Consider the following 57,671-nt stretch of genomic DNA (forward strand, 5'->3'; position numbering starts at 1 on the left):
TGGTGCGCCCGAGAGGATTCGAACCTCTGACCACCTGGTTCGTAGCCAGGTACTCTATCCAGCTGAGCTACGGGCGCAAATGGCGGAGAAGGGGGGATTCGAACCCCCGATGCGGGTATAAGCCGCATACTCCCTTAGCAGGGGAGCGCCTTCAGCCTCTCGGCCACCTCTCCGTTTGCGGGGCTGATAATACTTCACAGGGATTTTTAGTCAAACACTTTTTTGGAGAAAAAAGTGCGTTCGCTCAGCATTTGGTCAAAGCGTGGAATATTCAAACAATATCGGCACTTATCCCGCAGTTTCGCGCCCTGCAGGGCAATTTCAGGGGGCCGGAAAAACAAAAGGCGACACATGAGGTGTCGCCTTGTCACAGCCATGAAAGTGGCTTAGAAGCCCGGTTGGCCCGGAACTTTCTCGGCCTGGATGCGCTGGTAGATCTCTTCGCGGTGTACGGAGACCTCTTTCGGCGCGTTAACACCGATACGGACCTGGTTGCCTTTAACGCCCAGTACGGTGACAGTTACTTCATCACCAATCATCAGGGTTTCCCCAACACGACGAGTCAAAATAAGCATTCGCTTGCTCCTGTATCCTGTTTTGTTTTTATATCGATATGCGACATTATCTAACAAAGATACCGATATGGTAAATGGTTGAAACTAAATCAATCAGAGATTGTTAGCCCAAGGGCTGCTCTTGCGGTGCCTGATCCAACCCGAAAGCCGCGTGCAGGGCTCGCACCGCCAACTCCAGATACTTCTCGTCAATCACCACAGAGATTTTGATTTCAGAGGTCGAGATCAACTGCATGTTGATCCCCTCCTCGCCCAATACCTTGAACATGGTGCGCGCAACACCGGGATGGTTCCACATGCCGACACCGACAATGGAAACCTTGGCAATTTCGCCATTTCCCTGCACGCAGGAGGCGCCAAGTTCGGTGGCGGTCTCCTCCAGCAGTGCCCGGGCGCGGCGATAGTCGTCACGATTCACCGTGAAGGTGAAGTCGGCGGTGCCATCTCCCAGGGTGTTCTGCACAATCATGTCGACATCAATGTTGGCGTCGCTGATCGGATTCAGGATCTGCGCGGCAACGGTTGGTCTGTCCGGCACGCCCAGAATGGTCAGGCTGGCCTCGTTGCGGTTAAAAGCGATCCCGGATACCAGGGGAGCTTCCATCCTATCACCTCCATATGTGATTAAGGTTCCCTCTCCATCGATAAAGCTCGACAGCACCCGCAGCGGGACGCGGTACTTGCCCGCAAACTCCACCGAGCGGATCTGCAGCACCTTGGCGCCGAGACTGGCCATCTCCAGCATCTCCTCGAAGGTGATGGTATCGAGACGGCGCGCCTTGGGCTCGATGCGCGGATCCGTGGTATAGACCCCATCCACATCGGTAAAGATCTGGCACTCATCGGCCTTGATGGCCGCCGCCACGGCAACCGCCGTGGTATCCGAACCGCCGCGGCCTAGGGTCGTGATAGCGTTATGCTCGTCACGGCCCTGGAAACCGGCGATCACCACCACCTTGCCCGCAGCCAGTTCGGCATGAACCAGCTCGGTGTCGATGTGGGTGATGCGCGCCTTGCCATAGGCGGAATCGGTATGAATCCGCACCTGATCACCGGTCATCGAGACTGCCGGGCAACCGCGTTTGTTCAACGCGATGGCCAGCAGCGCTATGGTGACCTGCTCACCGGTGGAGACCAGCACATCCATCTCGCGCCGGTTGGCATCAGGATCCAGCTGCTGGGCCATGCCCAGCAACCGGTTGGTTTCGCCCGACATGGCGGAGACAACCACCACCACGTCGTGTCCCTGGGCGCGGGTCTGCTCGACCCGCTCAGCTACCGCCTCGATCCGCTCCAGTGTGCCGACCGAGGTGCCGCCGTACTTCTGTACATAGAGTGCCACAGATCACCTCGCCCGATTACAGGCGCTCTTCCAGCCAGGAGTGAACGGATTGCAGCGCTGCCGGCACCGCCTCAGGCTGGGTACCACCCGCCTGTGCCATGTCCGGACGGCCACCGCCCTTGCCACCCACCTGCTGGGCCACCAAATTGACCAGCTCACCGGCCTTGACCTTGCCGGTCAGGTCATTGGTGACACCCGCGATCAGATTGACCTTGCCGTCGGCACAGGTCGCCAGCAATACGACACCGGACTTCATCTGGTTCTTAAGCTCGTCCAGCATGCCGCGCAGAGATTTCGGATCGGCCCCTTCCAGCGCTGCAACCAGCACCTTCTGACCGTTGATCTCGATCACCTGACCCAGCAGGTCGTTACCGGCCTGAGCGGCCAGCTTGGCCTTGAGCTGCTCCAGCTCGCGCTCCATCATCTTGGCCTTGTCCAGCATCTGGCGAACCTTGTCGGCGATGCAGAACTGGTCGCCTTTCACCAGGGCAGCAGCCTCTTCGATCTGCTCGCCAACCTGGTGCATGAAGTCGATGGCCGCTTTGCCGGTCACCGCTTCGATACGGCGCACGCCAGCAGCAATACCGCTCTCGGCGATGATCTTGAAGAAGCCGATATCACCGGTACGCTTGGCGTGAGTACCGCCGCACAGCTCGGTGGAGTAGTCGCCCATGCGCACCACGCGCACGTCGTCTTCATATTTTTCACCAAACAGAGCCATGGCACCGGCGGACTTGGCCGCTTCCAGATCCATCAGCTGGGTGGTGATTTCGTGGTTGGCGCGGATCTGGTTGTTGACCAGCTCCTCGACCCGGCGAATGGTCGCCATGGTCAGCCCCTCGAAGTGGGAGAAGTCGAAACGCATGCGCTCGGCTCCAACCAGAGAACCTTTCTGGGTGACGTGCTCGCCCAGAGCCTGACGCAGAGCTGCGTGCAGCAGGTGAGTCACGGAGTGGTTCAGGGCGATGGCCTGACGACGGTCAGCGTCTACCACGGCCTCAACCTCGGCCCCTTTCTCCAGGGTGCCCAACTCCATATAACCCTTGTGGATGATCGCCTTGCCCGCTTTCAGGGTATCAGTCACGGCAAAGATGCCGTCGTCCACTTTCAGGGTACCGCTGTCGCCAATCTGGCCGCCGGACTCGGCGTAGAAAGGGGTCTCTTCCAGCACGATGACAGCTTCGTCACCGGCGATGAGACCGCTCACCTCTTCCACACCCTTGTAGATACCGACCACGCGGGTACGCTCGGTCAGGGTCTTGTAACCGGTGAAGGGGGTCTCGAAGTCGAGCTTGAGCATCTCGTTGTAGTTCACGCCGAAGCTGGAGGCTTCCTTGGCACGAGCACGCTGCTTCTCCATCTCGGCCTTGAAGCCCTCTTCGTCGATGCCGATCTCGCGCTCGCGCACCACGTCGGCAGTCAGGTCGGCCGGGAAGCCGTAAGTGTCGTAGAGCTTGAAGACCACTTCGCCCGGAATAACCTTGGCATCGCCCAGGTTGGCCAGAGCATCTTCCAGCAGCAGCAGACCGCGATCCAGCGTGCGGACGAACTGCTCCTCTTCGATGCGCAGCACTCGCTCGACCAGCGGCAGCTGGGCGATCAGCTCGGCAGCGACGTCTTTCATCTGCACCGCCAGCTCGGCAGCCAGTTTGTAGAAGAAGACATCGGTAGCGCCCAGCTTGCGACCGTGACGCACGGCGCGGCGGATGATGCGACGCAACACATAGCCACGACCTTCGTTGGACGGCATCACGCCATCTGCCACTAGGAAGGCGCAGGAGCGGATGTGGTCAGCGATGACGCGCAGGGACTGGTTGCTCAGATCGGTGGTGCCGACAATCTCGGCCGCTTTCTTGATCAGCGCCTGGAAGATGTCGATTTCATAGTTGGAGTGGACACCCTGCATGATGGCGGAGATACGCTCCAGACCCATGCCGGTATCCACGGACGGACGGGGCAGCGGCTCCATGGTGCCGTCAGCCTGACGGTTGAACTGCATGAACACCACGTTCCAGATCTCGATGAAACGGTCGCCATCCTCTTCCGGTGAGCCGGGACGGCCACCCCAGATGTGATCGCCGTGGTCGTAGAAGATCTCGGTGCAGGGACCGCACGGACCGGTATCGCCCATCGCCCAGAAGTTGTCGGAAGCGTACGGTGCCCCCTTGTTGTCACCGATGCGTACGATGCGATCGGCCGGCACACCGACCTCTTTTTCCCAGATGTCGAAAGCTTCATCGTCAGTCGCGTAGACGGTCACCAGCAGGCGCTCTTTCGGCAGCTGCAGCACCTCGGTCAGGAAACCCCATGCAAACTTGATGGCATCCTGTTTGAAGTAGTCGCCGAAGCTGAAGTTGCCCAGCATTTCGAAGAAGGTGTGGTGACGAGCGGTATAGCCGACGTTTTCCAGATCGTTGTGCTTACCACCGGCACGCACGCAACGCTGGGAAGTCGTCGCGCGATTGTAGGCACGCTTGTCTGCGCCAAGGAACACGTCCTTGAACTGGTTCATACCCGCGTTGGTAAACAACAGGGTCGGGTCGTTATGCGGTACCAGCGAGCTGGAGGAGACAACCTGGTGCCCCTGGGAACGGAAATACTCGAGAAACGCAGCGCGAATCTCTGACGTGGACATATACATGGAAAATCCTGCTTGATTCGAATACGGACTTTTAACCGCATTAATGTAAGTTTTCTGCGGGGTAAAGTAAAACGGACAGGGCCGCCACGGGCGAAAAAGCGCACATAAACGGGCCAGAAAAGAGCGCCACTGCTCACAGTGGCTTTTTTCACTGTCGAGAGGCAAAAAAGCAGCGCATAAAGAGAGATGAGATGAACAAAAGGCTGCTTTTTCGGGATTGTGCGCGCAAGCTACTGAGCCGGCAGGAAAAACATACAAAAAGGAGAGCTGAAACGACTGTTGCCACGCAGTGGCGTTACTCTTCCCGCTCCTGCAGGGCAGAGATAGCGTAATGTGCCTGATCCTGGGTAAAGCCGCGCCCCAGCAGATATTTGAGCCACTTCATTCGCAGCTTGAAATCGGCCAGATCGGCCACCCGGGCGCGCCGTTCGAGCAGGGCAAACGCCAGTTCGAACCAGTCCAGCTCCGGCTGATCGAATGCGGCATCAATCTGCATATCGTCGAGCCCCTTGCGGCGCAGATCGAAACGGATCTTGATGGGGCCATGGCCCTTGGCGGCACCGGCCCGTACAGCCATACCGCCGTAACGTTCGTCATTGACCCAGTTGTAACCGCGGCAGTAGTCGACCACCGCCTCGATCACCTCTTCATTGAAGCCCTGCTGGCGCAGCCGGTTGGCCAGCTCTGACTCGGCACTCTCGCGATGGGCCAGACTGCGCATGGCATAAGCACGGGCAGCGGCCAGCTGCTCGGCAAAGGTCGGTTCGGCAGGCTCGACCGGTTCGGTAACGGATTCATCAACCATCATAAATAACAAGGCCGGGTATCTACCCGGCCTTCCTTTGTTCCTTATTCGAACTCTTGTTCGCTTTCGGCATCGAACTCGTCTGCCTCAACCGGTGCAGCCTTGTCATCGACTGGCACGGCACCGGAGAGCAGCAGCTCGCGCAGACGAGCCTCCACTTCACCAGCCATCACCTTGTTCTCGGCGAACAGCTTCATCACGTTGGCCTTGCCCTGACCGATCTTCTCGCCGTTGTAGCTGTACCAGGCGCCGGCCTTGTCGATCAGCTTGTGCTTGACACCGAGATCCACCAGCTCGCCCTCTTTGGAGATACCGGCACCGTAGAAGATCTGGAATTCAGCCTGCTTGAAGGGCGGGGCCACCTTGTTCTTGACCACTTTGACGCGGGTCTCGTTACCGACCACTTCGTCGCCTTCCTTGATGGCGCCGATACGACGGATATCCAGACGCACGGAGGCGTAGAACTTGAGCGCGTTACCACCTGTGGTGGTCTCCGGGCTACCGAACATGACGCCGATCTTCATCCGGATCTGGTTAATGAAGATGCACAGGCAGTTGGCGTTCTTGATGTTGGCGGTCAGTTTGCGCAGCGCCTGGGACATCAGACGGGCCTGCAGACCAACGTGGGAGTCACCCATCTCCCCTTCGATTTCCGCTTTCGGGGTCAGGGCCGCCACGGAGTCGACGATGATAACGTCAACCGCATTGGAGCGAACCAGCATGTCGCAGATCTCCAGCGCCTGTTCACCGGTATCCGGCTGAGAGATGAGCAAGTCGTCGACGTTGACGCCCAGCTTGGCAGCATAGATAGGGTCGAGGGCGTGTTCCGCATCGACGAAGGCACAGGTTTTGCCCTTCTTCTGGGCTTCCGCGATCACCTGCAGGGTGAGTGTGGTTTTACCGGAAGATTCCGGGCCGTAGATTTCGACGATACGGCCACACGGCAGACCGCCAATGCCCAGCGCCACGTCCAGCGAGAGGGAACCGGTGGAGATGGCTTCGATATCCATGGTCTTGCTGTCGCCCAGACGCATGATGGAACCTTTGCCGAACTGCTTTTCAATCTGACCCAGCGCAGCCGCCAGTGCCTTCTGTTTGTTCTGATCCATGCCAATCTCCGCTGGAAATCGTGAGTAAGAAGTGAAGTTGGGCTAAGTATACTGTCTATTCATACAGTATCAAGCCCAATTTATCTGAGCAGGGCCAACAGACCCGACAAGGCCTGTCTCACCGCCTGCTGGCGCACCTGTCGGCGATCCCCGTCGAAGCGGGCGAGCAGGGAGTGGTGACGACCGTTGCGGTCGGCCCAGGCGAACCAGACGGTGCCGACCGGCTTGCCCTCGGTGGCGCCGCCGGGGCCGGCGATGCCGCTGATAGCAACGCTGATGGAGGCAGACGAGTGAGCCAGCGCGCCGCGGGCCATCTCCAGCACCACAGCCTCGCTCACTGCACCGTGCTGATCCAGGCTCTCGCTGCTCACCCCCAACATCTGCTGCTTGGCCTCGTTGGTGTAGGTGACAAAACCACGATCGAACCAGCCGGAGCTACCTGCGATGTCGGTAATAGCCGTAGCCACCCCGCCGCCGGTACAGGATTCGGCGGTCGCAGCCAGCCAGCCCCGCTGACCGAGGGCCCGTCCCAGCTCGATGGCAAGGTGCTCTATCTCTGCATCCAGTTTCATCACGACTCCTTCTGATCCGCTCAAGAGGCACATTATGCGATCCCGCTAGCGCCGCCCGCAACCACGGCAGACCGCCCTTGCCTGCCGCAATGTGAGGTGCCGCACCGGCGTCATGCCTTCAATAGCGCAGAGCAGCTGCGCCCGGAACACCCGCTCCCCCGCCGCGGCGCTTATGTGTAGAATGGCGTCATCAAGCTCAAGGCTCATCACCGCAGACACTGGCCCGCAGAGGCCCCTTCTGGAACAGAACATGACCGCACAACACCAAGCCAGCGGCGCCACAAGCTCCGCTCCCGGCGCCAATCTGAGCGCCCACACGCCCATGATGCAGCAGTACCTTGGCCTCAAGGCCGAGAACCCGGAGATCCTGCTGTTCTACCGGATGGGCGACTTCTACGAGCTGTTCTATGACGATGCCCGCAAGGCCTCCCAACTGCTCGATATCTCCCTGACCAAACGTGGCCAGTCGGCGGGCAGCCCCATCCCGATGGCGGGGGTGCCCTATCACGCCATCGAGGGTTATCTGGCCAAGCTGGTACAGCTCGGCGAGTCGGCCGCCATCTGCGAACAGGTGGGGGATCCCGCCACCAGCAAGGGGCCGGTGGAACGCAAGGTCATTCGCATCATCACCCCGGGTACCGTCTCCGACGAGGCGCTGCTCAGCGAGCGGCAGGACAACCTGATCGCCGCCGTCTATCACGATGGCCGCCGCTTCGGTTACGGCACCATGGACATCGGCTCCGGCCGCTTCTTCATCAACCAGTTCGAGAAGGAAGAGACCCTGCTGGCGGAGCTGCAGCGCACCAATCCGGCGGAGCTGCTCTACCCCGAATCCTTCGCCTTCCTGCACCACGTCGAGGGTCGCCGCGGTCTGCGCCGACGCCCGGAGTGGGAGTTCGAACTTGGCACCGCCCGCAAGCTGCTCTGCCAACAATTCGGTACCCAGGATCTGGTGGGCTTTGGCGTCGAACAGAGCGAGACCGCCCTGTGCGCTGCCGGTTGCCTGATGCAGTACGTCAAGGACACCCAGCGCACCGCCCTGCCCCACATTCGCAGCGTGCGCCTCGAGCAGCCGGATCACGCAGTCATCATGGATGCCGCCACCCGCCGCAATCTGGAGCTGACCCAGAATCTGGCTGGCGGTCACGACAACACCCTCTCCGCCGTGCTGGACTGCACCGCCACGCCGATGGGCAGCCGGCTGCTCAAGCGCTGGATCCACCAGCCGATCCGCGATCGGGTGATCCTGAAAGGTCGCCAGAGCACCATCAAGGAGCTGATCGAGCAGAACCTCTATGACGAGTTGGGCGGATTGCTGCGTCAGGTCGGCGATGTGGAGCGGGTGCTGGCGCGTCTGGCACTGCGCTCGGCCCGTCCGCGCGACCTCACCCGGCTGCGGCAGGCTTTTGCCCAGCTGCCCGAACTGCAGCGCCTGTTGGCCGAAAGCGAGCACGAAGCGGTGCAGCAGTTGCGCGAGCGGGCCAGCACCTTCCCCGAGCTGCTGGACCTGCTGGAGCGCGCCGTGATGGAGGTGCCGCCGGTGCTGATCCGCGATGGCGGCGTGATCCGTGAAGGGTTCAACGCCGAGCTGGACGAGCTGCGGGATCTGGCCAACGGCGCCACCGCCAGCCTCGCCCGCATCGAGGAGCGGGAGAAGCTGCTGACCGGCATCAACACCCTCAAGGTGGGTTACAACAAGGTGCACGGCTTCTATATCGAGGTAAGCCGCGCCAACAGCCATCTGGTGCCGGCCCACTACATCCGCCGCCAGACCCTCAAGAACAACGAACGCTACATCATCGACGAGCTGAAAAAATACGAGGATCGGGTGCTCACCGCTCAGGCGCAGGCGCTGGCGCTGGAGAAACGCCTCTACGAGGAGCTGCTCGATGCTCTGCTACCGCATCTGGGCGATCTGCAGGAGTCTGCTGCCGCGCTGGCGGAGCTGGACGTGCTGGCTAACCTGGCCGAGCGGGCCGAGACCCTCGACTACCGCTGCCCCACCCTCATCGACGAAGATCAGATCATCATTGAGGCGGGCCGCCATCCGGTGGTGGAGCAGGTGATGACGGACCCCTTTATCGCCAACCCCATCCGGCTGGAGCGGGAGCGGCGGATGCTGATCATCACCGGCCCCAACATGGGTGGTAAATCGACCTACATGCGCCAGACCGCGCTAATCGTGCTGCTGGCCCACATCGGCGCCTTCGTCCCGGCCGACAGCGCCCGCATCGGCCCCATCGACCGCATCTTCACCCGCATCGGAGCATCGGACGATCTCGCCTCCGGCCGATCCACCTTTATGGTGGAGATGACTGAGACCGCCAACATCCTCAACAACGCCACCGCCCGCAGTCTGGTGCTGATGGACGAAATTGGCCGCGGCACCAGCACCTACGACGGCCTCTCGCTGGCGTGGGCCTGCGCCGAGCAGCTGGCGAGCAAGATTGGCGCCTACACCCTGTTTGCCACCCACTACTTCGAGCTGACCCGCTTGCCGGAGCTGATGAGCGGGCTGGCCAACGTCCACCTCGATGCGGTGGAGCACGGCGACACCATCGCCTTTATGCACGCGGTGCAGGAAGGCGCGGCCAGCCGCTCCTACGGTCTGCAAGTGGCAGCGTTGGCCGGGGTGCCGAAATCGGTGATCCAGCAGGCCCGTCACAAACTGCATGAGCTGGAGAGCGCCACCCCGGTCGCCGCCGGTGAAAGCCGCCCGGCTCCGGTGACCCTCGCCCCGCAGCCTCATCCGGTGGTGGAAGAGCTGGAAGCGCTGCGCCCGGACGAGCTCACCCCGCGCCAGGCACTGGACCTGCTCTATCGCCTCAAGCAGATGCTGTGAACAACCGCTGCGGCTCAGGTATGAAACAACTGGCCTGACGCTGTCATCATCAACAAAAGAGCCGCCCATCGGGCGGCTCTTTGCATCGTCTTTTTATAGAACCGTCAATCTATACTGGGCGCTGCCGCGATATGGGTCGCCTCTGACTGGTGGTCACCCTCCTTGATCCAGGCATCCAGCAAGGTATAAGCCACAGCCAGCACCACGGGGCCGATAAACAGACCGATGATCCCCATCGCCAGCAGGCCGCCGATAACCCCCACCAGAATGAGAATGAGGGGCAGATTGGCACCGCGTTTGATCAGGAAGGGACGCAGGAAGTTGTCCATTGTGCCGGCGATCAGCGACCAGACCAGCAGGAAGGTGCCCCAGGTAGTATCACCGCTCCAGTAGAGATAACCGACACAGGAGATCAGCACCGGAAAGGGACCTATCTGGGCGACGATGAGCAGGAACATTACCACCACCAGAACCATGGTGTAGGGGATGCCAGCGATCCACAGCCCCACCCCGGCCACCGAGGATTGCACCAGCGCAGTAACCACCACCCCCATGGCCACGGCGCGGATCGCCTGGGAAGCCAGCACGGTCGCATTGTCACCGCGATCCCCGGCCAGCCGGTGGGCAAAGCGGCGAATGCCGGTCGCCACCACTTCACCGGAGTGATAGAGCAGACCACAGATACCGACCGTCAGCAGGAAGTGGACCAGCAGCATGCCCAGATTACCGGCCTGAGCAGCCAGCCAGCGCGCCGTCTGGCCGAAGTAGGGCGCCAGTTTGGCAAACAGCACCTGACCACCGCTCGCCAGAATTTGCTGCCAGAAGTCATAGAGCTTGCCGCCCACCAGCGGGATCTGCTGCAACCAGAGCAGCTCGGGCGGAGGCGACTGGCTGATATTGGTCCCCAGTTCGATCAGCATGGGGGCTTTCTCCGCCACATTGGCCAGTGTCATAAAGAGCGGAATGACAAACATCAGCAATAGCACCAGGCTCATAAAGAGAGCAGCCAGCGCACGCTTGCCCCACAGCAACCGCTGCACCATCAACATCAGTGGCCAGGTAGCGATGGTGATCATGGTGGCCCACACCAGTGCGGGCAGGAAGGGGCGCAGCACCATAAAGCAGGAGATGATCAGGAGGCTGAGAAACAGCACCCCCAAGGTTATCTTGGCCAAATCCACTTTTTTCATATTCATAGAGTTCCCCTTGCAGGGCGTCCGCCCCTGGGTCGTGAGTCTTGTTTCAAGAGAGAGAGTATCCACCAGAGGCCGACGCTCAACCAGAGCCCCAGCCCGAAAAAGAGCACAAACTGTCCGAGCAGTATGATCAACGAGCTACTGGTTAGCAGCGGCAACAGCCACAGGCCGGCACCGTTCAGCAAGCCGCCCGCCAGCACGACGCCCCCTGTAAGCAGCGGGGGATAACCAGCACGAACGAGGGCAGCCTTTCCCCCGAGCCAGAGGCCCAGCGCTACCAGCCCGATACCGGTCAGATGGGCCGATTGGGTCATTCCCCCGAGCGCCAGCGCCGCGGCAATCAGCAGCAACCAGCCTGCCCCACCCCCATCGGTACGCCAGCAGGGACAAGCAGCCAGCAGTATGGCACCCATCAGCAGCCCCGCCGCCACATCGGAGATAAAGTGCACCCCGAGCCAGACCCGCGCCAGACCTGTGGTCAGCGCCAGCAGCAAGGCCAGCGAATAGGCCAGCCCGCGCCGGGCAGGCCAGAGCCAGCCAAGCAGCGCCCCCCAGAACAGCAGGGCCGAGGCGGTATGGCCGCTTGGCATGCCAAAGCCCTGGGCACTGTGAGTCGCCAGTTCAGGTTGCAGATGGAAGGGGCGCGGCCAGCCGATCCCCTCCTTGCTCGCCTGCACCAGCAGCCCAAGCCAGAGCATGGCGAACAGCAGCTGACGCAGCCGCGGCCACCCCAGCAGCGGGAGCAGCAAAGGTATCAGGGCAAGCTGAAAGCCGCCTGAACCAAACAGATTGCTGACCGACAGCCACCAGACATCGGGCCCCAGCCACTGTTGCATGTGCAGCATCAGCGGGATCTCGGCCTGATGCAGCGCATTGCCCTGCATCACGAAATCGGCCTGCCAGCGCACCTCGCTCTCCGGCACCTGATCAAGCCTGGCTTGCAGCCAGTCGAGCTGATCCGGGAAGCGGCGCTGCTCGCGGGGGAGCTGGTCGATGGCGATCAGCCGGGCGTTAAGGATCTCGCCACCCAGATTGGAGGCCTTCAGGATGGAGACAAACGCGGCGCCTTGCTGCGCGACAATCGGTTCCAGAGTGCGACAAGCGAAGATAACCGCCCGCTGCCAGCGACCCAGCTCCTGCACAACCCCCCCCCGCAAGCCGGTCTCTTCATAGAGTTCGCGCAGCGCCGCCTGCTCGGGGCGCTCGTCGCCATCTATGTAACCGCCACTCAAGCTGTAGCGGGAGGAGATGCGATCCTGCACCAGCAGCAGTTGATCCTGATGGCGGATGGCGCAGGCCGCCGCCGAGGGAGCCGCCGGTTCGGCACTCAGGGCTGGCAGAGCGGCAAACAGCGCCAGCAACAGTAAAAAGAGGGTTCTCGACATCAATTTGCTTTCCCTATGCACAATGGCGACAAGCCTCCCAGAAATCAGATAGTTGGGCAACGGTAGCGGCCGGATTGCCGCCGTTCCAGCCGCGCTGGCGGTGCACGGAAGATTGCGATGAAGCAGGGCACTCCCTACTATTGGCGGCTATCTTCAATTTCATGCAGCAAACGCTGGAGCCCTCCATGAGACAGTTCGGCTTTTTCCTCGGCATCGCCATCGGTGTCATTTTGATCCTGTTCGGCAGCATCGTCATCTTCCAGGCGCTCCCTGCCGCACTGGATGTACTGGAGATGCCAAGCCGCATCCCGTTCGTGCGCGAGGTCTACACCTGGCTGATGACCAGCGCCAACGGCCTGACCGCCCAGCTGGAGCAGAACTTCCTGGAAGCGTTCCAGACCGTGCTCAAGCTGATCCTGCTCATCACCTTCATGTGGGTCTGCGTCAAGCTGGTCAACATGGGGGTGCTGATTATCCGCGCCGGGGTTGATCTCATCCGCACCGCCATCGCCCACAGCGAAGGCCCCCACGACCAGAAGAAGCCGGATCAGCACGATCACTTCTGACTCTGACATGGTCAACGGATGTGAACGCTGCCGCCCCCAACCGGGGCGGCAGCTTTATATGCGCGGTATGAAGGCCCTTCCCAGCCCCCATGGATACCCGATAAAGCAGCGGCTTTCCCTTGTGAATCAGCAAACTGCCCATATGTTGCATCACCTTGAAATGGTTTGCGCCCCGCGCGGCGGCGGCCCGGTTTCTATCCCGACCCCGTGCTCTGGTATAATCGACCACCTCTTTTCCCCGTTATGGAGCCTGTTCATGCCCAATCATGCAGAAAGTGCCCTCGAGGTTCGTCTCGACAAGTGGCTGTGGGCGGCCCGTTTCTACAAGACCCGCTCCATTGCGCGGGATCAGATAGACGGGGGCAAGGTGCACTACAATGGTCAGCGCAGCAAACCGGGCAAACAGGTGGAAGTGGGGGCATTGATCCGCTTCTGGCAGGGGCAGGACGAACGCGAAGTGCGGGTGCTGGCCTTGAGCGAGCAGCGCAAATCGGCCCCGCTGGCCCAGCAGCTCTATGAAGAGACCGCAGAGAGCCTGAAAAAACGGGCCGAGAACAGCGAGGCGCGCCGCTTCAACAGCCAGTTTGCCCCCAGCCCCGAGCGCCGCCCCGACAAGCAGGAGCGACGCCAGTTGCTCAAGGTCAAGCAGTACTGACCGACCCCGATTTGATACCGGGCTGGCATCAACCCCAGCCCGCCCGATTTACCTCACCGAAAAGCCAGGAATACATGATGAGCAACCAAGATCTGCTGTATCGCTATCTGTTTGAAGAGTACGAAGTGCGTGGCGAGCTGGTCCAGCTGGATCACACCTACCGCCACGTAGTGGAAGCCCAGAACTACCCGGTGCAGGTGCAAAAACTGCTGGGCGAGCTGCTGGTCGCCACCAGCCTGCTGACCGCCACCCTCAAGTTTGAAGGCTCCATCACAGTGCAGCTGCAGGGCGATGGCCCGGTGCGTCTGGCCGTGATCAACGGTGACAACAACCAGCAGCTGCGCGGCGTGGCCCGCTATGAAGGCGAGCTGCCGAGCGATGGCAAGCTGCAGAGCCTGATTGGCAACGGCCAGCTGATCATCACCATCACCCCGGAGCAGGGCGAGCGCTATCAGGGCATCATCGCGCTGGACGCCGACACCCTGGCAGGCTGCCTGGAGCACTACTTCGCCCGCTCCGAACAGCTGGCCACCAAGCTGTGGATCCGCACCGGCTACCACGAAGGTGCGCCGCGCGCTGCCGGCATCATGCTGCAGGAGCTGCCCGCCCAGAGCGAGGATCACAGCAACGATTTCGATCACCTGACCCAGCTCACCAGCACCATCAAGGATGAAGAGCTGTTCGGTCTGCAGGCAGAAGAGATCCTCTACCGTCTCTACCATCAGGACAAGGTGCGGGTGTTCGATCCGCAGGCGGTCGAGTTCCGCTGCACCTGCTCCCGCGAGCGCTGCGAAGGGGCCCTGCTGCAGATAGAAAAGGAAGAGGTGATGGATATGGTGCAGGAGCTCGGCAAGATCGACATGCACTGTGATTATTGCGGCGCCCAGTACCAATTTAATGGGATCGATGTCGAAACCCTGTTCAGCAGGGCTCCCGGCAATGATGCAAACAAGTTACACTAATTAAAGGCGGGCAAAACCCGCCTTTAACTTTAATAACAAAAAAACACCCTATTTTATAAAGTTTGATGGCGATCGCTAAACTCTACCACCTAAGTGATAGGATGAACGTCAGATAGAACCCTACAAACCTCTGAACCCAGGAGAATACAATGACAATCGTGGCAGAACCCACCCTGGCCCAACAATTAGGACTGGACCAGTACGGCATCAAAAACAGCCAGGAAATCGTTCGCAACCCCTCTTACGAGCAGCTTTTCGCGGAAGAGACTCGCCCTGACCTGGAAGGGTTCGAGCGCGGCGTCGTCACCGAACTGGGCGCCGTCAACGTCAACACCGGTATCTTCACCGGCCGCTCTCCGAAAGATAAATATATCGTCAAAGATGCCACTACCCAGGATACTGTGTGGTGGTCTGACCAGGGTAAAAACGATAACAAAGCGATTACCCCCGAAGTGTGGTCACATCTGAAAGGGCTGGTCACCAAACAGCTCTCCGGCAAGCGCCTGTTTGTGGTCGACGGCTTCTGCGGCGCCAACCCGGACACCCGTCTGGCCGTGCGCATCATCACCGAGGTGGCCTGGCAGGCACACTTCGTGAAAAACATGTTCATCCGCCCGAGTGATGAAGAGCTGAAAACCTTCAAGCCTGACTTCGTGGTGATGAACGGTGCCAAGTGCACCAACCCGAACTGGAAGGAGCAGGGTCTCAACTCCGAGAACTTTGTTGCCTTCAACATGACCGAGAAGATGCAGCTCATCGGTGGCACCTGGTACGGTGGCGAGATGAAGAAGGGCATGTTCTCCATGATGAACTACTTCCTGCCCCTGCGCGGCATTGCCTCCATGCACTGCTCCGCCAACGTGGGTCAGGACGGCGACGTTGCCATCTTCTTCGGCCTCTCCGGCACCGGCAAGACCACCCTCTCCACCGATCCCAAGCGTCAGCTGATCGGCGATGACGAGCACGGCTGGGATGACCACGGCGTGTTCAACTTCGAAGGGGGCTGCTACGCCAAGACCATCAAGCTCTCCGAAGAGGCCGAGCCGGACATCTACCACGCCATCCGTCGCGATGCGCTGCTGGAGAACGTGACCGTTGCTGCCGATGGCACCATCGACTTCGATGATGGCTCCAAGACCGAGAACACCCGCGTCTCCTACCCCATCTATCACATCGACAACATCGTCAAGCCGGTCTCCAAGGCAGGTCACGCCACCAAGGTGATCTTCCTGACTGCCGACGCCTTCGGCGTGCTGCCCCCGGTCTCCAAGCTGACCAAGGAGCAGACCAAGTACCACTTCCTCTCTGGCTTCACCGCCAAACTGGCCGGTACCGAGCGCGGCATCACAGAGCCGACTCCGACCTTCTCCTCCTGCTTCGGCGCAGCCTTCCTCTCCCTGCATCCGACCAAGTACGGTCAGGAGCTGGTAAAACGGATGGAAGCGGCAGGTGCAGAGGCCTATCTGGTCAACACCGGCTGGAACGGCACCGGCAAGCGCATCTCCATCAAGGATACCCGCGCCATCATCGATGCCATCCTGGATGGCTCCATCGAGAAGGCCGAGACCAAGGTGCTGCCGATCTTCAATCTGGAGATCCCGACCGCGCTGCACGATGTGAACCCGGCGATCCTCGACCCGCGCGACACTTACGCCGACAAGGCCGAGTGGGATACCAAGGCCGTCGATCTGGCAGGGCGCTTCATCAAGAACTTCGAGCGCTTCACCGATAACGATGAAGGCAAACGTCTGGTTGCGGCAGGCCCGCAGCTGTAACAGGCTCGCTTCGTATCAGTGACATCATGCCGGTCAGTCACGCTGACCGGCATTTTTGTTTTTGTGGAGCCCCGAACGCCGCCATCACCCTCGTTAAAGGGGCCAAAACCTTGCCTTTGCCCATTGCGACAGGTTAGATTCAGCCAAACTTTATACAATATACAATTTTGTAACGCCCAATCGTGACCCGACCATGACCCCACCCTACAAGACCCGAACCCAGATGGTGATGGAAAACCTCCGTGGCCGGATCCTCCGTGGGGAGTTCCCCGCTGGCGCCCCCTTGCGTCAGGATGCCATCGCCAAAGAGCTGGCCGTGAGCCGCATCCCGGTGCGCGAAGCCCTGATGCAGTTGGAAGCGCAGGGGCTGGTGAAGTTCGAAGCCCATCGCGGCGCCGTGGTCACCATGCTGGACGCCTCGGCCATTGAAGAGCTCTTTTATTTGCGAGCGCTGCTGGAAGCCGATACCCTGTTTCACGCCGTCGACAAGATGACGGAAGCCACCTTCGCGCAAGCGGAGGCGATCCTCGCCCAGTTTGATCACGCCCTGGAGTCAGGCACCCAGATCGAACATTGGGCCGAGTTGAACCACAGCTTTCACGCCACCCTCTATCAGGCAGCCGGTCGCCCCCAGGCACTTGAACTGATCGCCCAGATCAATCTGAGCTGTGACCGCTATGTCCGCTTCGAGCTGCTGTTTGCCAGCGATGGGGTGGACAAGGCGGAGCGTGAACACGCCCAATTGCTGGAACTGTGCCGCGCCCGGCGCAAGCACGAGGCGGTGGTGCTGCTCAGGCAGCATATCGAAGCAGCAGGTCAGTCGATCAAGCGGATCCTGGCCAGCGGCCATAAAAACTGAACACTCATATAGCAACCATCTGGCACTAACGACATGAATAATTTCGAGATAATTGAAACCCGCGTCGCCCAAGTCAGGGCCGAGCTGGCCATGCAGGAGTTGGACGCATTTATCGTCCCCCACGATGATGAGCACCTCGGCGAGTACATCCCCGCCTATGCCGAGCGGCTTGACTGGATCACCGGTTTCAACGGCTCTGCAGGGGTCGCCATCATCATGGCCCAGCGGGCAGCCCTCTTTGTCGATGGTCGCTATACGGTGCAGGCGCGGATGCAAACTCCCGCCGAACTGTTCGAATTCCTCCACCTCATTGAAAATCCTCATGTGCAGTGGCTGGCCGAACAGCTGCCGTCAGGCTCCCGGGTCGGCTTCGATGCCCGCCTGCACAGCCTGACCTGGTACAAGAATGCCAAGGCCGTGCTGGCCGATCGCGGTATCGAGCTGATCCGCGTCGAGCAGAACCCCATCGACCTGAACTGGAGCGATCGCCCGGAGCCGACCAAGAGCCCGGTCATCCTCTACAGCGAGGAGCTGGCGGGCCAGTCCAGCCAGTCCAAACGTGAACAGCTGGCGGCCGACCTGCGCAAGCGCGGGCTGGATGCGGTGCTGCTGACCCAGGCCGAGCCCATCAACTGGCTGCTCAACCTGCGCGGCCGCGATATCGACCGGCTGCCGGTGGTGCTGGGCTTTGCCGTGCTCTACGCCAACACCAGCATGGATTTCTTCGTCGATACCGACAAAATTGACTGCTTCGCCTTCACCCAACACGTGGGGCAGGATGTCTCCGTCTACCCCATCGACAAGCTGGGTGACGTACTGCAACGCATCGGTGAAGACCAGCAGAAGGTGCTGGCCGATCCGGACAGCGCCAACGCCTGGACCCAGCTCGTCATGGAAGAGGCGGGCGCCATTCTGGTGGCAGGGCAAGACCCGACCATGCTGCCGAAAGCGTGCAAGAACGAGATCGAGCTGACCGGTATGCGTGCCGCTCACCTGCGTGATGGCGTGGCCATGACCCGCTTCCTCGCCTGGCTGGATCGGCTGGTCGCCTCCGGCGAGTTCGAGGGTGTGGATGAAGGCACCCTGGCCGATCAGGTGGAAGCGTTCCGCCGCGAGCAGGAACACTACGTCGAGCCGAGCTTCGACACCATCTCGGCACTCGGCCCCAACGCCGCCATGTGCCACTACCGCCATACCAATGGCACCCCGCGCCCCTTCGGCCAGGACAGCCTCTATCTGCTGGACTCCGGCGCCCAGTATCTGGATGGCACCACCGACATCACCCGCACCATCAAGGTGGGTGAGGTGACCGATGAGCAGAAGGCGATGTTTACCCGGGTGCTGCAGGGACATATTGCGCTGGATCAGGCCCGCTTCCCGCGCGGCACCGCCGGTATCCAGCTCGACGTGCTGGCCCGCATGCCGCTGTGGCAAGCCGGTTACAACTACGACCACGGCACCGGCCACGGCGTCGGCCACTTCCTGAGCGTCCACGAAGGGCCCCAGCGCATCGCCCCGAAAGGGAGCATGGTCGCCCTGCAGCCGGGCATGGTGCTCTCCAACGAGCCGGGCTACTACCGCGAAGATGGCTTCGGCATCCGCTGTGAAAACCTGGTGGTGGTGACCGAGCTGGAGCAGATCGGCGAGCTGCCGATGTTGGGCTTCGAGCGCCTGACCTATGTTCCGTTCGATACCCGCCTGATCGATCGCAGCCTGCTGAGCCCGGCCGAGTTCCGCTGGATCAATGAATACCACGCCGAAGTGTTCCGCCGTCTGAGCCCGCTGCTCGAAGGCGATGATCTCGCTTGGCTGGAGCAGGCAACCAGCCTCATCTGATGACACAGGGCCTGCGGGCCCTGTTTTTTATCCCCCATTTGACCTGTATCAACACTCCAAGCGAGCAGGTCAGGAGAATGGCGGCCATGAAAAGTTATCATGCCAGCCCAGCCCGGGGCCCACACGCCGCAGCCAGCAAAAAGGCGAGTGACCACCCCAGACTCATGCGCGAGCAGCAGACGGTCAGCGCCATGATCCTCCTCTACTGCCAGCACCATCATCAGGATCCCCATTGCCGCCACTGTCGCCAGTTGCGGGATTTCGCCCATCAGCGCCTGCGTCGCTGCCGTTATGGCCACGGCCACAAACCCACCTGCGCCAACTGCAATATCCACTGCTACGCCCCGGCGATGCGCAAACAGATCCAGCAGGTGATGAAGTGGAGCGGCCCGCGCATGTTGCTGCGCCACCCCTGGCTCACCCTTCGCCACCTGCTCGACGGCTTTCGCAAGGCTCCCAAACTGCCCCACAGCAGACCGCTGCCGCCATAACCGCCAATCCCTTGCATCCGGCAAGGGATGACCACTACCCTATGACTCCTTTTCTGCCGTTGGCCCCAAGGTCAGCGGCGTTGCCGATCCGTTTGCTGCCGATGGAGTCCTGATGCACCACAACCCGCCCCTGCTACGCACCGCCACCCACAATGACATGCACGCCATCTGGCAGATCGATGCCAAAGTCTTTGGTGAAGATGTCTATCCCGCCTTCTTCTTCCGTCAGGCGATGGATTTGTGGCCCGAGTTGTTGCTGGTGGCCGAATACGAGGGGCAACTGGTGGGTTATGTGCTGGGTGGCTTTGGTCAGGAGCGGTCGCAAGGCTGGGTGCTCTCGCTGGCGGTGCTGCCCGAGGCGCGCGGTTTCGGCCTCGCGGAGCGGATGATGCGCCAGATGGAGGCCAACCAGCAGGCGCTGCAGATCAGCGAACTGCGGCTCACGGTCGATCCGGCCAATCCGGCCCAGCGCCTCTACTACCGTCTTGGCTATCAACTGGTTGAAGAGGTCGCCGACTACTTCGGCCCCGGCGAGGATCGGCTTGTGCTGGTTAAAACCCTCTCCGGTACAGCTGCGATTCAAGGATAAAACCGGTTACAGAACGCATAATTGGTTACATTTTGCCGATTTCATGTCCCGCTTGCTTGGAGTAAAGTTCAATTCATCAAACTGATTGTTTGAATTCTATTCAGCCTTGGAGGCCCATCATGTTGAAACGTATGACCCTTATTGCCCTGCTGGCCGCCACTACCGTCACCGGTTGCGCCAACAGCGATGTCTACTCTGGCGATGTCTACACCAAAGACCGTGCCAAACAGGTACAAACCGTCAGCTATGGCACCATCATCTCCACCCGCCCGGTGAAGATCCAGGCTGATGAAAACTCCCTGCTCGGCACTATTGGCGGCGCCGTGGTCGGCGGCCTGCTAGGCAGCACCATAGGCGGCGGCACCGGCCGTGATATCGCCACAGCAGGTGGTGCCATTGCCGGCGCGGCAGCCGGCAAGGCCGCTGGCGACAAACTCAACCAGGTCGACGGGGTCGAGCTGGAGATCAAGAAAGAGAACGGCGAAGCCATCGTGGTGGTGCAGAAAGCCAGCCCCACCTTCGTGCCGGGCGCGCGGGTACGCATGACCCAGGGCAATGGCAGCATCAACGTGGCCGTCGTGAATTAAGCGTGTGAACCAAGGTTTCGCCACCCTCGAGCCATAAAAAAACCGCCGATTCCGGCGGTTTTTTGTTGTCTGACGTTCTGGATTACATGCTGTAAGCCTTCTCGCCGTGGGAGGTGACATCCAGCCCTTCCCGCTCGGCATCGCCATTGACCCTCAGCCCGATCAGCATGTCGACCGCCTTGAAGGCAATCGCCGCCACGGCACCGGACCAGAGCAGGGTGACACCGACCCCGATAGCCTGGATCTTCACCTGAGTCAGGATGGAGTAGCCCTCGGCAACCTGATTGGTGACATAGTCCCACACCCCGGTGCCGCCCAGATCCGGGCTGGCAAAGACGCCGGTCAGCAGGGCGCCGAGAATGCCGCACACCCCGTGCAGACCGAAGACATCCAGGCTGTCATCGGCCCCCAGCAGACGCTTAAGACCGTGGACGCCCCACAGACCGGCCACACCACTGACAAGACCCATCACCAGCGCGCCACCGACACCGACAAACCCGGCCGCCGGGGTGATCATCACCAGACCGGACACCGCTCCGGACGCCGCACCCAGCAGGGAGGGACGCCCCTTCATCACCCACTCGGCCAGCGTCCATGACAGAGCTGCCGCAGCCGGCGCCACCCAGGTGTTGATAAAGGCGAGCGCAGCCACCCCGTTGGCTTCCAGCGCGGAGCCCGCGTTGAAACCGAACCAGCCGAACCAGAGCAGGGAGGCACCGATCATGGTCATGGTCAGGCTGTGCGGGGTCATGGGATCACGACCGTAGCCCAGACGCTTGCCCACCAGATAGGCTCCCACCAGACCCGCCACAGCGGCGTTGATGTGCACCACGGTGCCGCCAGCAAAGTCCAGCGCACCATGCTGGAACAGATACCCGGCAGTTGCGGTCGCGGTTGCTGCGGCTTCGGCGCTGGTATAGGCATCCGGACCCGCCCAATACCACACCATATGAGCCAGCGGGATATAGGCGAAGGTGAACCAGATCACCGAGAAGAGCAGCACGGCGGCAAACTTGATGCGCTCGGCAAACGCCCCCACGATAAGGCCGCAGGTGATGGCGGCAAAGGCCCCCTGGAACACCACATAGATCAGCTCGCTGATCCCGACACCCTTGCTGAAGGTGGCGGCGATGGAGTCAGGGGTTACCCCCTTGAGCAGCACCTTGCTGAAGGAGCCATAGAAATTGCCCCCCTCGGTAAAGGCCAGCGAATAACCGTAGATCACCCAGAGCACGCAGATGAGGCAGAACAGGGTAAAGACCTGCATCAGCACGCTCAGCATGTTTTTGGCCCGTACCAGACCACCGTAGAAGAGGGCCAGACCGGGGATCGACATCAGGATCACCAGCGCCGCCGAGAGCAGCATCCAGGTGTTGTCACCCTTGTTGATTGTCATGGCGGCAACCGGAGCCACCGCCGCCTGTACCTGAGCGACCTCTTCGGCCCAACTTGGGGTAACCAGCAAGGCAGGCAACATCGTCAGACCCGCCATCATCCATTTTTTGACCATAGAGCACTCTCCTTCCCTGTCGTACCGGTACAAGACCGGCTCCGTTTCCCTGATTGAATCTGTGGCGAACCGCAAGGTGTTGCTGCAACCCGCCAGAATCACACCCGCGCCCGGCACGGGGATGCCTCTTGCCACTTCCTCATCACTGCGTCTGCCGCCGATGAGCGCAAGAGACCGTCTGACATGTAAAAAGCATAAAGTGGGCCATAATTTTAAATCCTTAAAAATCATTAAATTAACTATCTCAGCCATCGCTAACGCACCAAAATGGCGCACGCTCTGCGCTAACCGGTACTGAACCGCCCTGTCACAGGGCAGGGCATGGCCGGCGCACCACAAATGCGCAAATCCTGAACCAGCCCACAAGCTGAAGCCCTCGATATCGCGCGCTGCGGGCCAACTCGTTTACACTGGCAGACCAGCCGTTTCTGTTATCCGACTACGGCATACCATTACGCAGTGCCTTGTTTGCAACGTGATGGCGGGCACAATCCGAGGAACACCATGCAGTTTGATCGTCTCGATATCAGCCTCTCCCACTACCATCAGCTCGATCGGGAGCATCGTTCCCACATCTTGTTGCTGGGGGGATTGATGCTGGCCATCATGACCCTTCATCTGTTGCTGCTGCCCCACTTCCCCTACGAGCGCTTTTACGCCGTCAGCTTTGGCTTCGAGGTGATCAACTGGCTCACCATGCTGTTCCTGTTCTGGGTGGTGCAGTGCGCCCACCTGCCCACCCACACCTACCGCATGCTCTCCTGCGGTCTGATGCTGTGGATCATGGGGGCCACCGCCGACATCATGGATGAGCTGGTGGCGCAGCCGCTCTGGCTCGCCATCTATGCCGAGGATCTGCTGCGCTCCAGCGGCATCCTGCTCAGCAGCATCGGCATCCTGAGCACCATGCACCACCTCTTTCATATCAATACCCGGCTCAGAGAGCAGGCGCTGTTTGACGATCTGACCAAGCTGCCAAACCGGCGCTACTTTCATCAGCAGCTGTTTCTGGAGCAAGGGGTTTGCCATGCCCTCATCCTGCTGGACCTGGATCACTTCAAGCGGATCAATGACAACTACGGCCACGATATCGGGGATCGGGTGCTGCAGCAGTTTGGCGAGCTGTTGCAACAGCACTGCCCACCGGGTGCGCTGGCGGCCCGTGTCGGTGGTGAAGAGTTTGCCCTGCTGCTGCCCGTCGCTCACGAAGCCGATTTGCAGCAACTGACCAACACCCTGCTCACTGCGACCCGCACCATAGCCCCCGACCCGACCCATACCATGACGGTCAGTCTGGGGATGGGGATCCGCGAGCCCGGGGAGCCGGCCGTCTCGCTGTTCAAACGGGTGGATCAGGCGCTTTATGGCGCCAAGGAGGCGGGTAGAAACTGCGCGGTATGGGCGACGCCGACTAATAAAGAGGCGTGAAGAGCTGCCGGTTGATTGCCGGTCACTGCGGAACATTGCTGCTGAAACAGGGGCCCAGGGGCCCCTGTTTTATGGGGGGAAATCCCCCCGCCTAAAAGCGGAAGGTAAGACCGAGATTGGCCTGCCACTGGGTCACCAGCTCCCCGCGTACCTTGAACACGCACTGCTCCGGGTTGCAGAGAAACTGGTTGTTGTCGTTAACCAGCGAGCCATAACCGCGCACCTCGGCCCGCAGCGCCAGATGCTCGGCGAGGCGCGGTTGCACCCCGAGCGCCAGCGACATGGAAGGGGTCACCTCGCTGTCGTAAGCGGCAAAGCGGGTCACCCCGATCCCGGCGCCGATATAGGGCGCCATCAGGTTGTCAGAGAGGGTCAGAGCACCGGCAAAGTGCAGGATGTCCACCGTCAGGCGATCCGGCTGGTCGGGAGAGAGGGTGGTGGACTGATGGCTGTAGAGCAGCTCGATCATGCCCGGATCATCCACCTCCTTGCTGATAAAGAGACCCCAACTGCCAGAGCCCTGCCCCTGTAGTGAATCGAGCGAGGCCGAGCGCGAGACCGGCTGCACCACCTCGTCACTCTTCTCGAAGTCGATGGCTGAGCTGTAGCCGAAAAACGGCGTCACCTGCCAACCGGATGTGGTTGCTGCCTCACTACTCCAGACCTGCCCGAGTGGCAGCAACAGCCCCATCATCACTATCCCGGCTCTCTTCATCATCATCCCCTGCTCCCTGTGTGATTGTGCAGAAAGCATACCAGAGGCGTCCTAGGCCCATCCTAAACGGCGGCTGTACCGGATCACTTTCATGGGGGGGATCACACTCATCGATGGCGCGGCAAAGCAGTACCATTGTGGCCTTGCCGTACTCCCCGCCACCATTCATCGACGGTTAACCTCTGCCACGTATGCTGGCGCCAAAGCGGGTCATAGGGACCAGTCATCACCACTCAGAAGGACATCAGGGAATGGTTGCCGCGCAACTTCACGACCCCCAAACCACCCTCGCGGATACCCTGCGGGCCACCGCGCACGCCATCGACGAAAGCCACATCAGCCTGCGCCAGATGCTGGAGCTGGTGGGCGAACAGGGCATGCTGCTGTTTTGCGTGCTGCTCACCGTCCCCTTTCTGTTGCCGGTCTCCATCCCCGGGGTCAGCACCCCGTTTGGCCTGCTGATCCTTTTTATCGGTATAGGCATCACCCTCAACCGGGTGCCCTGGCTACCCGCCATCCTGATGGAGCGCCGCTTCGCCGCCGACCAGCTCAAGCCGACCCTGCACAAGGGGGCAGATCTGCTGGCCCGTGTCGATCGCGTTATCCGCCCGCGTCTGCTGGTGCTGACCGGCAGCAGCACGGTCAACCGCTGCAACGGTCTGCTGATCATGCTGGCCGCCCTGCTGCTGATGCTACCCCTGGGCGCCATCCCCTTCACCAACGCCATGCCTGCCTGGGCCATCCTGCTGCTGGCCACCGGCATGTTGCAGCGGGACGGTCTGTTCGTTGCCAGCGGCTATCTGCTGGTAAGCGCAACCCTGGTCTGGTTCAGCGTGCTGGCCCTCGGCTTGCTGATGGCGGGCCAGAGCGCCACCGGCCTGCTCGGCTAACCCCGATGCACAGAAAAAGGGCGACCAGATGGTCGCCCTTTTGGATTTGTGCGGGATACTGCCCGGTCAAAGCAGATCGTAGATAAGGGCCGAGATGGCAAGCAGCCCCATCACCAACACAAAAAGGGTACTCGGCCCGCGATAACGCTTGAGTGCGGGCAAGCGATAGATGGAGCAGGCTGGCAGCAGAAACAGGATCACCGCGATCAGCGGGCCACTGACGCGCTCGATGATGTCGAGCACATTGGGGTTCAGATAGGTGATGAGGGCGGTCACCATAAACAGGATCACCGACGACACCCGGGCGATGGTCGACTCCTTGAGGGAGAGCCCCAGCCCCTGACAGGCACCGCTCACCATGCTCACAGTCCCCTCGCTAACCCCCATGGAGGTGCCGAGGAAGGATTTGGACATTGCCAGAATGGCGATAAGCGGCCCTACATAGGCGATCAGCGGATTGGAAAACTTGTTCGCCAGCGCCGACAGCACCGAGATATTGTCGGTGCGGGCCAGCGCCATCTCGGCCTGACTCAGGCTCATCACGCAGCTCACCACGAAGAAGAGCACGCTGCCGCAAATCAACATGCTGCTGTACTTGATGATCCGCTTGGCACGCAGGTCGGCACTCTCCTGACAGCGCTTTTTCTGCGCCGCACTGAAGGAGGAGATAATGGGCGCATGGCTGAAAGAGAACACCATCACCGGCACGATCAGCCAGAGGGATTTCCAGAACGCCGGGTCACGCCACTCCACTGCCTGACTCTCTGTGAAATAGGAGAGGCTCCACTGGGGCAGCAGATAGATGGAGAGGCCAATCAGAAAGGCGACCATCGGCAGAGCCAGCACGCTGATGGCCGACACCACGATCTGTTTGCCGGCCAGCAGGATCAGATGCAGACCCAGCATCACCCCCAGCACCAGCAAGCCGCGGGGAAGCGCGGCATCCCCCAGCTGATGTACCACGAAGCTCTGGATCGCATTGGTGATGGAGATGCTGTAAACCAGAATGATGGGGTAGAAGGCCATCAGATAGACCAGCATCAGCAGCTTGCCCGCCCTGGCACCGAAGTGCTCCTCCACCACATGGGTGATATCCCCCTCCTTATGGGAACTGGAGAGCACAAAGCGGCTCAATGCCCGGTGGGAATAATAAGAAAGCGGAAAAGCCAGCAATAATATAAACAGCAAAATAACCGGGGAATTACTGCCGACAGTAATAGGGAGAAATAACGTACCGGCACCAACAGCAGTGGCATATAAGCCCATGGTCCATACCGAATCGCTTTTCTCCCATTTCAATTTTGAAACAGGGTGACTCTTTTCAGTAATAGAAACACTCATTGCAATATATACCTTATTAGTCTGTCATCATTATTTTTATTGGCCCGAATAACAGGCTGGCGATATGTCATGGCAGATCGCCCTGTTCGTGAAAGAACAACGCCGCCAGTAGCCAACAGGGCCACCGGAGGGAAACGGAGCTGCCACGCTACCATCGTTGAAATCGCCAACCTGGTCAAGGTTAATAATTCATGACCGTTTGAATCGGATTGTTTCAAAAGACAATGAAATGTGTCACATTCGTCATCCAGAACCAGATCCAAACCCTTTTGATAACATACCGATAAAACCTCATCCTGTTGCCCAACAACACAAATAAGACCAGCGATCAGGCCGATAATATTAACACCTTAAGCTGTAGAATATCAGTGAAATAATACGGCCAACTTTTCTACTAATTGACAGTGATGTCAGCCAATTTATTTATGGCAAAAGGAAAGGTGATGTCTGCCAATAACAGGACCAATCAGCTCAGCGTGCCGGGCAGTGTGCCACCCGGTTGCGCCCTGCCCGCTTGGCCTGATAGAGCCACTCGTCGGCCCGGGCCAGCGCCTGATTGATCTCCTCCTCCGGCTGCACCAGGGTTGTGCCCAGACTGACCGTGATGGCGACCGGATCGGCAGGCAATGCTTCGACAGCGGCACGGATCTGCTCCGCCATCTGCAGCAAACCGGCCTCATCGATCCGTGGCAACAGGATAAGAAACTCCTCGCCGCCGCTGCGCACAAAGAGATCGTCCGCCCGCAACAGGGCATCGATGCAGCCACTGAATCGCTGCAAGGCCCGATCTCCCTGCTGATGGCCGTAGTGATCGTTGATCTGCTTGAAGTGATCGATGTCGAGCATGATAAGGCCACAGGGCGCCTCCCCTGTCCGCAGCGGCTGGCAGTGCTCGAAGAAGAAGCGGCGGTTGTAGAGACCGGTCAGCTGATCGGTCTCGCTCTGGCGCTGCAGTCGCTGCTGCAACTCGTACTGGCGGGTAATATTGCGAGTCACCCAGGCCACCGCCCGCTTGCCGTCATAGAGGGAGGGCAGCGGGGCAATCTTGCCCTCGAAGCGTTGTACCCCCTGCGGCCCGACGGCGGCATTGATCCCCCCCACCTCGGCTGCTGATAGCTCATACTCCACCACCCGCACCTGACCGCTCGCCAGTGACTCGGCAACCTGTGCCTTGACCCACATGGCCATCTCGGGTGGCAGCACATCGGCCAGTTGCTTGCCCGCCAGCGGATTGCCATCGTGATAGGATTGCTGCTCCATGCCGCCGATATATTCCACGTAATAACCATCTTCACTGAGGATGAAGATGGGATCTGGCAGTTGGGCCATCACTTCATAAAGCTGGGTTACCGAAAGCGCCACGGAGACTCCTGTACGTTAGGGTCAAACAGGGGGGAGATATTCTGCCTTAAAAGGACTCACTCGCCCTCATCGGCAACGGAGAAAAATCTGCCGTCATAGCCAACAATCCTTTACATCTAGCAGCATGCAGACGTCTCGGCCAGCAAGGATTGCCTGCGCCCACCGCCGCTCTGACTTGCGACCGTTCGCAGTGGCGGATGGCCCCTCCCTCGCTCAATGATATCTCATTGTTTCAACTCACAAGTTCATTTACGCTGGCCGTCACGAGTCCAGTTTTCACCTCATCAGCCATCAGGAACGCCAGCCCCCCGCAACCGCAGGGGCTGTACCACGGAAAAGGAATCGCCAGATGAAAAACGCCATCGTTACCGCCCGCTTCGACGCTATCAGCACCGAAGGGGAACAGCTCACCCTCAAGATCGCCATCAAGGCCCCCGAGCCGGATCCCAAGTCCGCCAGCGGTGACTGGCGCTGCAAGGTGAAGCTGGCGGGGCTGAGCGACAAGACCTTCATCTATGGCATCGACAGCCTGCAGGCCCTGAGCCTCGCCATCAAGTTTGTCGAAACCGAGCTGCGCGCCTTCTCCGATGCGGGCTGGCAATTCTATCTGCCCGGCTGCCCCGATCACCCCATCGACATGAGCGCCTGCTACTTCCCGGCGCTCTAGCCCGGCCAACCCTAGGAGCCCGGATGCACGGACCCGACCCCGCCAATCCCCACCCCATGAATGGCTTCCCCCAGGTGTGTTTTATCAAGAACACCATCAAGGGGCCCAATATCGAGGTGGGTGACTACACCTATTACGACGACCCGGAGGATTCGGCGGGCTTCGAGCGCAACGTCCTCTACCACTTCCCCTTCGTCGGCGACAAGCTCATCATCGGCAAGTTCTGCGCCATCGCCCGCGGGGTGAAGTTCATCATGAACGGCGCCAACCACCAGACCTCCGGCTTCTCCACCTACCCCTTCTTTATCTTCGGCAACGGCTGGGAGCATGCCGCACCCGCCCCGGGCAGCCTCCCCTACAAGGGGGATACCGTGATCGGCAACGATGTCTGGATTGGCTATGACGCCCTGATCATGCCAGGGGTAAAGGTCGGCAACGGCGCCATTATCGCCGCCCGATCCGTGGTCACCGGTGACGTGCCCGCCTACGCCGTGGTCGGCGGCAATCCCGCCAAGGTGATCCGCTACCGCTTCGACGACGACACCATCGCCCGTCTCAACGGCATCACCTGGTGGGACTGGCCGGTGGAGCAGATCAGCCGCAACCTGGCGCTCATCAGCGGCGGCGAGATAGCCGCGCTGGAAGCGGCAATCCGCTAGAGACAAGCCCCATCAGGCATAGGGCCAGAAATGAGAAGAGGGTTGAGCGCACAGGCACTCAACCCTCTTTTTGATTGGTCGCAGACCGCTCAGTGGCTGGCGGAGCGACTACCGCTCCAGATCAGCTCGCCGCTGCGCAGCTCCATCAGGGTCATCGACAACCGATAACGGCTCCCCTGTGCCACCAGATCCCCGTAGAGCATGTAGCCGGCGCCGGTCTGGCGGCCAAGCCGCACCAGGGAGGCCGGGTTCATCCTGCCCTGCTGATACTCAAGCTGGCCGGTGATGGCCGCCACCTGCCCTTGGTCGACAAAGTGAAAACCGCTCTTGCTCTGGATGCGCTTGCTCATGGCCGCCGCCATGGCGCGGGTGTCCACCGGCTCGCCGGTGCCGTTCTGGGGCGGGGTGAGCAGCAGCACCGGCTGACCGGTTTGCGCCAGCTCCCGCACCTCGGGGGCCTGCACAAAGAGATCGGCCATGGCCTGCGCCAGTCCGGTCGGCGCCACCGGCTTGGGCTGAACGTCCCCGCTATCCGGTTTGGTCACCGGCTTGTCCGGCTGGCTCACTGGCTGATCGGGTTCACTGACAGGAGCCTGAGTACCACCGTAGGGATTGACCGCACAACCGCCCAGCAGCAGGGCCCCCACCATCAACAAGGAACGCAGCTTCATCTTTTCTCTCCGCCAGAAATCCGTAAACGGGCATCAACACATGCCCGCATGGCGGAGCCCCTGCCCCGCATCCTCCTTATGCTAGGGACAAACCCCGACAGGGTCGATACGCCCACCACCACAGGGCGACAGAGACTGGCGAACCTGGGCCCACAAAAAGCTGGCACGGCTCCACCCGATTCCGTTAGGGTAGTGTCGGTAAAACATCAACAGTAACGCAGCGGTAAGCCCGGCACACAACACGTCGCAACCCGACAGAGATCATCACACTCAAGCAGGAAGCACTATGCAACTAACCCCACCCCAACCGCCTCAGGACGATGAGATCGAAGCGCTGCGCATTGGCCTCTCGGGCTTCAACAAGGATCACGCCGGCACCCATCTGCGCGAGCGGATCGCCAGCTTTATCAAGGATAAAGAGGGCAAGGTACACGGCGGCATCATCGCCGACATCAAGTGGGGCTGGCTGCACGTCGACTGGCTCTGGATCGACGAAAGCATCCGCCGCGATGGCTGGGGCGGCCGCCTGCTCGGCGCCATGGAGCAGTACGCCCAAAGCAAGGGCATCAGCAACTACCATCTGGAAACCACCAGTTTTCAGGCTCTCCCCTTCTATCAGAAGCAGGGTTACGAAGTCTTTGGCCAGCTGCCCGATATGCCGCCGGGGCATATCAGTTACTTTCTGAAAAAGCAGTCATAAGCCGATGAGCAGCCGCAACAGCCCTGCAATAGACAAGCCGCCGGGTAGCTGGAGTCTCTCCTTCTATAGACGCCTTGCCTTGCTCTTTGCGCTGCTTGCAACCAGTTCCAGCACCCTTGCCCTGTCACTACACGATCTGGATCCGGCATTTGAGCGATGTGAAGCGATCAAGTCACAACACAGCGCCACACTGCCCGCAAAAAGCGACCCCTTCTGGTCACTGGAGAGGGAACAACAGACGACAGTGCTGATCTATCTGCATGAGAAAAGCATGGAGCGCTGCACCGCAGCAGAAGTGGATGCGCTGGCGATCAAGGCGTTCCATCAGGCGGTAGCGGGAGACCGCAGTTTTCTCGACACCTTGATCAAGGCGAGAGCCACCACCCTGACGCCATCCCAGCAAACCCAGTTGCAGCAAGTCGGCCAAGCAGAGCTGGAGAGGTTGGCTGGTATGAAGGAATTTGCTCTGCCCTTCTCGCTAACCGAATACCTCAAGCAGCTTTGAGTAAAGTGATAAACGCCAAGCCCCACATTCTGGCCTAACCAAAAACCATGGGGTTGGCTCTGGCGAAACAGCTTTATACATATCGTCACACTAAAGAAACAATCTTGCTCATCATATAAACGGAAGTTCTGGGCAATATCTGCTATTCATCACATCTATCCCTTCAATACGCCTGCCAAACCGTTAGAACTACTGAATCCGCTTAGATGCACACTCGTCACATTTCATAACATTTAAGCTTCATATAAAGCCCACTCAACTGTAAACTGATAAATATATTTATATGATCGATTCTCTTAACATTACTTGGATATAAAAATGATAAAAGAAATCACACTTCAAAATATTACATCGTATCACCCTACAATCCCCACTAGAATTAATTTTAGCAAACCGAGAACAATCTTATTTGGGCAAAATGGTAGTGGGAAAAGCACCATAGGTCGCCTAATCAGCGCCCATGCAAAAGGAGAGCAGCTTAGCCAACAATCCAATGTCCAAAGCGACGAAAAAACAAGATATTATGTCTATAACAGCGACTTCATAAGAGAGTCTTTTTATGAACCATCTTCACAACCCGGTGTATTTACTGTTGGTAAGGATGACTCTAACATTCAATTAGAAATAGACCAACTAGAGAAGCACAGAGAATTAAAGGCATCTCAAATAAGTAAACTTGAAATTGATATAGATGAATACGAAAAGCATAAAGAAAATATATTAAAAAGACATCAGGACTCTATATTTCAACACAAAAAGCATTACCAAAAAGATGCCCTTTCTTACTGTCTAAAAGGAAAATCTCTAAAGGCATCATTTTTTGATTCTGCAATGTCCGGGAAAAAAATTAGTGATGCCACGCTTGATGACTTAGTAAGAGAGAAAGAGAAGCTTGACGCATTCTCAGTCGAAGTACCAATGAAGCCAGAGCTCATCAACACTCATACACCAGAAAGTGATATTACTAAACTACTTGAATCTCCCCTTGTAAGTACATCAACTTCCTATTTTTCATCACTCATAGAAAAACTTCATAATCAACATTGGGTCAGAGATGGTCGCGAATATTTAAAACATTCTGATGTTTGTCCATTTTGTCAAAAAACCCCAACAAATGAATTTCAAGAGCAACTTGATCAAGTATTCAATAGCCACTATGACGACGCAATCTCCAAATTGAACACATACAAAGAGAAATATGAAAATTATGTGCAGTCAGTCAAAGAACAATTAAATAGTGACAAACTAGCTTACATTGAAAACAATGCTGAATTTCAAAAAATAAAAAACAAATTTATTGATTATATAGAAACAAACGAAAAGCTAATCGTAGAAAAAATAAAGCATCCAGAAAAAATTATAAATCTCATTGAGCAAGCCTCACTTTCCACAAAGATCAATACATTAATTGAAGCGGCAAGATTAGATATTGATGGATACAGCACACAATTAGCACAGAAAAAAACCATTGAAACCAATATAGAAAAACAGTTTTGGGGATTAATAAATGAAGATTTGAGCAAGGTTTTTTCTGATTACAAAGAAGAAATTAGATTGGCTGACATTGAAATAGAAAAAAAATAACAGTGTGCATCTTAAAGCAAAAACCGAATTAACTTCAATAGATTTAAAGATTAAAGATTAAAGATTAAAGATTAAAGATTAAAGATTAAAGATTAAAGATTAAAGATTAAAGATTAAAGAGCTTGCCAGCAACATTGTTGGAATTGACTCATCTTTAGATGCTATCAACAACCGATTGAAATCCCTGGGTTTAGATAGCTTTGAACTCATCAAGCATGGTGATGGGTCATATCGAATACACCGAGGTGGTGCAACAGGAGAAATATATCACACCCTTAGCGAGGGCGAGAAAACATTAATTTCACTTGTTTATTTCATTGAGATGATAAAAGGTGACACAGAGAAAGACAACTGTTCCACTCCTAAATCTGAGAAAGTTATTGTTATTGACGACCCCATATCCAGCCTATCCTCTAATTATGTATATGATGTAGCAACCATGATTCACAACGAAATATTTGAGGAAAAATATGGTCAATCAATAGTTCTAACTCACAATTTGTTTTTCTATCATGAACTGCTTAAACAAACTGAATCAAAGAATATTGAAAAACTATACAGCCTTTATCGAGTTAAAAAAGACATATATAGTGAAATTGTCATATTGGGTCGAGATGAAATAAAGAACGACTATGAGTTATACTGGACTGCCATTAAGGCTTTCAATGAAAGTAATATTTGGTCACCTCTGATCCCCAATGCGATGAGAAATATCCTAGAGCATTATTTTTCATTTGTTCATAAGAATGACAAGTTACATAGAGTTATATCTGAGCTAGAAAAAACAGACCATAAATTTAAAGTTTTATATAGATATTTGAATCGGTCCTCTCATTCTGATGCAATCAATATATCTGATATCAGCGTTGGTGATTATCAACGGTTTATGGATATTTTTAAGAAGATATTTGAAGAAACTGGAGATGCAGAACACTACCGGAAAATGATCAGTGCATAGGGGTTTCAAGAAGAAGCAATGAAGATATTGCCGCCTTGGTTTACCTCAATTACCGATTTGGCAGGGAGCGATAGTGTTGACACACATCCTCCCAGCGACCAAAACGGAAACGTTGGTAGCGCCGTACAGGAACACATTTGTGTTTCATGGCTGCCTCCTCGTCCGAAAACGACAGTGTTGGACACTGACATCCCTCACAGGGCCTCTGCGAGCATGCATGCGGCTACGCAAGGGAAGTGGAAGGCGGCAACATTCACAGAAGACTACACGACAGAAATTTTGTCAATAAATACATAAAGATGCATTTCAATTCCAATCTTTCTCCCGCATGTTTAACTTCGATGTTCTTAGCACTAACCAAGCGTAAATGGGCCATTGCTAATGGTCGCAATGGCCCATTCAATAAGCTGACCAGCAGCCACGATTTTTGCACTGGCGAAACGATATCAAGAAGCATCGTCGCACCAACGAAACAATCCTATTTGAGCAAACAAAGCAAAGCGGCAAGCAGTGGCGGGGATCTGCCCCTCCGATCTGCTTGCCGCAGTCTGTTATCGCAGCTGTAAACGTCGTTAACGACCCAAAAACGGCTCCCAATCTTTGAACACCGGCTGCAACCCGGCCTGCCGCACGGCGGCGGCCACTTCACCCACCGGGCGGTCGTCGTGGATGGCGAACTGCTCCAGCTCCTCCGCATCCCCTTCGGCATAGCCCCCCGGCTGGGTGCGCGACTCGGCCGACATCTGGGTGATGCCAAGGCGCACCGCACCGTTGCGAAAGGTGGCCGACTCGCGGGTGGAGAGCGACAAGTCCAGCGTGGGCGAGAAGAGGCGCCAGGCGCAGATAAGCTGGGCCAATTGTCGATCCGACATGACCACGGCAGGCTCCAGCCCACCGGTGCAGGGGCGCAGGCGCGGGAAGGAGAGCGAGTAGCGGCTCTGCCAGTGGTGGCGCTCAAGCCAGCTCAGATGCTCGGCGACAAAGTAGCTGTCGGTGCGCCAGTCCGAGGAGAGACCGATCAGCGCCCCCAACCCGATTTTGTCGATACCGGCGCGGCCCAGCCGATCCGGCGTGGCGAGGCGCCATGCGATGTCCCGCTTGTTGCCACGCAGATGGTGGCGGGCATAGGTGGGGGCGTGGTAGGTCTCCTGATAGACCATGACGGCGTCGAGACCGAGGCTTTTCAGCTCGGCATAGTCGGCCTGCGAGAGGGGCTGCACCTCCATCCCCACCGTGCTGAAGTGGCGGCGGATGATGGGCATCACCTCGCGAAAATAGGCGAGCCCCACCTTGTGCTCGTGCTCGCCGGTCACCAGCAGCACGCTGTCAAAACCGCGCGCCTTGATGGCCAGACACTCGCGCTCTATCTCCTCTGTATTCAAGGTCTTGCGCTTGAGGCGGTTGCTCATGGAGAAACCGCAGTAGGTGCAGTCGTTGGCACAGAGGTTCGACAGATAGAGGGGCACATAGAAGCCGATGGTGTTGCCAAAACGCTGGCGAGTCAGCCGCTCGGCCTCGGCTGCCATCTGCGGCAGATAGGCTTCGGCGGCAGGGGAGATCAGCGCCATAAAATCGGCCAGGGTGCGGCGGGGTGCGCTCAGGGCGCGGGCCACATCGGCGGCAGTTTTGGCGCGGATCTGCATGCCGATATCGTCCCACTCCAGCTCCTGCCATCGGTCGAGAAAAGAAGGCTCCTTAGCCCTTACACCCAGTGCCCTCACCCCCAGCCCCTCTCCCAGAGGGAGAGGGGGGCTAAACACATCGGCCTCGTGAGAAACCGAGAAAGAGGGCGTGGCGATTGGCTCTTGCCCCGAGCCAGCATCATGACTCATAACGCCCCCAGAAAATCGGTGAGCGGGCTGGAGGCTTGAGCCTGCAGGGCGCGCGCGCCAAGGCCTGCCTCATAGGCGCTGCGCCCGGCGGTGCAGGCCAGCGCAAAGGCGCGGCCCATGGCGACCGGGTCGCCGCTCACCGCGATGGCGGTGTTGACCAGCACGGCATCGGCACCCAGTTCAAAGGCGGCGGCGGCGTGGCTCGGCGCACCTATGCCCGCATCCACCACCACGGGCACATTGGCCTGCTCGGCGATGATGGAGAGAAACTCCCGGGTCACCAGCCCTTGGTTCGAGCCGATGGGCGCGCCGAGCGGCATCACGGCGGCGCAGCCCACCTCTTCCAGCCGTTTGCACAACACAGGGTCGGCGCCACAGTAGGGCAGCACCACAAAGCCCTCCTTCACCAGCTGCTCGGCGGCTTTCAGTGTCTCGATGGGATCGGGCAGCAGATAGCGCGGGTCGGGGTGGATCTCCAGCTTCAACCAGTTCGTCCCCAGCGCCTCGCGGGCGAGGTGGGCAGCAAATACCGCCTCGGCGGCGGTCTTGGCGCCTGAGGTGTTGGGCAGCAGCTTGACCCCGAGTTGCAGCAAGGGGCTCAGGATATCGTCGTGGGCCTTGCCCGGTTCCAGCCGCTTGATAGCCATGGTGACCAGTTGGGAGCCGCTCGCCTCGATGGCGGCGGCCATCAGGTCAGGGCGGGCAAACTTGCCGGTGCCGGTAAAGAGGCGCGATGAGAAGGTGTGATCGGCAATCTTGAGCATGTCAGCCTCCCGCAATGGCGGTAAAGAGGTGAAGTTCATCCCCGTCATTGAGACGGGTCTCGGCCCAGCGGCCACGGGGCAGCACGGCGCCGTTAAAGGCCACCGCCACCCCTTGGGGGTTGACCCCTTGTGCCGCCAGCAGGTCGGCCACGCTCTGCCCTGCCGCCAGCGGCTGGGCTTTATCGTTGAGTCGAATGGTGAGGGTCATGGGGTGATCTCCTTATCGTGTGTCGGGCATCGGCGCTGTCCGCAAACCGGGCAATCGGGGTCGGGAGCCAGAGTGAGGGTCTGCCACTGATGGGTCAAAGCATCGAAGCGGCGCAATGTGCCAGCGACCGGGCTCGGTATCCCGAGCAGCAGTTTCAATGCCTCCAGCGCCTGCAAAGAGCCCATCACCCCCACCAGCGGGCCGGTGACGCCGCTGGTCTCGCAGCTCTGGCTCACCTTGGTATCCAGCGGATAGAGGCAGGCGTAGCAGGCGTGATCGCTGCTGGTGCGCGCCATCAGCTGCCCCTGCCAACCCACTGCGGCGGCGGAGATCCAGGGCTTGCCCTGCGCCACGCAGGCGGCGTTGATGGCCTGGCGGGTGGCGAGGTTGTCGCAGCAGTCGATCACCAGATCTACCTCGGCCACAAACTCCGGCAGACTGGCGGCATCGAGTCGCTGGTTGATGGCAATCAGCTCCACCAGCGGGTTGTGGGCCGCCAAGCGCTCGCGGGCCAGCTCCGCCTTGGAGTGGTTGACCGCATCAACATCGAACAGGATCTGGCGCGGCAAGTTGCTGGAATCGACGGTATCCCCATCAGCCAGCCACAAGGTGCCGACCCCGGCCCCGGCCAGATAGAGGGCCAGCGGCGAGCCGAGCCCGCCAAGGCCGACTATCAGCACGGACTTATCTTTCAGCCGTGCCTGCCCTTCTTCACCCACTTCCGCCAGCATCAGCTGGCGGCCGTATCGCAAATACTCTTTGTCACTAAGAGAAGCGGCATCAGAGCGCATGTTCTGCCTCCCGTATAACGGTGGCCGAGCGCGGCTCATCCCCCGCCCCCACGACGGCAAGCAGCCGTTCGGTCGCCCCCTGCCAGTCGTCGCTGCCCGTGATGGCCGAGACCAGCGCGATACTGCCGACCCCGCTTGCCTTGACCGCCGCCACCCGCTCCTCGCTGATGCCGCCGATGGCCACCGTCGGCCACTCCGCCATCAGGGCGCGGTAGCGGTGCAGCCGCACCAGCCCCTGCGGGCGCGAAGGCATCGCCTTGGTGTTGGTCGGGAAAATATGGCCCAGCGCCATATAGGAGGGGGCCAGCTCGCGGGCCCGCATCAGCTCGAAGTAGCCGTGGGTGGAGATGCCAAGGCGCAGCCCGGCGGCCTGAATGGCGGCGAGATCGGCCGTCTCCATATCCTCCTGCCCCAGATGCACGCCCCAGGCGCCCGCCTCGATGGCCTGCTGCCAGTAGTCGTTGATAAAGAGCCGCGCCCCATGGCGGCGACCAAGCTCAACCGCATCGCGAATGGCCGGTGCTACCTGAGCGGCGGGCAGATTCTTGATCCGCAGCTGGATGGTCTTGACCCCAGCCCCCAGCAGGCGGCGCAGCCACTTGACCGAATCCACCACCGGATAGAGGCCGAGGTTGTGTTCGGTGGCGGCAAAAGGGTCATCCGGCAGGCGGGCGCTGCTTGTCTCATAAAGTCCGAAGCGGCGATCGAGGGTTGAACCCGCCAATACGGCGCGGGGGAAGTGGGCCAGATCGGCGGGCCAGCCGAGATGGGCGATGGGCCCCGGGCCTGCGCCCACCCCCTGCGCCGCCGCCAGCCCCTGTTGCAGGTAGGCCCGAGCGAGGGTGATGGCGTCCTCCAGCGGATAATCCTGCGCCACCACGGCGGCGATGGCGCTGGCGTAGCAGCAGCCGGTGCCATGGCCGTGGCGGGTATCGAGGCGCGGCGCCGCCAGCCAGAATTCGCGGGTCTCGTCCTGGTAGTAGTCCAGACACAGCTCCCCGCTCCACTCCAGATGGCCACCCTTGACCAGCACGGCGCGGGCGCCGAGTTCACGCAGACGGCGGGCGGCGAGGCGCACCAGCTCGGGGCTGCTGACCGGCAAGCCGGTCAGGGCTTCCAGCTCGGGGCCGTTGGGGGTGATGAGCGACAGACGTGGCAGCAGCTGTTCGCGCACCGCCTCCAGCATATTGGGCTCCGCCATCGGGGTGCCGGTGCTGGCGATGGCCACCGGGTCGTAGACCACGAAGGGAGCCTCGATGGCAGCCAGTCGGCGGGCCAGCACCTCAACGTGAAGCCGGGTCGGCAGCAGGCCGATCTTGATGGCGGCAGGCGGCAGATCGACGCCAAGGGCGTCGATCTGGGCGGTGAAGGTCTGCATCAGCACAGGGTCGACCATCTTCACCGCCACCGAGTTCTGGGCGGTAATGGCGGAGATGACCGAGCAGCCGTGCACGCCGAGGTCGTGCAATGTGTGCAAGTCGGCCTGAATGCCGGCGCCGCCGCCGGAGTCTGAACCGGCGATGGTCCAGACCACAGGTAGCGAGTCCGTCACAGGCAGCAGATCGGCGGGGCTGACAGCCCCGCTTGCACTGCTCACGCCTCCTCCCCTGCAGCCTGTTTCAGCGCCGCCGCCTGATGGTAGATCTCGCCGCCGGTCTCCTTGAAGGTTTCGGCCATGCGGGCCATGCCGCTCTCCACCTGAGCCACCACCTGCTCCTGCTGGCCATCCATACCGACCAGCTTGATCTCAACGGCCTCCAGCTTTGCTGCGTAGTCACGCACGTCCTGAGTGATCTTCATGGAGCAGAACTTGGGCCCGCACATGGAGCAGAAGTGAGCCACCTTGCCGGACTCCTGCGGCAGGGTCTCGTCGTGGTAGGCGCGAGCGGTGTCGGGGTCGAGGGCCAGATTGAACTGATCCTCCCAGCGAAACTCGAAGCGCGCCTTGGACATGGCGTTGTCGCGGATCTGGGCCCCCGGATGACCCTTGGCCAGATCGGCGGCGTGGGCGGCAATCTTGTAGGTGATCAGCCCCTGCTTCACATCCTCCTTGTTGGGCAGCCCCAGATGCTCCTTGGGGGTTACGTAGCAGAGCATGGCGCAGCCGTACCAGCCGATAAGCGCGGCGCCGATGCCGGAGGTGAAGTGATCGTAACCCGGCGCGATATCGGTAGTGAGCGGGCCCAGGGTGTAGAAAGGCGCCTCGTGGCAGTGCTCCAGCTGCTCGGTCATGTTGCGCTCGATCATGTGCATCGGCACATGACCCGGCCCCTCGATCATCACCTGTACGTCGTACTCCCACGCAATTTTGGTCAGCTCGCCCAGGGTGCGCAGCTCGGCGAACTGGGCCTCGTCGTTGGCGTCATAGACTGAGCCCGGACGCAGACCGTCGCCCAGCGACAGGGCCACGTCATAAGCGGCGCAGATCTCGCAAATTTCTCGGAAGTGCTGGTAGAGGAAGTTCTCCTTGTGGTGGGAGAGGCACCACTTGGCCATGATGCTGCCGCCGCGCGACACGATGCCGGTGAGGCGTTTGGCGGTCATCGGCACAAAGCGCAGCAGGACGCCGGCATGGATGGTGAAATAGTCCACCCCCTGCTCGGCCTGCTCCAGCAGGGTGTCGCGGAACAGCTCCCAGGTGAGGTCTTCGGCGATGCCGTTGGTCTTCTCCAGCGCCTGATAGATGGGCACGGTACCGATGGGCACCGGGCTGTTGCGCAGGATCCACTCGCGGGTCTCGTGGATATAGCGGCCGGTGGAGAGATCCATGACGGTGTCGGCGCCCCAGCGGGTCGACCACACCAGCTTCTCCACCTCCTCTTCGATGCTGGAGGTGACCGCCGAGTTACCGATATTGGCGTTGATCTTCACCAGAAAATTGCGGCCGATGATCATCGGCTCCGCTTCCGGGTGGTTGATGTTGCTGGGGATGATGGCGCGGCCGGCCGCCACCTCATCGCGCACAAATTCGGGGGTGATGTTCTGGGGCAAACGGGCACCGAAATCGCGGCCCGGATGTTGGGTGCGCAGGAGCTCGGAGCGCACCCGCTCGCGCCCCATGTTCTCGCGAATGGCGATGAATTCCATCTCGGGAGTGACGATACCGGCGCGGGCGTAGTGGAGCTGGGTGACCCGGCGACCCGGCTTGGCTCGGCGCGGCTTTGGCAAGTGCTCGAAGCGCAGATGATCCAGCCCCTCGTCGGCCAGACGCTCCTGAGTGAAGGTGGAACTGAGCCCCGGCAGTTCGTCGGTATCATCCCGCTCCAGCACCCAGTTCTCCCGCAGGCGCGGCAGACCGCGGCGCACATCGATGGCGACCCCCTCCTCCCCGTAACGGCCCGAGGTGTCATAGACCGGCACCGGTTCGTTGGGCTCGAACCGGGGGTCTTCTTTGGTGCCGCCGACGAAGGTGTCGGCCAGCTGGATCTCCCGCAGCGGGACACGGATATCGGCGCGGGAGCCTTCGATAAAGATGCGGCGGGAGTTGGGGTGAGCCATCCCCTTGAGGCTGTCGATAAAGGCCTGAGCGCTGGAGCGCTGCTCGCGGCGGCTGGATTTGGTGGTATCAGATACAGAAGTAGACATAGCAAAACTCACATTAACTGGTTGAAGTTATGGGTGTTTGCTTGTCTGGAGTTCGAGGAGAAGATGAACTTGCGGCGGGGTGTTTATCTCGGGAGGGAGTCCGTGCGGAATAGATCTCCGCGCTGCTGTTCTGCCACTTCCCGCTCTCTGCACGCTGTGGGCAAGGCGCCCCACGTGCTGGACAACCGGACGGGACAGACTCCCTCCTGTGCGCCCTGACCCATCAAGGGTGAGCCCTTTGATGAGCGGAAGAGGCTTGTTCCTCCTCCGGCGCGGTAACCCGCAAGTTACCCTTGTTCCCTTCGCAGGTTTTAACCTGATCAGGTTCCACGGATCCCGAATTAACGGTCTCAGCTTCGCGTCGTTCGACGGTCAGCACTCCGACAAGATGGCGCCAGTATAAGGGGGAAAATCTAAAGCACAAGCCGTTAACAATCTGGCCAACACGCCTCTTGCAACAAATGAGTGAACGATGCCTCGCTCACGGGGCCACCCCAAGTACAGGTCAAACCTGCGTTGGCATCACCTTGGTAAGCCACAAGTTCCCGTTGTGATCATTCAGGGACAAGAGGACAAAAAGAGGGAAAGTCGAGGGACACGGAGCAAGTGCATCGTCTTGCGCGGAACAGAAACAGGCCCCTATGAAAGGGGCCTGCGAGTGAGGTTATTGAACCGGCACTATGGTCAGGGATACGTTGCCAAACCCTTCGTTGGCAAGGGCCTCCTGATCCAGATCCACACCAGTCAGAGCCACACCTTCAGCAGAGGCGTTACGCAACTGAGCAGAGGCCGCGGAACGGGTCTGGGGCTGACCGATTTCGATATCGCCGGCAAACTGGCTCTCGGCATAGAAGTCACCGGTCACCGCCGAACGGATCGGGCGCAGCACACGACCCAGGTTATTCTGCATGGTCGACAAACCATATTCGCTGATGGTCCAGTTCCAGTCCCACCACTTCACTTCACCCGGGATATAACGCTTGTCCCACTGGTAGCGGATGCTGCTCGCCTTGTCGCGGAACGGGCCGACGGCAAAGGTGTGCTCCCAGGTGGGGCGATTCTCAGGATGGGTATACCAGGCATTGCCGCCCCAACGCAGGAAGCCCTTCATGGTCAGGTCATAATTGACCTCGGCCTTGAACTCGTAGGGGTAGGAGATGTTGGACTTGTAGAGAGCAACCCGCACCGGCAGGCTGGAGTGAGGCGGTACCGTGGGGCGCGCTTCAACCGAGACAGTCTCGGTGGTCGAGCCCCCGTGTTGGGAAGCCCAGCTCTGGCTCGCTGCGATCTCGATGGCCAGTTCGGTTTCACCCACCAGCGGCCACTGAAACTTGTTCTTGGTGGTCACCTTCTCGCTCAGGCTGTAGGTGTCGGTCTTCGACCAGTTGGTGGCCTTGTCGTACTTCAGGGTCACCACCACCTGCTGGGGCAGGTCGGTGTAGTTGGTCGCATTGGCCGTGATGGTCTTGACCAGCTGCTTGCCGCTCTCGGTGACCTGACCATGGCTGAAGGAGTCGGGTTCCAGAGTATATGAGAAGTTGCTTACCTTGATGGAGCTCTTCTCCCCGCAACGATATCCGGAGCAGCCGCCATCATTATTTCCCTTTATCAGCCAGCCATCGCCAACCCGGGTAACATCCATATCTTCCCCGACATAAGGGCTATGATTTCCACCTACCCAAGCGTATCCCAAATAATGGGCGAGATAACTGACTGGCTTGATAAAATAATCATTGTCGTGGACAAGATGCCATTGAACATCGACCTCATCACCCGCCGGAATATTCCAGTCAGAGAGTGTTGGTATTTCTCCGGAAACCGGTGAGTTGGGATAACACCAGGTTTCTCCGGCAGTGCCCTGTTTGATTTCGCCATTATATCCCGGCCCCATAATCACCCAGCGATCAGCCAGCCCGGTGATCTGCCACTGCCCCATGCGGCTGACCAGATTACTCTTGATACTCATGGCTTCATCACGGGTCAGAGGACGGTAACCACTGGCACAGACGCCCGTGCCAAGACCCGCCCACTTGACCTGATCAGGGTAGACAGGTTCAGCCGCCTGCACCTGAGCGAGCATCAATGAAGACGCCAAAAACGCCAGATTGGCGGTAATTATTCTATTCATCATTTATCCCTCTTTCAGACATACGATAATTGTTATTGTGTAGAAATATCCTTTTTCATTTGACAGGTATGGACTCCGACAAAACCTGACACAAATAAAATAAACCACCAAAAAATATCCATGACAAACAAAATAATGGTGATACAGGAAAATAATTAGAGCGATGACTTTATTGAGGAATAAATCATAAATATTGTGACAGTCATTATTTAATGGCTGCCACAATATGGTGAAACCATATTAAATAAGAAGATACTGAATTACTCTTCCGGATTGATCACTTCAATTCCCTGCAATATTCCATCCGCCGAACGGATCAATACCAGCTCGCTCCCGGCGTGCAGATCGGCGACCGAGCCGTTGACCCAGCGCACCTGCGGATTGAGTGGCACTGTGCCCAGGGTGGCCAGCGTGAGCTGCCGATCATCGAAGGATTGCAGGCGATCTTGCGCCCGCTGCCAGGGCTGATTGGCCCGCGGGGCTCTGGCGCCCAGCAGCTCAATCCGGGTGGCAACGCCATCGGCCACCAGCAGGGCGAGCTGGTCGCCGGGTTTGAGTGGCTGCGGCCAAATCTCCCCCTGCCGCCAGATGGCGGCACTGCCCTGCTCCACCTCGGCCCCCTGAAATTGCAGCCGAATGCCATCGTTGTGTTCCAGCTCCACCAGCCACAACTCGTCGGCTCCTGCCTGCGCCGCCCAGAGCGGCATTCCCAGCATCCATGCACACCACTTTCTCGATTGTTCCATCTTCGTTCGTCCCTGAACAAAAAGCCCATGCTGGACAAGCATGGGCTTCATTCGGGAGCATTTCTAATCGGAACGCAGAGATCGGATCAGTCATCCTCGCGGCAACGGCTCAGGCGCATGCCGTCAAACTTGCACTCCAGCTCGAGCCAGCGCCCTTCGAACGGCGCCAGACTGTTATCCGAGGTGGTGTAGCCCCAGATCCGCCCCCCTTCCACCGGCCCCTCCAGATCCATCTCGTCCTTGTCATCTTCGTCGAGGGCTTCAACCTTGCGCACATAGCGCACGCCGTTCTCCACCACCCCTTTCATCTCGACCCAGGTGCCGCCGAGATCATCCTCGTTGAGCCAATCCTTGAAGCGGGTCTGGTCGTCGATCACGAACGGCATGCCGTTGACCATCAACTGGCCAAGCTGCCAGGTGGTGCGGCCGGTCAGTTTGAATTCGGTCGCCTGTGCGGTGCCAAGTGGCAACAAGATCAGCAACAGAAGGGCGCAGAGAGACTTCTTCATCAGGGATCCTCGGGGTTACACTGGCAAACAGGATGCCGAATCCGGTGTGAAAAGAGCGTGAAACGCTCGCCAACCAGGAGAGCAAAGCATGAAGATTTTGGTAGTGGAAGACAATCCTCAGGTGGCGGAAACCATCATGGATTATCTGGAGCTGGCCGGTCACCGCCTCGATTGTGCCTATCACGGTCAGGCGGCGCTGCAACTGCTGGAGGATCAGCGTTTCGACGTCATCATCATGGATGTGATGATGCCGCGCCTCGATGGCCTCAGCACGGTAGCGCGCCTGCGCGAGCAGGGGATTGCCACTCCCGTGCTGTTTCTCACCGCCCGCGACAGCCTGGAAGACAAGCTGGCAGGCTTCAAGGCGGGAGGGGATGACTATCTGGTCAAACCGTTCGCCATGGAGGAGCTGGAGGTGCGACTGCAAGCCCTCAGCCTGCGTGGCCCGCGCGGCGATGTGGGGGCCATCAGCTTTGGCGATCTGACGGTCGATGTCGCCAGCGGCCGCGCCACCCGCGCCGGTGAGCCCCTCAAGCTCGGCAAGATCCCGTTCCAAATCCTCGCCCTGCTGGCCCGCCGCGCCCCCGCCATCGTCAGCCGTCAGGAGGTGCTCGACACCGTCTGGGGGGATGAGGAGCCCGACTCCGATGCCCTGCGCAGCCATATCTACGCCCTGCGCAACGCGCTCGACAAGCCCTTCCCCACTCCCATGCTGGAGACCCTGCACGGTCAGGGCTATCGACTGGTGAGCGCATGAGCCTGCCGAGCCTGCGTCGCCGCCTGATCATGGCGCTCGGCGGCGCCGGGGTGGTGCTGCTGATCCTGCTCTCCGGCTTGATGCTGGTGGCCGAAGACAAGATGGAGGAGCTGAGCCTGCGCCACTGGCTGGAAGCCGAAGTGACCCGCTACAGCGATGACTGGCTGCGACTCGGCCCGGCCGCCGCAGCCCCGAGCCCCAGACAGTTCTCCAGCTACTGGACCGAGGCAGGCCGCCTGCCGAAATGGCTGAAGCCCTACCAGACCCCCGGCTTTTTCGAGCATCAGCTGGGCAAGGAGGACAAACACTTTCTGGTGGCCCGTCACCCCTCCGGCGAGGGACTGCTCTATCTGGTGTTCAATGACGACGCCGACGACTACCTCGACCCCTACGAAGACAAGCTGCATCTGGCGACCCGGCTGATCGGGGTGACCCTGCTGCTGGGCTGCCTCGGCTTCGGCATCTGGCTGGTACGCCATATCACAGGGCCGTTGCAACGGCTGCAACAGAGGGTCGCCCACCTCACCCCGGATCAGGCGGATTTCGAGCCCGACGCCCCCTGGCAGGAGCTGCGGGATATCGAGCTGGCGCTGCTGGCCGGCAAGCAGGAGGTGAGCGCAGTGTTCGCTCGCGAGCAGGAGTTCAGCCGCTTCGCCAGCCACGAGCTGCGCACCCCCAACATGGTGATCCAGGGCTCGGCGGCCCTGCTCGGCAAGGTGACGGATCTGCCCGCACCGGCCGCCCGCGCCACCACCCGCATCCGCGCCGCCGCCGACGAGATGGCACTGCTCACCGAGACCTTCCTGCTGCTGGGCCGCAAGGAGGCAGTGGAGCGACCGCTGCAGCAGGTGACCCCGCTGATCCGTCAGGAGCTGGCCCGCCTCGCTCCGCTGTTGCAGCGGGAGGCCCTCGATATCCGGCTTAACCTGGACGAGAGCAGCGAAGTAAACGCCCCCCTCTCCCTGCTCGCCATTGCCCTCGGCAACCTGCTGAAAAATGCCCTGAGCTATGCCGAGGGACATATCGACATCGAGCTGTGTGGCCCGGTGCTCACCATCAGCAACCCGACGGCGGCGGCGCCGGATCAGATCCTCGGCTACGGCTGCGGCCTCACCATCATCCAGCGCATCTGCGAGAAGCTGGGCTGGCAGATCGACACCCGGCTGGAGAATGGCGTATTCAGCGCCCAATTAGAGATGAGGTCCAATTCACATGAGTGAAAAAGAAATCTTTATCCGGCAAATACGTCATCGTTCCAATGAACATATAAGGGCAATGGAGGTTCTTAGTACTGCGAATATCCCAAGCCAAATGATTGCTGTACTTCGGCAAGAATTAGACTCAATGGTGCGAGTCATTTACTTACTAAGCCAAGAGCCATCCAGACAAACTCAACTGATAGAGGATTCAGTAAATGGCCGAAAATGGCAGCAATCTAATCGTAGAGGCAACGTAACAGACCGAGAAATGGTTGAGCTAGCTCAGCAGCTCCAAGGCTGGACTCAATCAGTTTATAAATTTGGGTGCGCATTCATTCACTTATCCAACTTACATGATTACAACAACCGTGACCCATTGAAGCTGCTTACAACAGAAGAGCAAGACGCCATCCTTGAGCACTGTAGACACTATCATGGCGGCCCAGAACAGTCTGAATTCACAGCTCTAATTCCATATCTACCAAGGGTTCTGCAGAAAGTCACAAGTAATCTTGAGTGCTATCTTGCGCAATTGGGGGAAAGCAGCCCACATAAACCTGACCAGATATAAAAGGATTCATACCAATAAAACAAGGCGCCCGAGGGCACCCTGTTTCTATCTGACGGATGCAAGCCTGAGGCTCACTCCGCCGGTTTGTTCTTGCGGCTCGCCTTGAGTTCGAGGAACTCGATGATCTTGCCAGCCACATCCTTGCCGGAGGCGGCTTCCACCCCTTGCAATCCGGGGGAGGAGTTGACCTCCAGCACCAGCGGGCCACGGGCGCTGCGCAGGATATCTACCCCCGCCACATCCAGCCCCATGATCTTGGCGGCCTGCACCGCGGTGGCGCGCTCTTCCGGGGTGATCTTGATCGCTTCGGCAGTACCGCCACGGTGCAGGTTGGAGCGAAACTCACCCGGCTGTGCCTGGCGGCGCATGGCGGCAACCACCTTGCCGTTGACCACCAGACAGCGGATATCGGCGCCATTGGCCTCGCGGATATACTCCTGCACCAGAATGTTGTTGTTGGTCTGGATAAAGGCCTCGATCACGCTCTCGGCGGCTTTCTGGGTCTCGCAGAGCACCACGCCAATCCCCTGGGTTCCCTCCAGCAGTTTCACCACCAGCGGCGCCCCGCCCACCATGGTGATGAGGTCGGGCACGTCGTGGGTGCTGTGGGCATAGCCGGTGATGGGCAGGCCGATGCCGTGGCGGGAGAGCAGTTGCATCGCCCGCAGCTTGTCGCGGGAACGGCTGATGGCCACCGAGCTGTTGAGGGCCATGGTGTTCATCATCTCGAACTGGCGCAGCACGGCGGTGCCGTAGGCGGTAATGCTGGCCCCGATCCGCGGGATCACAGCGTCATAACTTCCCAGCTCCCCACCCTCGTAGTGAATGGAGGGGTTGTGGGAAGCGATATTCATATAGCAGCGCAGGGTGTCGAGCACCTCTACCTGATGACCGCGCGCCTGTGCCACCTCGACCAGACGGCGGGTGGAGTAGTTTTTCGGCTCACGGGATAAAATGGCGATCTTCATGACAATTCCGCTAGAAGGCTGTGCCTGGGCAGGATGGGGCGGGAGAGTATAAGGTGCCACAGCGCCAAGACAACGCCAATTGTTTATCCTGACAACAAGACAAACCACACCAAACCGCACGCTACCACATCACTGTGACCAACAGGTTAAACGGCGGCTCTGCGCAGGTTGTTCAACCCGTGCAAGGATGCCGCCGTTTCTCGTTAAAGATCAACCGGTGTCACGCGGGAGTCAGCTCAGGTTTGGCCCCAGCCAGCGCTCGGCCTCTGCCAGCATCATCCCCTTGCGAACGGCGTAATCTTCCACCTGATCTTGCTGGATCTGCGCCACCGCGAAGTATTTGCTCTCGGGGTGGGAGAAGTACCAGCCCGACACCGCAGCCCCCGGCCACATGGCGTAGGATTCGGTCAGCTGCATGCCGATAGCCTGCTCGACATCCAGCAACTCCCACAGGGTGCCCTTCTCGGTGTGCTCCGGGCAGGCCGGATAACCCGGCGCCGGACGGATGCCCCGATAGTTCTCGCGAATAAGCTCCTCGTTGCTGAGCGCTTCCTCAGGGGCATAGCCCCAGTGCACTTTCCGCACCTGCTCGTGCAGGTACTCGGCAAACGCCTCGGCCAAACGGTCGCACACCGCCTGAATGAGGATGGCGTTGTAGTCGTCGTGATCCGCCTTGTAGGCCCTGGCGATAGCCTCCTCACCGATGCCGCCGGTCACCGCGAAGGCGCCGATCCAGTCGGCTTTGCCGCTCTCTTTCGGCGCCACATAGTCCGCCAGACAGTAGTTGGGGAAGCCCTGCTTCTCGCTCTGCTGGCGCAGGTGGTGCAGCACTTTTTTCACTTCGCTGCGCGATTCGTCGCTGTAGACCTCGATGCTGTCCCCCACCGCATTGGCCGGGAACAGGCCTATGATGCCGGCGCAGCGCACGCTCTGATCCTGTTCCAGCTGATCCAGCATGGCGTTGGCATCGGCAAACAGCCTGGTCGCCTCCTCACCGATAATCTCGTCTTCGAGGATGCGCGGGAATTTGCCCGCCAGCTCCCAGCTGAGGAAGAACGGCGTCCAGTCGATGTAGGGGCGCAGCACCGAGATGGGCACGTTCTCAAACTTCTGCACACCAAGCTCGCGGGGCTTCGGCGGCTCATAGCCAGCCCAGTCCAGCTGATGGCGGTTGGCACGCGCCTCCGCCAGCGTGATGGGGCGCGAGCGCGGCTGCTTGCGGGCGTGCTGCTCGCGGGCGATCTCGTACTCCTTGTCGATGCGGGCGACGAAGTCGGGTTTGAGATCCGGGCTGAGCAGGCTCTGGGCTACCCCCACCGCGCGAGACGCGTTGGAGACATAGACCACCGGCTCCGAGTAGTTCTGCTCGATCTTCACTGCGGTGTGCGCCTTGGAGGTGGTGGCACCGCCGATCAAGAGCGGCAGCTTGAAGCCCTGGCGCTCCATCTCCTTGGCCACGTGCACCATCTCGTCCAGCGACGGGGTGATGAGACCGGAGAGACCGATCATGTCGGCCCCCACTTCCCGCGCCGTCTTGAGAATCGTCTCGCAGGGGACCATGACCCCGAGATCGATGATCTCGAAGTTGTTGCACTGCAGCACCACCCCGACGATGTTTTTGCCGATGTCGTGCACATCCCCTTTCACGGTCGCCAGCACGATTTTGCCGTTGCTGGAGCCACCCGATTTTTCCGCCTCGATATAGGGTTGCAGATAGGCGACCGCCCGCTTCATCACCCGGGCCGATTTCACCACCTGCGGCAGGAACATCTTGCCGGCGCCGAACAGATCGCCGACCACGTTCATACCATCCATCAGCGGCCCTTCGATGACGTGCAGCGGCTTCTCGGCACCAGCGCGTGCCTCTTCGGTATCCTCTTCGATAAAGTCGGTGATCCCCTTGACCAGTGCGTGCTCCAGCCGCTTGCCCACCGGCCAGCTGCGCCACTCCTGATCCCGCGGATCCTCAGCCTGGGCACCGGCACCGCGATACTTCTCGGCGATGGCCAGCAGCTCTTCGGTGGCATTGTCATTGAGGTTGAGCACCACCGCCTCGACCTTCTCTTTCAGCTCCGCCGGAATGTCTTCATAGATGGCGAGCTGACCGGCGTTGACGATCCCCATGTCCATGCCGTTCTTGATGGCGTGGTAGAGGAAGACGGCGTGAATGGCTTCGCGCACCGGCTCGTTGCCGCGAAACGAAAACGAGACATTGGAGACGCCGCCGGAGATCATGGCGTGAGGCAGGTGCGTCTTGATGTCCTTCACCGCCTCGATGAAGTCCACCGCGTAGTTGTTGTGCTCGTCGATGCCGGTCGCTACCGCGAAGATATTGGGGTCGAAGATGATGTCTTCCGGCGGGAAACCGACCTGATCCACCAGGATCCGGTAGGCACGCTGGCAGATCTCGAACTTGCGGGCGCGGGTATCGGCCTGCCCCGCTTCATCGAACGCCATCACGATGACGGCGGCGCCGTAGCGGCGCAGCAGTTTCGCCTGCTGAATGAACTTCTCCTCCCCCTCTTTCATGGAGATGGAGTTGACCACCGGCTTGCCCTGCACGCACTTGAGGCCCGCTTCCAGCACCTCCCACTTGGAGGAGTCGATCATCACAGGCACCCTGGCGATGTCCGGCTCACCGGCGATGAGGTTGAGGAAGCGCACCATGGCCGCTTCGGCGTCCAGCATCCCCTCGTCCATGTTGATGTCGATGATCTGGGCGCCGTTATCCACCTGCTGCTTGGCGACGTCGAGCGCCTCGTCGTAGAGCCCCTCCTTGATCAGCCGCTTGAACTTGGCCGAACCGGTGACGTTGGTGCGCTCCCCCACGTTCACGAACATGGATTCGGGGGTGATGATCAGCGGCTCCAAACCCGACAGGCGGCAGGCCACCGGCAACTCGGGCAAAGCGCGCGGCTTGATGCCCGCCACGGCGTCCGCCATGGCGCGAATATGGGCCGGGGTGGTACCGCAGCAGCCGCCAACCATATTGAGAAAACCGCTTTGGGCCCACTCGCGGATATGCTCCGCCATCTCGGCGGCATCGAGATCGTACTCGCCAAAGGCGTTGGGCAGACCGGCGTTGGGGTGAGCACTGACATGGGTCTCGCTGATGCGCGACAGCTCCTCCACATACTGCCGCAGCTCGTCCGGCCCGAGCGCACAGTTGAGCCCGAACGAGATAGGTTTGACGTGGCGCAGCGAGTGGTAGAAGGCTTCGGTCGTCTGGCCGGAGAGGGTACGGCCGGAGGCGTCGGTGATGGTGCCGGAGATCATCACCGGCAGGCTGTAGCCCAGCTCCTCGAATACCAGATCCACCGCGAAGGCGGCCGCCTTGGCGTTGAGGGTATCGAAGATGGTCTCGATCAGAATGATGTCGGCGCCACCCTCGATCAGGGCATGAGTCGATTCGGTATAGGCGGCCACCAGCTGGTCGTAAGTGACGTTGCGCTTGCCGGGATCGTTCACATCCGGCGAGATGGAGGCGGTGCGGTTGGTCGGCCCCAAAACCCCTGCCACGAAGCGAGGCTTGTAGGGCTCTTTCGTCGTCCACTCGTCCGCTACCGCGCGGGCCAGGCGGGCCGCCTCACGGTTGATCTCGGCCGAGAGATCTTCCATCTCGTAATCGGCCATGGCGATGCGGGTGGCGTTGAAGGTGTTGGTTTCGAGGATGTCGGCGCCGGCGGCGCAATACTGCTCGTGGATCTCGCGAATGACGGCGGGGCGGGTCAGCACCAGCAGATCGTTGTTGCCCTTGATGTCGGTATGCCAGTCAGCAAACCGCTCACCACGATAATCCGCCTCCCCCAGCTTGTAGCCCTGGATCATGGTGCCCATGGCCCCGTCGATGATCAGGATCCGCTCCTTGAGACAGGCTTCCAGCTTGTTTGTCACATCCGACTTTCTGTTCGACTTTTCATTCGCCACCGCGTGTTCCTCTTACATCCATGCAACTGCGTAAACAGCATCCTAACAGCAAACAAATAAAATGGAAATCTAGCCGTCTATCAGTCCAAATGCGCCACCATATACTCATTTATGGGTAATGAGTAACATAGGGCCCGAGAGTAACCTATGCCCGTCCTGCATAGGGATACGTGCTTGCTGTCTACCAACGAGAAAAAAATAACTATGAGCGTCTACTACACACTCTGTTTTCTGGCAGCGTTGGCGATTTTTATCGCCTTTGCCAACCAGTATGTTGTGAAGATCCAGACCACCATCGCCATTACTGCGGGCTCCATGCTGATCTCCGCACTGCTGGTGCTGTTTGGCAAACTGGGTTGGTTCAATCTGGAACCTCTTGCCGTCAAGACCATGGAGAGCATCGACTTCCAGAACTTCCTGCTGAAGGGGATTCTGGGCTTCCTGCTGTTCGCCGGCGGCCTTGGCATCAACCTCAAGGCACTGCGTAGCCAGAAGTGGGAGATCACCATTCTGGCCATCATTGCCACCCTGCTCTCCACCTTCCTCATCGGATACGGCTTCTGGTTTATCGCCAAGCTGCTGGGCTGGGAGTTGCCGCTGGTCTACTGCATGCTGTTCGGCGCGCTGATCTCCCCCACTGACCCGATTGCCGTACTGGCCATCGTCAAGAAGATGAAAGCGCCACCCCAGATCGCCATCCAGATCGAAGGGGAATCCCTGTTCAACGACGGTGTTGGCCTCGTCATCTTCGCTACCGTGTTTGCCGTCGCCTTTGGCGGTGTCGAGCCCACCTTCGGTAGCGTGGCCGGTCTGTTCCTGCACGAAGCCCTCGGCGGCATCCTGTTCGGTGCCGTGCTGGGCCTCATCGCCCACGTGATGATCAGCGCCACCGACGACGGTTCATTGGAGCTGCTGCTGACCCTCTGCATCCCGACCGCCGGTTTTGCCTTTGCCAACATGATCGGCGTCTCCGGCGCACTGGCCATGGTGGTCACCGGCATCATGATCGGCAACTGGACCCGTCACTCCGGCTTCTCCGAGCAGAGCAGCCATCACCTGGATCACTTCTGGGAGTTGATGGACCAGTTCCTCAACGCCCTGCTGTTCCTGCTGATCGGTCTGGCGCTGGTACTGCTGGATCTCGCCTGGCGTGACTGGATCCTGCTGGTCATTGCGGTGCCGCTCTGCCTGGGCGCCCGCTTTATCAGCGTGTCGCTGCCCTATGTGGCTTTCCGCCGATTCCGCAATTACAACACCTTCTCGGTGCGGATCCTCACCTGGGGTGGCCTGCGCGGTGGTCTGGCGATGGCGATGGCACTGGCACTCCCCTCCGGCGTCATGATGATCCCGGAACACGGCGTCGACCTGCGGGAGGTCATCCTGGTGATGACCTACTCGGTGGTGATGTTCTCCATCGTGGTGCAAGGCATGACCATCACCCCGATGATCACGGCTGCCAAGAAGGCCTGTGGCGACTACTGAGTCGGCCCACTGTGCTGATTGCAGAATGAGAGAGGGCTCCCGTCGGGAGCCCTCTTTTTATGACTGATAGCTGTGGATATTTGCTGCTGATAGCACCTTGATTACACAGAGGAAAAGCGTACTGACTTCAACATAGGCAAATTATTGTTTGCTTTTTATTCATTTCGAGGAGAGAATGCGCGTCGGCTAGTTAATCAGCCTGTTTATGTTTGCCCTGCAATGCTTCACCTCACGATGAATCCTGCCAGTACCCGCATAACCTTCTTCTGATTTACTCGCCTTGAGAACCGTCAGGCTGTCTGCCTGCGTTGCCCGGCTCTCACGGTGCAGACCCGATCTGCCCACCCAATTTGATTTATGCATCAGCATATTCCTTGAAAGTGCAGACGCCCCTTAACCGGGCTGGGTATTCCTGCGCGCTTGTCGTTCACCCAATCGACCGCGCCCATTGACCTGACATTTGCCAATACAAGGAGCAAACACTTAATTTATATAGAGAAATACCATGATGAAAGCAGTACAAACACACAAGCCCCTGCGTCGCAGCAAACCCATCAACCTGCCTGTGCAAGAGCACGACAATGATGCGTTTCTGATCCAGTTCAGCACCCGCTTCAGCGGCGGTTTCGCCATCTCCTGTGATGGTATCGCTGGCGAGTTCTCCATCGAAGAACTCAACTGACGTTTCGTTACGTCCAATTAAAACCCACCTTGCCTACAAAAGCCCCATGATATATAAGGCCCACTGAGAATTCATGTCCCATCAGGTGATGGGAGGTGATACCAGTTAGGGATACATATGTGGGGTTTTTTATGGGGTTTTGTGGGGGTATAAAATGGCATTAGTGGTCACTGCACTCAGGAAAATGCTTGGCACCCCCCACGGCGGCAAGAAGCCCATCCGTAAAGTGGATCGCGGCGATGGACTGAATGCCTTCTGGCATCCAAGCGGGTCAGTCAGCTTTGTTTTCCGCTATCGCTTTAATGGGAAAAATCTGGAAGTGACCTTGGGGAAGTTCACCAACAACAGCGCAGGGATCGATATTGAAGAAGCCCGCAGGAAAACCGAGCAATGTAAAGGATGGCTAGCGGCCGGACACAATCCAGCGTTGATGCTCAAACTGGCCAAAGAAGAACGACTGAAACCAGTCACGGTAGAAGATGCGATTTGTTATTGGCTGGATAACTACGCAGCTAAAAACAGAAAGAATGCCCCAAAGATCCGGCAACAATTCCAAAAATGGATCTTTCCCAAGATAGGCTATCTCCCACTCATCGATTGTGAGACCAGACACTGGCTGGTGGCTTTTGATGAATGCAACAAGCAGGTACCTGTTACCGCTGGCATGCTCTTCCAGATCTCCAAACAGGCGCTGAAGTATTGCCGTGTTCGATGCTATGCCGTCTCGAATGTACTCAATGACCTGACTATTGCAGATGTAGGTAAACGGGGTGGAAAAAGGGATCGCGTTCTGAGTCTTGCAGAAATCCACGCTCTGATGGAATGGATCCAAAGCCCCTCCTCCAACACCTACTATCGTGCACTATCTCTCTTGCTACTATCTTTCGGAGCAAGAACACGTGAAGTGCGGGAATCCCATATAACAGAGTGGGATCTAGCCGCAGGGATATGGACCGTTCCTATCGAACATTCAAAAACGGACCACAAAATTGTCCGCGCCATACCTGAGCGACTCAAACCGATGCTCGCCGAACTTATCGCAACCGCAAAAAAGAACAAAACGCCCTATCTTCTCGGCCAGCTCAAGAAAGTGAGCACGGTGGCGACCTACGGCCACAAGTTGTCAGTAAGACTTGGACATAGCCCTTTCTGGACCTTCCACGATTTACGACGCTCTCTTGCAACCCATCTCACAACTGCTGGGATCGCCCCACATGTGATCGAAATCATTGCCGGCCATAGTCTAAAGGGAGTCATGAGTCATTATATTCACGACCACCGGCTATCAGAACAAAAAGCCACCCTCGAGTTATGGCAGTCAATAATCTGGAACTCTACCGCCAGCAGCAATATCATCCACTTAAATAAGGCTGCATGGCGACATCAATAACTATGAAGAGATGCAATTTACCGGACACCGACTACCTCAAGATTACCAAGGCAGCCAGCGAACTGGGTTGCAAGGTAGAAGACATAATCCATTGGGCAGCCAATCAGAAGACCACGCTCTATTTGATGCTAGAAGAGTCAGAATGTGCCGTCATCGTACGCAACCTGGACCCAGCACAGCCAAATGATGCCTTCGACAAGCAGATGGGAGCTCAGGACCGGTTGGTCAATGCGACGCTGAAGATCACTCAGGGTGAATTTGGGCTGGCACGACTCCACTTTAATGATGTGCGTCCAAGCAAACTGTTTGGTGGCGTCCCCATGTTCTACCGCTTCAGTTACGGCGGGGTTACCTATCCATTAACCTTGATGGCCAAGGCTTCCGGACTCTGGACTGTGGGCCACAGCTTTGCCAAGCAGTTGGAAACTCACGGGATGGTGGAGTTCCGCTCCTTCTTTGTGACACACGGTTATCTGCTCACCCTCAACAATCCCATTGATGGCTTTCAGGTCTCCATTGTGCCAGTTACCTCTGCCAAAAACCCCGAGGTGCCAGATTGCCGTGTATTTCCCGAGCACTTGTGGTTGACTCATGAGAGCGTGAAGCAACTATTCAGCAACACGGCCCGGCATTCATCTCGTTCGGGGATTACAGCCCTCAACAAACACCCCAGATATTCCCCCAAAAAACATGCAATGCTCATCTTTCTGACGGAATTGCTGGTGGAGCATGATGACGTGCTGGCAACCATCGCCGTTGATCGGGATACCTTCACATCCTCTCACTATCACCAACTGGTCATCGAGCTGCGTCACGCTCTACAGTGTCCTGATAAGGAGTTGGTCAAGCAGCTTATCAAACGGTGTGCGCACACCTCGGCAGGCTTTCTCTTTCTGGCTAACAGGCCGTTTGAAGAGTGGTCGAATACCGCGATTGCAGAAGCGATTCAAACGCTGATGTGCTCAAGGCCACGAGATCAAATACAGAGCCAGTTGGCCAATGTCGACAAAAACACCATCCGAGATTGGTTAAATTAACGACCATCACGGTGAGTTAACCTAACTCACCGTGATTTAGCCTTTACTCACCTCACATCTCAAAATAATTCCGAGAAGATGCACTCATCAAATCCAATGAGACGAGGTGAACCATGAATTCTCAAAAAATACTTTCCATTACAACAGTTTGTGACCTTGTCGGACGCAATCGCCGCACTCTGTGGGCATGGGTTCGTGACGGGGTTTTTCCCGAACCCATCAAGATCCATGGCAAAACAGTCGGCTGGCCAGAGTCGGTATACCAACAATGGCTCGCAGAATTGATGGAGAGCAAGTGATGGCCAAATCACCCTTCAGCTATCGTTCGTTGGCGGCGGCAGACAGCGGAACGCTGCAACCCATTCTCAAACACAAAGACCTGCAGCGAGTGCTGGGGTGCTCCAGAACGACGATCTACCGGTGGCTCGCTTTGGCCAAGCTCCCGGCACCGCTCAAACATAGCAACGGACGGATCATGGGGTGGACAAGGCAGCAAATTGAAGCGCTGTTAACAGTGGATTGAAGAATAAATGGGGGCAGCAGCCTCCTTTATTTGGCACCGAATGTAACAAACTGGCACATCATCCCCGATTTTCTCCAAGGCCTAGTCTCTGCTTGCAAAGCACCCCGTCCACGATCGGCGGGGGGTTAACTGCACCCAGCCGCCATCACTGCTTCAGGATATTGATAATATATGCCCGGTATTCATCACGATTCTTCTTTGACTCTTCCCCTGAACTATGAGTATCAAGGCCATGCTTGGGCGGTCATGAACAACATACGTATCAGGCGGGACATCATGGATGGCATCTTCCGATTACTGGAAAGATTCTTTAGCAAGACCAGCAAGTTACTTGCCATCCGCCTGGAGCTTAAAATGCAACAGGGCACAGACAACAATCAACCCATCAGTCGTTTCTGCAGACAGTTCAAATCAACACTGATCCAGCACTACGGCCCCTGTTATCACGGTTACATCTGGGTCAGAGAGAAAGCCAAATCCGCAGCCCAACACTACCACTTGGCCCTGTTTTTGGACGGACAAAAGGTCAAGCACTCTGACAATGTCTACCGGTTAGCCAAAGCAGAATGGACATATGGCTACCTAGCCCTACCGATGAATCCCTTTTACTTCGTCCACCGTGATCGCCTGGATGAACATAGATTGCTTGTCTACCGCTTAAGCTATTTGGCCAAAACCAAAGACAAGGGAAAGCGGCCACCAGCGGTCAAGGACTACCAAATCAGTCGCAGTATCAGGAAGCAATGAACGATGAAAAGCCGAATTTATGCTCCGAGAATCCCAACCCGCATTAGG

53 protein-coding genes, 2 tRNA genes and 1 riboswitch (1 of these 56 running past the window's edge) are annotated in these 57,671 nt (G+C 58.7%); of the genes, 29 read left to right on the plus strand and 26 right to left on the minus strand.

Annotated features, from left to right (window positions below; all coding sequences use genetic code 11):
- From G5182_RS10245 to pncC, 8 genes are all read right to left on the minus strand, one after another.
- Positions 1 to 77 (minus strand) — tRNA-Arg (locus G5182_RS10245).
- 3 nt (positions 78 to 80) lie between these two features.
- Positions 81 to 173, minus strand: a tRNA-Ser gene (locus G5182_RS10250).
- 213 nt (positions 174 to 386) lie between these two features.
- Positions 387 to 575: a carbon storage regulator CsrA gene (csrA, locus tag G5182_RS10255; protein WP_005336053.1), complete on the minus strand. Its 189-nt coding sequence runs from the start codon at positions 573 to 575 to the stop codon at positions 387 to 389.
- Positions 576 to 678: 103 nt separating this feature from the next.
- Positions 679 to 1,917, minus strand: a complete 1,239-nt coding sequence (locus G5182_RS10260) for an aspartate kinase (RefSeq protein ID WP_005336054.1) — start codon at positions 1,915 to 1,917, stop codon at positions 679 to 681.
- Between the two features lie 16 nt (positions 1,918 to 1,933).
- The gene (gene alaS / locus G5182_RS10265) at positions 1,934 to 4,558 is read right to left on the minus strand and encodes an alanine--tRNA ligase (RefSeq protein WP_040068996.1); all 2,625 of its coding nucleotides are present in this window, start codon (positions 4,556 to 4,558) and stop codon (positions 1,934 to 1,936) included.
- A gap of 295 nt (positions 4,559 to 4,853) precedes the next feature.
- Positions 4,854 to 5,363 carry a regulatory protein RecX gene (locus G5182_RS10270; protein WP_421254370.1) on the minus strand — a complete coding sequence of 170 codons (510 nt, stop codon included), beginning with the start codon at positions 5,361 to 5,363 and terminating at the stop codon, positions 4,854 to 4,856.
- Between the two features lie 44 nt (positions 5,364 to 5,407).
- Positions 5,408 to 6,472: a recombinase RecA gene (gene recA, locus G5182_RS10275; protein WP_005348744.1), complete on the minus strand. Its 1,065-nt coding sequence runs from the start codon at positions 6,470 to 6,472 to the stop codon at positions 5,408 to 5,410.
- 80 nt (positions 6,473 to 6,552) lie between these two features.
- Positions 6,553 to 7,044, minus strand: coding sequence for a nicotinamide-nucleotide amidase (pncC, locus tag G5182_RS10280; RefSeq protein WP_064338870.1), 492 nt, complete (start codon positions 7,042 to 7,044; stop codon positions 6,553 to 6,555).
- Positions 7,045 to 7,294: 250 nt separating this feature from the next.
- Between pncC and mutS the strand changes: the two genes are divergently transcribed.
- Positions 7,295 to 9,886, plus strand: coding sequence for a DNA mismatch repair protein MutS (gene mutS / locus G5182_RS10285; protein WP_421254353.1), 2,592 nt, complete (start codon positions 7,295 to 7,297; stop codon positions 9,884 to 9,886).
- 104 nt (positions 9,887 to 9,990) lie between these two features.
- Here the strand turns inward: mutS and ydiK are convergent, their stop codons facing one another.
- On the minus strand, positions 9,991 to 11,082 hold the full coding sequence (gene ydiK / locus G5182_RS10290; RefSeq protein ID WP_216952793.1) for an AI-2E family transporter YdiK: 1,092 nt from the start codon (positions 11,080 to 11,082) through the stop codon (positions 9,991 to 9,993).
- Entirely contained in the window at positions 11,079 to 12,467 is a 1,389-nt protein-coding gene (locus G5182_RS10295; RefSeq protein ID WP_421254354.1) for a bifunctional NUDIX hydrolase/phosphatase PAP2 family protein, read from the minus strand. The genes ydiK and G5182_RS10295 overlap by 4 nt, the downstream gene beginning before the upstream one ends.
- A gap of 185 nt (positions 12,468 to 12,652) precedes the next feature.
- On the opposite strand from G5182_RS10295, the gene G5182_RS10300 reads away from it, so the two are divergent.
- The 9 genes from G5182_RS10300 to G5182_RS10340 all read left to right on the plus strand — a co-directional run bounded on the left by G5182_RS10300 (position 12,653) and on the right by G5182_RS10340 (position 20,787).
- Positions 12,653 to 13,033, plus strand: coding sequence for a hypothetical protein (locus G5182_RS10300; RefSeq protein WP_005340143.1), 381 nt, complete (start codon positions 12,653 to 12,655; stop codon positions 13,031 to 13,033).
- Positions 13,034 to 13,289: 256 nt separating this feature from the next.
- A complete protein-coding gene (gene hslR, locus G5182_RS10305; protein WP_005340141.1) occupies positions 13,290 to 13,688 on the plus strand; it encodes a ribosome-associated heat shock protein Hsp15 in 399 nt (132 codons plus the stop codon).
- Between the two features lie 77 nt (positions 13,689 to 13,765).
- Positions 13,766 to 14,650, plus strand: a complete 885-nt coding sequence (gene hslO, locus G5182_RS10310) for an Hsp33 family molecular chaperone HslO (protein WP_421254355.1) — start codon at positions 13,766 to 13,768, stop codon at positions 14,648 to 14,650.
- 149 nt (positions 14,651 to 14,799) lie between these two features.
- Positions 14,800 to 16,425, plus strand: a complete 1,626-nt coding sequence (gene pckA, locus G5182_RS10315) for a phosphoenolpyruvate carboxykinase (ATP) (protein WP_331377678.1) — start codon at positions 14,800 to 14,802, stop codon at positions 16,423 to 16,425.
- 193 nt (positions 16,426 to 16,618) lie between these two features.
- Complete coding sequence (locus tag G5182_RS10320) at positions 16,619 to 17,284, plus strand: GntR family transcriptional regulator (RefSeq protein WP_005340138.1); 666 nt, start codon at positions 16,619 to 16,621, stop codon at positions 17,282 to 17,284.
- 33 nt (positions 17,285 to 17,317) lie between these two features.
- Complete coding sequence (locus G5182_RS10325) at positions 17,318 to 19,120, plus strand: aminopeptidase P family protein (protein WP_227341495.1); 1,803 nt, start codon at positions 17,318 to 17,320, stop codon at positions 19,118 to 19,120.
- A gap of 86 nt (positions 19,121 to 19,206) precedes the next feature.
- Positions 19,207 to 19,611: a nitrous oxide-stimulated promoter family protein gene (locus G5182_RS10330; protein ID WP_227341496.1), complete on the plus strand. Its 405-nt coding sequence runs from the start codon at positions 19,207 to 19,209 to the stop codon at positions 19,609 to 19,611.
- A gap of 112 nt (positions 19,612 to 19,723) precedes the next feature.
- Positions 19,724 to 20,200: a GNAT family N-acetyltransferase gene (locus G5182_RS10335; protein WP_139405189.1), complete on the plus strand. Its 477-nt coding sequence runs from the start codon at positions 19,724 to 19,726 to the stop codon at positions 20,198 to 20,200.
- Positions 20,201 to 20,319: 119 nt separating this feature from the next.
- A complete protein-coding gene (locus G5182_RS10340; protein WP_201952827.1) occupies positions 20,320 to 20,787 on the plus strand; it encodes a glycine zipper 2TM domain-containing protein in 468 nt (155 codons plus the stop codon).
- Between the two features lie 82 nt (positions 20,788 to 20,869).
- On the opposite strand, the gene amt is transcribed toward G5182_RS10340, so the two are convergent.
- Positions 20,870 to 22,297, minus strand: a complete 1,428-nt coding sequence (gene amt / locus G5182_RS10345) for an ammonium transporter (protein WP_103252255.1) — start codon at positions 22,295 to 22,297, stop codon at positions 20,870 to 20,872.
- Between the two features lie 504 nt (positions 22,298 to 22,801).
- Here amt and G5182_RS10350 point away from each other — a divergent pair.
- Positions 22,802 to 23,725: a GGDEF domain-containing protein gene (locus G5182_RS10350; protein ID WP_216979592.1), complete on the plus strand. Its 924-nt coding sequence runs from the start codon at positions 22,802 to 22,804 to the stop codon at positions 23,723 to 23,725.
- A 91-nt stretch (positions 23,726 to 23,816) separates the two neighbouring features.
- Here G5182_RS10350 and G5182_RS10355 read toward each other — a convergent pair whose 3' ends face one another.
- The gene (locus G5182_RS10355) at positions 23,817 to 24,440 is read right to left on the minus strand and encodes an outer membrane beta-barrel protein (protein WP_227343111.1); all 624 of its coding nucleotides are present in this window, start codon (positions 24,438 to 24,440) and stop codon (positions 23,817 to 23,819) included.
- Between the two features lie 251 nt (positions 24,441 to 24,691).
- Here G5182_RS10355 and G5182_RS10360 point away from each other — a divergent pair, with 251 nt between their 5' ends.
- Positions 24,692 to 25,330, plus strand: a complete 639-nt coding sequence (locus G5182_RS10360) for an exopolysaccharide biosynthesis protein (protein ID WP_227341498.1) — start codon at positions 24,692 to 24,694, stop codon at positions 25,328 to 25,330.
- 66 nt (positions 25,331 to 25,396) lie between these two features.
- Here G5182_RS10360 and G5182_RS10365 read toward each other — a convergent pair whose 3' ends face one another.
- Positions 25,397 to 26,452: an amino acid permease gene (locus tag G5182_RS10365; RefSeq protein ID WP_227341499.1), complete on the minus strand. Its 1,056-nt coding sequence runs from the start codon at positions 26,450 to 26,452 to the stop codon at positions 25,397 to 25,399.
- A 690-nt stretch (positions 26,453 to 27,142) separates the two neighbouring features.
- On the minus strand, positions 27,143 to 28,033 hold the full coding sequence (locus G5182_RS10370; protein ID WP_159158084.1) for a sensor domain-containing diguanylate cyclase: 891 nt from the start codon (positions 28,031 to 28,033) through the stop codon (positions 27,143 to 27,145).
- Positions 28,034 to 28,382: 349 nt separating this feature from the next.
- On the opposite strand from G5182_RS10370, the gene G5182_RS10375 reads away from it, so the two are divergent.
- Both G5182_RS10375 and G5182_RS10380 read left to right on the plus strand, forming a co-directional pair.
- Complete coding sequence (locus G5182_RS10375) at positions 28,383 to 28,700, plus strand: DUF6968 family protein (protein ID WP_058056329.1); 318 nt, start codon at positions 28,383 to 28,385, stop codon at positions 28,698 to 28,700.
- A 23-nt stretch (positions 28,701 to 28,723) separates the two neighbouring features.
- The gene (locus tag G5182_RS10380; RefSeq protein WP_227341500.1) at positions 28,724 to 29,359 is read left to right on the plus strand and encodes a Vat family streptogramin A O-acetyltransferase; all 636 of its coding nucleotides are present in this window, start codon (positions 28,724 to 28,726) and stop codon (positions 29,357 to 29,359) included.
- A gap of 89 nt (positions 29,360 to 29,448) precedes the next feature.
- Here the strand turns inward: G5182_RS10380 and G5182_RS10385 are convergent, their stop codons facing one another.
- A complete protein-coding gene (locus tag G5182_RS10385) occupies positions 29,449 to 30,030 on the minus strand; it encodes a penicillin-binding protein activator LpoB (RefSeq protein WP_201968240.1) in 582 nt (193 codons plus the stop codon).
- Between the two features lie 286 nt (positions 30,031 to 30,316).
- Between G5182_RS10385 and G5182_RS10390 the strand changes: the two genes are divergently transcribed.
- The 4 genes from G5182_RS10390 to G5182_RS10405 all read left to right on the plus strand — a co-directional run bounded on the left by G5182_RS10390 (position 30,317) and on the right by G5182_RS10405 (position 33,777).
- Positions 30,317 to 30,730: a GNAT family N-acetyltransferase gene (locus G5182_RS10390; RefSeq protein WP_201968239.1), complete on the plus strand. Its 414-nt coding sequence runs from the start codon at positions 30,317 to 30,319 to the stop codon at positions 30,728 to 30,730.
- Positions 30,731 to 30,734: 4 nt separating this feature from the next.
- The gene (locus tag G5182_RS10395; RefSeq protein ID WP_201968238.1) at positions 30,735 to 31,235 is read left to right on the plus strand and encodes a hypothetical protein; all 501 of its coding nucleotides are present in this window, start codon (positions 30,735 to 30,737) and stop codon (positions 31,233 to 31,235) included.
- 318 nt (positions 31,236 to 31,553) lie between these two features.
- Complete coding sequence (locus tag G5182_RS10400; protein WP_081042904.1) at positions 31,554 to 32,819, plus strand: AAA family ATPase; 1,266 nt, start codon at positions 31,554 to 31,556, stop codon at positions 32,817 to 32,819.
- 112 nt (positions 32,820 to 32,931) lie between these two features.
- Complete coding sequence (locus G5182_RS10405; protein WP_265328655.1) at positions 32,932 to 33,777, plus strand: AAA family ATPase; 846 nt, start codon at positions 32,932 to 32,934, stop codon at positions 33,775 to 33,777.
- A 572-nt stretch (positions 33,778 to 34,349) separates the two neighbouring features.
- Here G5182_RS10405 and thiH read toward each other — a convergent pair.
- The 9 genes from thiH to G5182_RS10450 all read right to left on the minus strand — a co-directional run bounded on the left by thiH (position 34,350) and on the right by G5182_RS10450 (position 44,340).
- Positions 34,350 to 35,609, minus strand: coding sequence for a 2-iminoacetate synthase ThiH (gene thiH, locus G5182_RS10410; protein ID WP_227341501.1), 1,260 nt, complete (start codon positions 35,607 to 35,609; stop codon positions 34,350 to 34,352).
- On the minus strand, positions 35,606 to 36,373 hold the full coding sequence (locus G5182_RS10415) for a thiazole synthase (protein WP_227341502.1): 768 nt from the start codon (positions 36,371 to 36,373) through the stop codon (positions 35,606 to 35,608). The genes thiH and G5182_RS10415 overlap by 4 nt, the downstream gene beginning before the upstream one ends.
- A 1-nt stretch (position 36,374) precedes the next feature.
- Complete coding sequence (thiS, locus tag G5182_RS10420; protein WP_139748026.1) at positions 36,375 to 36,581, minus strand: sulfur carrier protein ThiS; 207 nt, start codon at positions 36,579 to 36,581, stop codon at positions 36,375 to 36,377.
- Complete coding sequence (locus G5182_RS10425; protein WP_227341503.1) at positions 36,578 to 37,372, minus strand: HesA/MoeB/ThiF family protein; 795 nt, start codon at positions 37,370 to 37,372, stop codon at positions 36,578 to 36,580. The genes thiS and G5182_RS10425 overlap by 4 nt, the downstream gene beginning before the upstream one ends.
- Positions 37,362 to 38,969: a thiamine phosphate synthase gene (gene thiE / locus G5182_RS10430; protein ID WP_227341504.1), complete on the minus strand. Its 1,608-nt coding sequence runs from the start codon at positions 38,967 to 38,969 to the stop codon at positions 37,362 to 37,364. Before thiE ends, G5182_RS10425 begins: the two co-directional genes overlap by 11 nt.
- Positions 38,966 to 40,957, minus strand: coding sequence for a phosphomethylpyrimidine synthase ThiC (thiC, locus tag G5182_RS10435; RefSeq protein ID WP_274277179.1), 1,992 nt, complete (start codon positions 40,955 to 40,957; stop codon positions 38,966 to 38,968). The genes thiE and thiC overlap by 4 nt, the downstream gene beginning before the upstream one ends.
- A gap of 280 nt (positions 40,958 to 41,237) precedes the next feature.
- A riboswitch (TPP riboswitch) is annotated at positions 41,238 to 41,350 on the minus strand.
- A 271-nt stretch (positions 41,351 to 41,621) separates the two neighbouring features.
- On the minus strand, positions 41,622 to 43,085 hold the full coding sequence (gene aerA, locus G5182_RS10440; RefSeq protein ID WP_227343112.1) for an aerolysin AerA: 1,464 nt from the start codon (positions 43,083 to 43,085) through the stop codon (positions 41,622 to 41,624).
- Between the two features lie 260 nt (positions 43,086 to 43,345).
- Positions 43,346 to 43,831, minus strand: a complete 486-nt coding sequence (locus G5182_RS10445) for a hypothetical protein (protein ID WP_421254356.1) — start codon at positions 43,829 to 43,831, stop codon at positions 43,346 to 43,348.
- Positions 43,832 to 43,917: 86 nt separating this feature from the next.
- On the minus strand, positions 43,918 to 44,340 hold the full coding sequence (locus G5182_RS10450) for a hypothetical protein (protein ID WP_005340092.1): 423 nt from the start codon (positions 44,338 to 44,340) through the stop codon (positions 43,918 to 43,920).
- An 88-nt stretch (positions 44,341 to 44,428) separates the two neighbouring features.
- Between G5182_RS10450 and G5182_RS10455 the strand changes: the two genes are divergently transcribed.
- The 3 genes from G5182_RS10455 to G5182_RS10465 are packed head-to-tail and all read left to right on the plus strand — an operon-like array spanning position 44,429 to position 46,867.
- Complete coding sequence (locus G5182_RS10455; protein WP_111900303.1) at positions 44,429 to 45,097, plus strand: response regulator transcription factor; 669 nt, start codon at positions 44,429 to 44,431, stop codon at positions 45,095 to 45,097.
- Complete coding sequence (locus tag G5182_RS10460) at positions 45,094 to 46,317, plus strand: sensor histidine kinase (protein WP_158113735.1); 1,224 nt, start codon at positions 45,094 to 45,096, stop codon at positions 46,315 to 46,317. The genes G5182_RS10455 and G5182_RS10460 overlap by 4 nt, the downstream gene beginning before the upstream one ends.
- Positions 46,310 to 46,867, plus strand: coding sequence for a hypothetical protein (locus G5182_RS10465; protein WP_139740289.1), 558 nt, complete (start codon positions 46,310 to 46,312; stop codon positions 46,865 to 46,867). Before G5182_RS10460 ends, G5182_RS10465 begins: the two co-directional genes overlap by 8 nt.
- 71 nt (positions 46,868 to 46,938) lie before the next feature.
- On the opposite strand, the gene rimK is transcribed toward G5182_RS10465, so the two are convergent.
- Positions 46,939 to 47,835, minus strand: coding sequence for a 30S ribosomal protein S6--L-glutamate ligase (gene rimK / locus G5182_RS10470; protein WP_005340088.1), 897 nt, complete (start codon positions 47,833 to 47,835; stop codon positions 46,939 to 46,941).
- A 231-nt stretch (positions 47,836 to 48,066) separates the two neighbouring features.
- Positions 48,067 to 51,762 carry a methionine synthase gene (gene metH, locus G5182_RS10475; RefSeq protein WP_421254357.1) on the minus strand — a complete coding sequence of 1,232 codons (3,696 nt, stop codon included), beginning with the start codon at positions 51,760 to 51,762 and terminating at the stop codon, positions 48,067 to 48,069.
- Positions 51,763 to 51,966: 204 nt separating this feature from the next.
- Between metH and G5182_RS10480 the strand changes: the two genes are divergently transcribed.
- From G5182_RS10480 to G5182_RS10515, 8 genes are all read left to right on the plus strand, one after another.
- The gene (locus G5182_RS10480; protein ID WP_019446508.1) at positions 51,967 to 53,244 is read left to right on the plus strand and encodes a cation:proton antiporter; all 1,278 of its coding nucleotides are present in this window, start codon (positions 51,967 to 51,969) and stop codon (positions 53,242 to 53,244) included.
- A gap of 505 nt (positions 53,245 to 53,749) precedes the next feature.
- Entirely contained in the window at positions 53,750 to 53,926 is a 177-nt protein-coding gene (locus tag G5182_RS10485) for a hypothetical protein (RefSeq protein ID WP_118854342.1), read from the plus strand.
- A 154-nt stretch (positions 53,927 to 54,080) separates the two neighbouring features.
- A complete protein-coding gene (locus tag G5182_RS10490; protein WP_421208862.1) occupies positions 54,081 to 55,316 on the plus strand; it encodes a tyrosine-type recombinase/integrase in 1,236 nt (411 codons plus the stop codon).
- 2 nt (positions 55,317 to 55,318) lie between these two features.
- On the plus strand, positions 55,319 to 56,353 hold the full coding sequence (locus tag G5182_RS10495) for a hypothetical protein (protein WP_421205553.1): 1,035 nt from the start codon (positions 55,319 to 55,321) through the stop codon (positions 56,351 to 56,353).
- A gap of 113 nt (positions 56,354 to 56,466) precedes the next feature.
- The gene (locus tag G5182_RS10500) at positions 56,467 to 56,652 is read left to right on the plus strand and encodes a helix-turn-helix transcriptional regulator (RefSeq protein WP_421205554.1); all 186 of its coding nucleotides are present in this window, start codon (positions 56,467 to 56,469) and stop codon (positions 56,650 to 56,652) included.
- Entirely contained in the window at positions 56,652 to 56,876 is a 225-nt protein-coding gene (locus G5182_RS10505) for a helix-turn-helix transcriptional regulator (RefSeq protein WP_016349205.1), read from the plus strand. Before G5182_RS10500 ends, G5182_RS10505 begins: the two co-directional genes overlap by 1 nt.
- A 171-nt stretch (positions 56,877 to 57,047) precedes the next feature.
- Positions 57,048 to 57,623, plus strand: a complete 576-nt coding sequence (locus G5182_RS10510; protein ID WP_421205556.1) for a YagK/YfjJ domain-containing protein — start codon at positions 57,048 to 57,050, stop codon at positions 57,621 to 57,623.
- A 3-nt stretch (positions 57,624 to 57,626) separates the two neighbouring features.
- Positions 57,627 to 57,671 carry the start of a hypothetical protein gene (locus G5182_RS10515; RefSeq protein ID WP_421205558.1) on the plus strand. The gene runs 459 nt beyond the window's last position, so the window shows 45 of its 504 coding nt (coding positions 1-45); it begins with the start codon at positions 57,627 to 57,629; the stop codon falls past the right edge of the window.

Source organism: Aeromonas sp. 600948 (genome assembly GCF_049174875.1).
GTDB classification, from domain to species: Bacteria; Pseudomonadota; Gammaproteobacteria; order Enterobacterales; family Aeromonadaceae; genus Aeromonas; species Aeromonas veronii_A.

Excerpts from the sequence above, each read along its gene's own strand:
- csrA (WP_005336053.1), bottom strand. The coding sequence starts at position 575 with ATGCTTATTTTGACTCGTCGTGTTGGGGAAACCCTGATGATTGGTGAT.
- alaS (WP_040068996.1), bottom strand. The coding sequence starts at position 4,558 with ATGTATATGTCCACGTCAGAGATTCGCGCTGCGTTTCTCGAGTATTTC.
- G5182_RS10270 (WP_421254370.1), bottom strand. The coding sequence starts at position 5,363 with ATGGTTGATGAATCCGTTACCGAACCGGTCGAGCCTGCCGAACCGACC.
- recA (WP_005348744.1), bottom strand. The coding sequence starts at position 6,472 with ATGGATCAGAACAAACAGAAGGCACTGGCGGCTGCGCTGGGTCAGATT.
- pncC (WP_064338870.1), bottom strand. The coding sequence starts at position 7,044 with ATGAAACTGGATGCAGAGATAGAGCACCTTGCCATCGAGCTGGGACGG.
- mutS (WP_421254353.1), top strand. The coding sequence starts at position 7,295 with ATGACCGCACAACACCAAGCCAGCGGCGCCACAAGCTCCGCTCCCGGC.
- ydiK (WP_216952793.1), bottom strand. The coding sequence starts at position 11,082 with ATGAATATGAAAAAAGTGGATTTGGCCAAGATAACCTTGGGGGTGCTG.
- G5182_RS10295 (WP_421254354.1), bottom strand. The coding sequence starts at position 12,467 with ATGTCGAGAACCCTCTTTTTACTGTTGCTGGCGCTGTTTGCCGCTCTG.
- G5182_RS10300 (WP_005340143.1), top strand. The coding sequence starts at position 12,653 with ATGAGACAGTTCGGCTTTTTCCTCGGCATCGCCATCGGTGTCATTTTG.
- hslR (WP_005340141.1), top strand. The coding sequence starts at position 13,290 with ATGCCCAATCATGCAGAAAGTGCCCTCGAGGTTCGTCTCGACAAGTGG.
- hslO (WP_421254355.1), top strand. The coding sequence starts at position 13,766 with ATGAGCAACCAAGATCTGCTGTATCGCTATCTGTTTGAAGAGTACGAA.
- pckA (WP_331377678.1), top strand. The coding sequence starts at position 14,800 with ATGACAATCGTGGCAGAACCCACCCTGGCCCAACAATTAGGACTGGAC.
- G5182_RS10320 (WP_005340138.1), top strand. The coding sequence starts at position 16,619 with ATGACCCCACCCTACAAGACCCGAACCCAGATGGTGATGGAAAACCTC.
- G5182_RS10325 (WP_227341495.1), top strand. The coding sequence starts at position 17,318 with ATGAATAATTTCGAGATAATTGAAACCCGCGTCGCCCAAGTCAGGGCC.
- G5182_RS10330 (WP_227341496.1), top strand. The coding sequence starts at position 19,207 with ATGAAAAGTTATCATGCCAGCCCAGCCCGGGGCCCACACGCCGCAGCC.
- G5182_RS10335 (WP_139405189.1), top strand. The coding sequence starts at position 19,724 with ATGCACCACAACCCGCCCCTGCTACGCACCGCCACCCACAATGACATG.
- G5182_RS10340 (WP_201952827.1), top strand. The coding sequence starts at position 20,320 with ATGTTGAAACGTATGACCCTTATTGCCCTGCTGGCCGCCACTACCGTC.
- amt (WP_103252255.1), bottom strand. The coding sequence starts at position 22,297 with ATGGTCAAAAAATGGATGATGGCGGGTCTGACGATGTTGCCTGCCTTG.
- G5182_RS10350 (WP_216979592.1), top strand. The coding sequence starts at position 22,802 with ATGCAGTTTGATCGTCTCGATATCAGCCTCTCCCACTACCATCAGCTC.
- G5182_RS10355 (WP_227343111.1), bottom strand. The coding sequence starts at position 24,440 with ATGAAGAGAGCCGGGATAGTGATGATGGGGCTGTTGCTGCCACTCGGG.
- G5182_RS10360 (WP_227341498.1), top strand. The coding sequence starts at position 24,692 with ATGGTTGCCGCGCAACTTCACGACCCCCAAACCACCCTCGCGGATACC.
- G5182_RS10375 (WP_058056329.1), top strand. The coding sequence starts at position 28,383 with ATGAAAAACGCCATCGTTACCGCCCGCTTCGACGCTATCAGCACCGAA.
- G5182_RS10380 (WP_227341500.1), top strand. The coding sequence starts at position 28,724 with ATGCACGGACCCGACCCCGCCAATCCCCACCCCATGAATGGCTTCCCC.
- G5182_RS10385 (WP_201968240.1), bottom strand. The coding sequence starts at position 30,030 with ATGAAGCTGCGTTCCTTGTTGATGGTGGGGGCCCTGCTGCTGGGCGGT.
- G5182_RS10390 (WP_201968239.1), top strand. The coding sequence starts at position 30,317 with ATGCAACTAACCCCACCCCAACCGCCTCAGGACGATGAGATCGAAGCG.
- G5182_RS10395 (WP_201968238.1), top strand. The coding sequence starts at position 30,735 with ATGAGCAGCCGCAACAGCCCTGCAATAGACAAGCCGCCGGGTAGCTGG.
- G5182_RS10400 (WP_081042904.1), top strand. The coding sequence starts at position 31,554 with ATGATAAAAGAAATCACACTTCAAAATATTACATCGTATCACCCTACA.
- thiH (WP_227341501.1), bottom strand. The coding sequence starts at position 35,609 with ATGAGTCATGATGCTGGCTCGGGGCAAGAGCCAATCGCCACGCCCTCT.
- G5182_RS10415 (WP_227341502.1), bottom strand. The coding sequence starts at position 36,373 with ATGCTCAAGATTGCCGATCACACCTTCTCATCGCGCCTCTTTACCGGC.
- thiS (WP_139748026.1), bottom strand. The coding sequence starts at position 36,581 with ATGACCCTCACCATTCGACTCAACGATAAAGCCCAGCCGCTGGCGGCA.
- G5182_RS10425 (WP_227341503.1), bottom strand. The coding sequence starts at position 37,372 with ATGCGCTCTGATGCCGCTTCTCTTAGTGACAAAGAGTATTTGCGATAC.
- thiC (WP_274277179.1), bottom strand. The coding sequence starts at position 40,957 with ATGTCTACTTCTGTATCTGATACCACCAAATCCAGCCGCCGCGAGCAG.
- aerA (WP_227343112.1), bottom strand. The coding sequence starts at position 43,085 with ATGAATAGAATAATTACCGCCAATCTGGCGTTTTTGGCGTCTTCATTG.
- G5182_RS10445 (WP_421254356.1), bottom strand. The coding sequence starts at position 43,831 with ATGGAACAATCGAGAAAGTGGTGTGCATGGATGCTGGGAATGCCGCTC.
- G5182_RS10450 (WP_005340092.1), bottom strand. The coding sequence starts at position 44,340 with ATGAAGAAGTCTCTCTGCGCCCTTCTGTTGCTGATCTTGTTGCCACTT.
- G5182_RS10455 (WP_111900303.1), top strand. The coding sequence starts at position 44,429 with ATGAAGATTTTGGTAGTGGAAGACAATCCTCAGGTGGCGGAAACCATC.
- G5182_RS10460 (WP_158113735.1), top strand. The coding sequence starts at position 45,094 with ATGAGCCTGCCGAGCCTGCGTCGCCGCCTGATCATGGCGCTCGGCGGC.
- G5182_RS10465 (WP_139740289.1), top strand. The coding sequence starts at position 46,310 with ATGAGTGAAAAAGAAATCTTTATCCGGCAAATACGTCATCGTTCCAAT.
- rimK (WP_005340088.1), bottom strand. The coding sequence starts at position 47,835 with ATGAAGATCGCCATTTTATCCCGTGAGCCGAAAAACTACTCCACCCGC.
- G5182_RS10480 (WP_019446508.1), top strand. The coding sequence starts at position 51,967 with ATGAGCGTCTACTACACACTCTGTTTTCTGGCAGCGTTGGCGATTTTT.
- G5182_RS10485 (WP_118854342.1), top strand. The coding sequence starts at position 53,750 with ATGATGAAAGCAGTACAAACACACAAGCCCCTGCGTCGCAGCAAACCC.
- G5182_RS10490 (WP_421208862.1), top strand. The coding sequence starts at position 54,081 with ATGGCATTAGTGGTCACTGCACTCAGGAAAATGCTTGGCACCCCCCAC.
- G5182_RS10495 (WP_421205553.1), top strand. The coding sequence starts at position 55,319 with ATGAAGAGATGCAATTTACCGGACACCGACTACCTCAAGATTACCAAG.
- G5182_RS10500 (WP_421205554.1), top strand. The coding sequence starts at position 56,467 with ATGAATTCTCAAAAAATACTTTCCATTACAACAGTTTGTGACCTTGTC.
- G5182_RS10505 (WP_016349205.1), top strand. The coding sequence starts at position 56,652 with ATGGCCAAATCACCCTTCAGCTATCGTTCGTTGGCGGCGGCAGACAGC.
- G5182_RS10510 (WP_421205556.1), top strand. The coding sequence starts at position 57,048 with ATGCCCGGTATTCATCACGATTCTTCTTTGACTCTTCCCCTGAACTAT.